Annotated in this window: 47 protein-coding genes and 1 tRNA gene (1 of these 48 running past the window's edge); 15 read left to right on the top strand and 33 right to left on the bottom strand. The window is 70.5% G+C overall.

Features of this window, described 5'->3' with window-relative positions; all coding sequences use genetic code 11:
* The 6 genes from CXP56_RS03740 to dacB all read right to left on the bottom strand — a co-directional run.
* On the bottom strand, positions 1 to 1,395 hold a 1,395-nt coding region (locus CXP56_RS03740), incomplete at its 3' end, for a WXG100 family type VII secretion target (RefSeq protein WP_286899831.1).
* Positions 1,396 to 1,446: 51 nt separating this feature from the next.
* The gene (locus CXP56_RS03745) at positions 1,447 to 1,812 is read right to left on the bottom strand and encodes a hypothetical protein (RefSeq protein WP_286899832.1); all 366 of its coding nucleotides are present in this window, start codon (positions 1,810 to 1,812) and stop codon (positions 1,447 to 1,449) included.
* Between the two features lie 173 nt (positions 1,813 to 1,985).
* Positions 1,986 to 2,582, bottom strand: coding sequence for a hypoxanthine phosphoribosyltransferase (gene hpt, locus CXP56_RS03750; protein WP_286899833.1), 597 nt, complete (start codon positions 2,580 to 2,582; stop codon positions 1,986 to 1,988).
* A complete protein-coding gene (gene tilS / locus CXP56_RS03755) occupies positions 2,579 to 3,529 on the bottom strand; it encodes a tRNA lysidine(34) synthetase TilS (protein ID WP_038045721.1) in 951 nt (316 codons plus the stop codon). Before tilS ends, hpt begins: the two co-directional genes overlap by 4 nt.
* Before the next feature lie 56 nt (positions 3,530 to 3,585).
* Positions 3,586 to 4,647: an Rv3626c family coenzyme F420 biosynthesis-associated protein gene (locus tag CXP56_RS03760; RefSeq protein WP_038045474.1), complete on the bottom strand. Its 1,062-nt coding sequence runs from the start codon at positions 4,645 to 4,647 to the stop codon at positions 3,586 to 3,588.
* Between the two features lie 18 nt (positions 4,648 to 4,665).
* Positions 4,666 to 6,354: a D-alanyl-D-alanine carboxypeptidase/D-alanyl-D-alanine endopeptidase gene (dacB, locus tag CXP56_RS03765; protein WP_051310369.1), complete on the bottom strand. Its 1,689-nt coding sequence runs from the start codon at positions 6,352 to 6,354 to the stop codon at positions 4,666 to 4,668.
* 166 nt (positions 6,355 to 6,520) lie between these two features.
* On the opposite strand from dacB, the gene CXP56_RS03770 reads away from it, so the two are divergent.
* Complete coding sequence (locus CXP56_RS03770; protein ID WP_028848558.1) at positions 6,521 to 7,060, top strand: inorganic diphosphatase; 540 nt, start codon at positions 6,521 to 6,523, stop codon at positions 7,058 to 7,060.
* Between the two features lie 224 nt (positions 7,061 to 7,284).
* Here CXP56_RS03770 and glyA read toward each other — a convergent pair whose 3' ends face one another.
* From glyA to dnaE, 4 genes are all read right to left on the bottom strand, one after another.
* Positions 7,285 to 8,553, bottom strand: a complete 1,269-nt coding sequence (gene glyA / locus CXP56_RS03775) for a serine hydroxymethyltransferase (RefSeq protein WP_028848557.1) — start codon at positions 8,551 to 8,553, stop codon at positions 7,285 to 7,287.
* Between the two features lie 75 nt (positions 8,554 to 8,628).
* Complete coding sequence (locus CXP56_RS03780; RefSeq protein WP_028848556.1) at positions 8,629 to 9,171, bottom strand: gamma carbonic anhydrase family protein; 543 nt, start codon at positions 9,169 to 9,171, stop codon at positions 8,629 to 8,631.
* A 296-nt stretch (positions 9,172 to 9,467) separates the two neighbouring features.
* Entirely contained in the window at positions 9,468 to 10,241 is a 774-nt protein-coding gene (locus CXP56_RS03785; RefSeq protein ID WP_028848555.1) for a DUF998 domain-containing protein, read from the bottom strand.
* Between the two features lie 131 nt (positions 10,242 to 10,372).
* Positions 10,373 to 13,939, bottom strand: a complete 3,567-nt coding sequence (dnaE, locus tag CXP56_RS03790) for a DNA polymerase III subunit alpha (RefSeq protein WP_286899836.1) — start codon at positions 13,937 to 13,939, stop codon at positions 10,373 to 10,375.
* A gap of 349 nt (positions 13,940 to 14,288) precedes the next feature.
* Here dnaE and CXP56_RS03795 point away from each other — a divergent pair, with 349 nt between their 5' ends.
* Together CXP56_RS03795 and CXP56_RS03800 are read left to right on the top strand one after the other, a co-directional pair.
* Positions 14,289 to 14,468: a hypothetical protein gene (locus CXP56_RS03795; RefSeq protein WP_028848553.1), complete on the top strand. Its 180-nt coding sequence runs from the start codon at positions 14,289 to 14,291 to the stop codon at positions 14,466 to 14,468.
* Positions 14,469 to 15,224: 756 nt separating this feature from the next.
* On the top strand, positions 15,225 to 15,593 hold the full coding sequence (locus CXP56_RS03800; RefSeq protein WP_051310368.1) for a hypothetical protein: 369 nt from the start codon (positions 15,225 to 15,227) through the stop codon (positions 15,591 to 15,593).
* A gap of 34 nt (positions 15,594 to 15,627) precedes the next feature.
* Here the strand turns inward: CXP56_RS03800 and CXP56_RS03805 are convergent, their stop codons facing one another.
* Genes CXP56_RS03805 through CXP56_RS03815 form a run of 3 tightly spaced genes read right to left on the bottom strand, consistent with a single transcriptional unit; the run spans position 15,628 to position 18,241 of the window.
* A complete protein-coding gene (locus CXP56_RS03805; protein WP_028848551.1) occupies positions 15,628 to 16,287 on the bottom strand; it encodes a response regulator in 660 nt (219 codons plus the stop codon).
* On the bottom strand, positions 16,287 to 17,483 hold the full coding sequence (locus tag CXP56_RS03810) for a sensor histidine kinase (protein ID WP_051310367.1): 1,197 nt from the start codon (positions 17,481 to 17,483) through the stop codon (positions 16,287 to 16,289). Before CXP56_RS03810 ends, CXP56_RS03805 begins: the two co-directional genes overlap by 1 nt.
* Positions 17,480 to 18,241 (bottom strand): sensor histidine kinase, encoded by a 762-nt coding sequence (locus CXP56_RS03815; RefSeq protein ID WP_156899317.1) that lies wholly within the window; start codon positions 18,239 to 18,241, stop codon positions 17,480 to 17,482. Before CXP56_RS03815 ends, CXP56_RS03810 begins: the two co-directional genes overlap by 4 nt.
* Positions 18,242 to 18,496: 255 nt before the next feature.
* Between CXP56_RS03815 and CXP56_RS03820 the strand changes: the two genes are divergently transcribed.
* The gene (locus tag CXP56_RS03820) at positions 18,497 to 20,098 is read left to right on the top strand and encodes a carboxylesterase/lipase family protein (RefSeq protein WP_245566709.1); all 1,602 of its coding nucleotides are present in this window, start codon (positions 18,497 to 18,499) and stop codon (positions 20,096 to 20,098) included.
* Positions 20,099 to 21,539: 1,441 nt separating this feature from the next.
* Here the strand turns inward: CXP56_RS03820 and trmFO are convergent.
* Together trmFO and CXP56_RS03830 are read right to left on the bottom strand one after the other, a co-directional pair.
* Positions 21,540 to 22,937, bottom strand: a complete 1,398-nt coding sequence (gene trmFO, locus CXP56_RS03825) for a methylenetetrahydrofolate--tRNA-(uracil(54)-C(5))-methyltransferase (FADH(2)-oxidizing) TrmFO (protein WP_211227645.1) — start codon at positions 22,935 to 22,937, stop codon at positions 21,540 to 21,542.
* Between the two features lie 144 nt (positions 22,938 to 23,081).
* Positions 23,082 to 23,155: transfer RNA gene (locus CXP56_RS03830), tRNA-Thr, on the bottom strand.
* Positions 23,156 to 23,250: 95 nt separating this feature from the next.
* On the opposite strand from CXP56_RS03830, the gene CXP56_RS03835 reads away from it, so the two are divergent.
* Positions 23,251 to 24,771, top strand: coding sequence for a hypothetical protein (locus CXP56_RS03835; RefSeq protein ID WP_286899839.1), 1,521 nt, complete (start codon positions 23,251 to 23,253; stop codon positions 24,769 to 24,771).
* Positions 24,772 to 24,884: 113 nt separating this feature from the next.
* On the opposite strand, the gene CXP56_RS03840 is transcribed toward CXP56_RS03835, so the two are convergent.
* From CXP56_RS03840 to topA, 4 genes are all read right to left on the bottom strand, one after another.
* Positions 24,885 to 26,030, bottom strand: coding sequence for a DNA polymerase III subunit delta' (locus CXP56_RS03840; protein ID WP_286899841.1), 1,146 nt, complete (start codon positions 26,028 to 26,030; stop codon positions 24,885 to 24,887).
* On the bottom strand, positions 26,027 to 28,114 hold the full coding sequence (locus CXP56_RS03845) for a bifunctional MFS transporter/dTMP kinase (protein WP_051310364.1): 2,088 nt from the start codon (positions 28,112 to 28,114) through the stop codon (positions 26,027 to 26,029). Before CXP56_RS03845 ends, CXP56_RS03840 begins: the two co-directional genes overlap by 4 nt.
* Positions 28,115 to 28,281: 167 nt before the next feature.
* Complete coding sequence (locus tag CXP56_RS03850; RefSeq protein ID WP_028848546.1) at positions 28,282 to 28,836, bottom strand: hypothetical protein; 555 nt, start codon at positions 28,834 to 28,836, stop codon at positions 28,282 to 28,284.
* Positions 28,837 to 28,964: 128 nt separating this feature from the next.
* A complete protein-coding gene (gene topA, locus CXP56_RS03855; RefSeq protein ID WP_028848545.1) occupies positions 28,965 to 31,679 on the bottom strand; it encodes a type I DNA topoisomerase in 2,715 nt (904 codons plus the stop codon).
* Positions 31,680 to 32,118: 439 nt separating this feature from the next.
* Between topA and CXP56_RS03860 the strand changes: the two genes are divergently transcribed.
* Together CXP56_RS03860 and CXP56_RS03865 are read left to right on the top strand one after the other, a co-directional pair.
* A complete protein-coding gene (locus CXP56_RS03860; protein WP_028848544.1) occupies positions 32,119 to 32,679 on the top strand; it encodes a hypothetical protein in 561 nt (186 codons plus the stop codon).
* Entirely contained in the window at positions 32,667 to 32,975 is a 309-nt protein-coding gene (locus CXP56_RS03865; protein ID WP_028848543.1) for a hypothetical protein, read from the top strand. The genes CXP56_RS03860 and CXP56_RS03865 overlap by 13 nt, the downstream gene beginning before the upstream one ends.
* A 147-nt stretch (positions 32,976 to 33,122) precedes the next feature.
* On the opposite strand, the gene CXP56_RS03870 is transcribed toward CXP56_RS03865, so the two are convergent.
* Positions 33,123 to 35,390 carry a sodium-translocating pyrophosphatase gene (locus tag CXP56_RS03870; protein ID WP_286899842.1) on the bottom strand — a complete coding sequence of 756 codons (2,268 nt, stop codon included), beginning with the start codon at positions 35,388 to 35,390 and terminating at the stop codon, positions 33,123 to 33,125.
* A gap of 400 nt (positions 35,391 to 35,790) precedes the next feature.
* Here CXP56_RS03870 and CXP56_RS03875 point away from each other — a divergent pair, with 400 nt between their 5' ends.
* Complete coding sequence (locus CXP56_RS03875; protein ID WP_502694561.1) at positions 35,791 to 38,199, top strand: DEAD/DEAH box helicase; 2,409 nt, start codon at positions 35,791 to 35,793, stop codon at positions 38,197 to 38,199.
* 265 nt (positions 38,200 to 38,464) lie between these two features.
* Here the strand turns inward: CXP56_RS03875 and CXP56_RS03880 are convergent, their stop codons facing one another.
* The 8 genes from CXP56_RS03880 to ssd all read right to left on the bottom strand — a co-directional run bounded on the left by CXP56_RS03880 (position 38,465) and on the right by ssd (position 44,698).
* On the bottom strand, positions 38,465 to 39,064 hold the full coding sequence (locus tag CXP56_RS03880) for a bifunctional DNA primase/polymerase (RefSeq protein ID WP_028848541.1): 600 nt from the start codon (positions 39,062 to 39,064) through the stop codon (positions 38,465 to 38,467).
* 234 nt (positions 39,065 to 39,298) lie between these two features.
* On the bottom strand, positions 39,299 to 39,802 hold the full coding sequence (locus tag CXP56_RS03885) for an Rv3654c family TadE-like protein (protein WP_479267088.1): 504 nt from the start codon (positions 39,800 to 39,802) through the stop codon (positions 39,299 to 39,301).
* A complete protein-coding gene (locus CXP56_RS18980) occupies positions 39,780 to 40,631 on the bottom strand; it encodes a TadE family type IV pilus minor pilin (RefSeq protein WP_353744526.1) in 852 nt (283 codons plus the stop codon). Before CXP56_RS18980 ends, CXP56_RS03885 begins: the two co-directional genes overlap by 23 nt.
* Positions 40,632 to 40,639: 8 nt before the next feature.
* Positions 40,640 to 40,948: a DUF4244 domain-containing protein gene (locus tag CXP56_RS03895; RefSeq protein WP_245566707.1), complete on the bottom strand. Its 309-nt coding sequence runs from the start codon at positions 40,946 to 40,948 to the stop codon at positions 40,640 to 40,642.
* Positions 40,949 to 41,014: 66 nt separating this feature from the next.
* A complete protein-coding gene (locus CXP56_RS03900) occupies positions 41,015 to 41,626 on the bottom strand; it encodes a type II secretion system F family protein (protein ID WP_286899849.1) in 612 nt (203 codons plus the stop codon).
* Positions 41,623 to 42,279, bottom strand: coding sequence for a type II secretion system F family protein (locus tag CXP56_RS03905; RefSeq protein ID WP_286899850.1), 657 nt, complete (start codon positions 42,277 to 42,279; stop codon positions 41,623 to 41,625). Before CXP56_RS03905 ends, CXP56_RS03900 begins: the two co-directional genes overlap by 4 nt.
* Positions 42,280 to 42,446: 167 nt before the next feature.
* The gene (locus CXP56_RS03910) at positions 42,447 to 43,613 is read right to left on the bottom strand and encodes a TadA family conjugal transfer-associated ATPase (protein ID WP_028848537.1); all 1,167 of its coding nucleotides are present in this window, start codon (positions 43,611 to 43,613) and stop codon (positions 42,447 to 42,449) included.
* Positions 43,613 to 44,698, bottom strand: a complete 1,086-nt coding sequence (ssd, locus tag CXP56_RS03915; protein WP_286899854.1) for a septum site-determining protein Ssd — start codon at positions 44,696 to 44,698, stop codon at positions 43,613 to 43,615. The genes CXP56_RS03910 and ssd overlap by 1 nt, the downstream gene beginning before the upstream one ends.
* 641 nt (positions 44,699 to 45,339) lie before the next feature.
* Here ssd and CXP56_RS03920 point away from each other — a divergent pair.
* Together CXP56_RS03920 and CXP56_RS03925 are read left to right on the top strand one after the other, a co-directional pair.
* A complete protein-coding gene (locus CXP56_RS03920) occupies positions 45,340 to 46,170 on the top strand; it encodes an HAD family hydrolase (protein ID WP_028848535.1) in 831 nt (276 codons plus the stop codon).
* A gap of 631 nt (positions 46,171 to 46,801) precedes the next feature.
* Positions 46,802 to 47,752: a MurR/RpiR family transcriptional regulator gene (locus tag CXP56_RS03925; RefSeq protein ID WP_051310362.1), complete on the top strand. Its 951-nt coding sequence runs from the start codon at positions 46,802 to 46,804 to the stop codon at positions 47,750 to 47,752.
* Between the two features lie 78 nt (positions 47,753 to 47,830).
* On the opposite strand, the gene CXP56_RS03930 is transcribed toward CXP56_RS03925, so the two are convergent.
* Positions 47,831 to 48,961 carry a CapA family protein gene (locus CXP56_RS03930; protein ID WP_028848534.1) on the bottom strand — a complete coding sequence of 377 codons (1,131 nt, stop codon included), beginning with the start codon at positions 48,959 to 48,961 and terminating at the stop codon, positions 47,831 to 47,833.
* Positions 48,958 to 49,698: a Fic family protein gene (locus CXP56_RS03935; RefSeq protein WP_028848533.1), complete on the bottom strand. Its 741-nt coding sequence runs from the start codon at positions 49,696 to 49,698 to the stop codon at positions 48,958 to 48,960. The genes CXP56_RS03930 and CXP56_RS03935 overlap by 4 nt, the downstream gene beginning before the upstream one ends.
* Before the next feature lie 161 nt (positions 49,699 to 49,859).
* Here CXP56_RS03935 and acs point away from each other — a divergent pair, with 161 nt between their 5' ends.
* From acs to CXP56_RS03960, 5 genes are all read left to right on the top strand, one after another.
* Positions 49,860 to 51,851: an acetate--CoA ligase gene (gene acs, locus CXP56_RS03940; RefSeq protein WP_286899859.1), complete on the top strand. Its 1,992-nt coding sequence runs from the start codon at positions 49,860 to 49,862 to the stop codon at positions 51,849 to 51,851.
* Positions 51,852 to 51,890: 39 nt separating this feature from the next.
* On the top strand, positions 51,891 to 52,607 hold the full coding sequence (locus tag CXP56_RS03945) for a VIT1/CCC1 transporter family protein (protein WP_028848531.1): 717 nt from the start codon (positions 51,891 to 51,893) through the stop codon (positions 52,605 to 52,607).
* 79 nt (positions 52,608 to 52,686) lie between these two features.
* Positions 52,687 to 53,898 (top strand): Na+/H+ antiporter NhaA, encoded by a 1,212-nt coding sequence (gene nhaA, locus CXP56_RS03950; protein ID WP_028848530.1) that lies wholly within the window; start codon positions 52,687 to 52,689, stop codon positions 53,896 to 53,898.
* A gap of 89 nt (positions 53,899 to 53,987) precedes the next feature.
* Positions 53,988 to 54,500, top strand: a complete 513-nt coding sequence (locus tag CXP56_RS03955; RefSeq protein WP_028848529.1) for a phage holin family protein — start codon at positions 53,988 to 53,990, stop codon at positions 54,498 to 54,500.
* Between the two features lies 1 nt (position 54,501).
* Positions 54,502 to 55,440: an alpha/beta fold hydrolase gene (locus CXP56_RS03960; protein ID WP_286899863.1), complete on the top strand. Its 939-nt coding sequence runs from the start codon at positions 54,502 to 54,504 to the stop codon at positions 55,438 to 55,440.
* Positions 55,441 to 55,444: 4 nt separating this feature from the next.
* Here CXP56_RS03960 and CXP56_RS03965 read toward each other — a convergent pair whose 3' ends face one another.
* The 3 genes in view from CXP56_RS03965 to CXP56_RS03975 are tightly spaced (each overlapping or abutting the next) and all read right to left on the bottom strand, a layout consistent with a single transcriptional unit that may run on beyond the window.
* Positions 55,445 to 56,629 carry a MarP family serine protease gene (locus CXP56_RS03965; protein WP_028848527.1) on the bottom strand — a complete coding sequence of 395 codons (1,185 nt, stop codon included), beginning with the start codon at positions 56,627 to 56,629 and terminating at the stop codon, positions 55,445 to 55,447.
* Entirely contained in the window at positions 56,626 to 57,348 is a 723-nt protein-coding gene (locus tag CXP56_RS03970; protein WP_028848526.1) for an NUDIX hydrolase, read from the bottom strand. Before CXP56_RS03970 ends, CXP56_RS03965 begins: the two co-directional genes overlap by 4 nt.
* Positions 57,345 to 57,671: the 3' portion of a TlpA family protein disulfide reductase gene (locus CXP56_RS03975; RefSeq protein WP_028848525.1), read on the bottom strand. The gene runs 294 nt beyond the window's last position; only the last 327 of its 621 coding nucleotides appear in the window; its start codon lies off the right edge, out of view; the stop codon is at positions 57,345 to 57,347. Before CXP56_RS03975 ends, CXP56_RS03970 begins: the two co-directional genes overlap by 4 nt.

A 57,671-nucleotide genomic window follows, 5' to 3' on the forward strand; every position in this document is an offset into this window, starting at 1 on the left:
GGGGGCACCGGCGCCTGCCGGGCCCATCGGCTGCACCGGCCCCGGCGCCATCGCGGCGGCCTGCGCCTGCTGCGGCAGCGGCTGCTGCGGCAACGGCTGCCCGTGCGGATGCGGCTGCCCCTTCGCCTGCAGCTGCGGGTCGCCGCTGGCCACCGCCGCGGTCGCGCCCGGCTTGGCCAGCGGTGGCTGACCCTGCAGCACCGGGGCCTGGGTCGTCGCCTCCGGCGGAGCGCCCTGCGGCGGAACCTCCATGTTCTCCGCCACCCCGGTCTGCGCGCCTTCGGCCAGCGTCGGCTCCGGCTCCTCACCCGGCTTGCGGCCGGAGTGCTTGCCGCCACCCGTGGTGGCCCTGCTGAGCGCCTTGGCGCCCGCGTAACCCACGCCGGCGCCCAGCGCCGCAGCACCCAACGCGGAACCCGCGCTCGGACCGTTGCCCTGGCTGGTGATCTGCGCCGTACCGCTGGTGCTCACCGGCTTGTCCGTCGCCGCGCCACGGTGACCGCCGTCGACATCGACACCGCCGGCCACGCCGCTGCCGCCGCTGCCGGCGCCACCGGAGTAGCCGCCCGCGAAGCCCAGCTGGCCGGCGTTCATGCCGCGCACCTCGCCGCCGATGCTGCTCAGCGAGGTGGCTTCGCCGCCCGCGCCGCTGAACCCGGACAGGGTGCCCCGCACGGACGTGCTGCGGTGGCTCTGCTCGACCGGCTTGAGGCCGATCGACTCGGGGGCGAAGCTCGGCGTGGTGCTGTCCACCTCGGACATCGCCTTGGTGTAGGCGTTCATGTAGCGCTGCTGCTCCTGCTGCACCGCGCGCGCCTCGTCCGCCTGCTTCTTCATGTCCGCCGCCATCGCGGCCGGGCCACCCGACAGGCCTGCGGCCAGCGCCCGGTCCAGGTCGAACTCCTTCGGCGGCGGCATCTTCTTCACCTCGGCCGCGGCCGCCGCCTGGTCCTGCATGCGCTTGCCCATGGTGCGCGCGGCGTCCGCCGCCGTGCTGGAGGCGTTGGCCACCTCGACCAGCGCGCCCTGCGCGGCACCGGAGGCCTTGCCGACCCACGCGCCCGCCAGCTCGGTGATCGCCTCGTACAGCGCGTCCGCGGCGTCGCTGAGCCGCTTGCCCTGCGACATCCACAGCGCGCCGAGCTCTTCCGCCGAGCCGGGGTCGTTGTTGTTGACCGCGCCCTCGTACAGCTCGCGGCTGGAGTACGACGGCCAGTTCGGCGGATTGGTGATGGCCCGGTCGTCGCCGTACATGAAGTCGTCGCGGTTGCGCTGCGCGGACCGGACCAGCTGCTCGGCGGTCGAGGTGTCGCCGAGAACGTCCGTCGACCGCCCCGCCCCGTGCGGAGATCGCCCGCCGGGCACCTGCGGCCGGTTGTCATCGGATTCGTACACGGTTCCCCCTGCTCCTGAACACGAAGGACGACTGGCTGGGCGGGTGAGGCGTCACATCTGCCGCCGGAAGGACTCGGCACCCGCGGCTTCCATCTCCTCGTAGTTCTCGATGGCCGCGACCAACGCCCGCTCGACCTTCTCGTAGTGTGCGTGCAAGTTCCGCAACGCCTGCTCGTACGAGTCCTCGCTCCCCGCGGCACGGTTGGCGCTCTTCCTGGCCATCGCCGTGCCAACCGGGTTGGCGCCCAGCTTCGGCTGGACGTTGAGCTCGTCCACCGCACGCAGCAGGTCCTCGACCTCGTCCTTGCCTGCACGGATCTTGTTCAGCACGGTCCTGGCGGCATCCGGATCGATGCCGATCTGGCCCTCAGCGGCCGCCCTGGCGAACGCCTCCGCGTCTGCGAGGGTCTTGGCCATTGGTCACTCTCCCCTGTTCCCCAGTCCGCGCCCCGCAGCGCGGCTCGTCGTGTTCGCTAAGGTTAACGCACCGGTTGTGCCGATATGACGGTTTCTCTGCGATCAGGGTTCCCGATCGCCATCGAATTGGCAACGCCGTTGCGGCAGCTGGCACCTGCCTGCCGCAATCGCGTTCACGCCGCGTACACCTTGGGGTCGAGCAGGCCGATGAACGGCAGGTCCCGGTAACGCTCCGCGTAGTCCAGCCCGTAGCCGACCACGAACTCGTTGGGGATGTCGAAGCCCACGTAGCTGACCGGGACGTCCACCTTCACCGCCTCCGGCTTGCGCAGCAGCGAGCACACCTCCAGCGAGGCCGGGTTGCGCGTGGCCAGGTTGCGCAACAGCCAGGACAGGGTCAGCCCGGAGTCGACGATGTCCTCCACGATCAGCACGTGCCGCCCGGTGATGTCGCGGTCCAGGTCCTTCAGGATGCGCACCACGCCGGAGGAGGACGTGGACGATCCGTAGGAGCTGACCGCCATGAACTCCAGCTGGGCCGGGATCGGCAGGGCGCGGGCGAAGTCCGTCATGAACATCACCGCCCCCTTGAGCACCCCGACCAGCAGCAGATCCTCGCCTTGCGCCACGATGCCGCAGTAGTCGGCGGCGACCTTGGTCGCCAGTTCCGCGGTCTTGTCCTTGATCTGCTGTTCGGTGATCAGCACCTTGGCGATCTCGCCCGCGTAGGGCCCGGTCGCCACACCCGGCTGGTCCCCTCCGACGTTCATCCGCACTCCTCGTTCACCCGTTCGCGTCTGCCGGCCAGCGTCAGCCTGCCATGTGCCCTGGCGGCCACCAAGTCCCCGGGGAGCCACACTCCCCCTTGCCCCCGCCATCGGCTCACCAAGTCGTCGACCGCGCGCAGGTGCCCCTCGCTGAGATCGCGCGCTCCGCGGTCGAGCAACCACCGGCGCAGTGCCCGGCGCCGGATCGCCGCGTGTGCACCTTCCAGCGGCCCGACGGCCAGCTCACCGCCGGGCAGCCGCGCGGCGGTGAGCAAGTCGCCGGCCAGCGCATCCAGGGCTTCCAGGTCCTCTCTGACCTGACGGGCGGTCCGGGCCAATGCTCCCGCGACACCGCCCTGCAGAACATCGTCCAACAGCGGGATGACCTCGGTGCGCAGCCGTACCCGGGTGAAGGCGGGGTCGGCGTTGTGCGGGTCCTGCCACGGCTCGACCCCGAGTTCGGCGCACGACCGGGCGGTCACCGACCGCGGCAGGTCCAGCAGCGGCCGCAGCCACGGCGGGTCGATCGGCCGCATGCCCGCGATCGACCGTGGCCCCGAGCCCCGGCCCAGGCCGAGCAGAACGGTCTCCGCCTGGTCGTCGAGGGTGTGGCCGAGCAGGACCGGCATGTGCGGCAACGCTTGGCGCAACGCGGAGTACCGGGCCCGCCGGGCCGCGGCTTCCAGCCCGCCGGGGCCGTCCACCTCGACCGGGACGACGCGCGCGGTGGTGACGCCGAGTTTGCGGGCGACCTCGGCGGCGGCCTCGGCGATCTCGGCCGATCCCGGTTGCAAGCCGTGATCGACCACGACGGCGTGGGTTTCACCGGCGATCGCCGCAGCGGCAGCGGCCAGCGCCAGTGAATCCGCTCCGCCGGACACCGCCACCCCCACCGGCCCGGACACCTCCGCCTCGGCCAGCACTGCCCGCACCGCGGCGCGGATCTGCATGGAAGCCGGGCCCGCGCGCCCGGGCTTGCCACCCGGCGCGACGCTGGGCGCGATCCTCACGGGTTGATGCGACGCAGCCATGCCTCTGGTTCGGAGATCTCCGCTCTGGTCGGCAGGGTGTTCGGCGACCGCCACACCGCGTTGAGGCCTGCCATGCCCGCCCGCCGGTGCACGTGCCGGGCGAAGGCGCCGCCCTGCTCGTACTGCTGGATCTTGGCGTCGACCCCGAGCAGCACCCGCAGCAGCCGGTCCAGCATGCTGCCGCCCTTGCGGCGCGCGGTGAATCGGCGGCGAATCTTCGCCACCGACGGCACCACCTGGGGGCCGACCGCGTCCATGACGAAATCGGCGTGCCCTTCCAGCAGGGTGGACAGCGCCACCAGGCGGTCGAACGCCTTGCGCTGGCCCGGCGACTGCATGGCCTCCACCAAGCCGAGCGTGCCGCCGCGCGCGGACCGGATGACGTCCGGCAGCCGGGCGAAGAAGTTCGACGGCACGTCGTCCATCCCGGCGATGAACCGGCCCACCTCGTCGACGAAGTACTCGGTCAGCCAGGACACGGCGGTGAACTGCAGCCGGTGGGTGGACTCGTGCAGGCACACCCACAGCCGGAACTCCTGCGCGGGCACGCCCATCGCCCGCTCGGCGTGCACGATGTTCGGCGCCACCAACAGCAACCGCCCACCGCTTCCGTCGCGGCCGAACGGCTCGTACTGCCCGAGCACCTTGGTGCCCAAGAACGCCAGGGCCAGGCCGGTCTGCACGCCCGCGCTCCTGGGCATCATCCGCTTGCTCGCGACCGCTTCGGCCGCCCGCGGGTGGGACGCGATGGCGCGCGAGGTGAGCGCGTCCAGCCCGTCCGCGGCCGCACGCACCCACGACCGCCGATCCAGCACCGCGGCCTCCGGGATCGGCAGGCCTGCGCCCATCCCGGTCAGTTCCCGCACGTGGTGCTCGGCGGTGCGGGCCAGCCGAGTCAGTTCGGCCACCGCCTGCTCCGCCTCGGCGGGCGGCACCCCCGGCCCGCCGCCGACGAAGACCGCCGCCGTGGACGCGGCCACGTCCCAGTCGACCAATGCCGGGCCGGCAGGTTTGTCGTGGGTAGTCGGCTCACTCACAGCCTCGACGCTACCCGCTCACGAGCATCCGCAACCACGCAGCGCGCCCACGACGTCGTCCAGCGCGGGCCGGGCGACCTGCTGATCGGTACCGACGGACATCAACGCGAAGACCAACGTCGAGCCGCTTTCGGTGAGCACCGTGCCGGCCAGGGTGTTCACACGGTCCAGTGTGCCTGTCTTGGCCCGCACCCAGCCCTTGGCCTGCTCGGCCTGGCCGTCGACGTACCGATCGGACAGCGTGCCGGTGCCGCCGGCGACCGGCAGGCCGGCCAGCAGCGGACGCAGTTTCTGCGCCACCTCGTCGTCACCGGCCGCCGCGGTGAGGATGTCAGCCAGCAGCCGGGGAGGCACCTTGCTCTCCGGCGACAGCCCGCTGCCGTCGGCGATCTCCACGCCTGCCAGGTCGAACCCCGCCTCCTCCAGCACCGCCCGCACGGCCTTGGCCGCGCCGTCGAACGACGGCTCCTCGCCCCGCTCGGTGGCCACCCACCTGGCCAGGGCCTCGGACAGCACGTTGTCGGAATCGGTCAGTGCGATCGTGACCAGTTCCTCGACCGGGGGTGACTGCACCTCACCGAGGACGTCGGCGTCCTCCGAGACGTCCGGCTCGCCGGACACGGCCTGGGCGTCCAGCCGGGTGGCGAGCGCCCGCGCGGCCTCCAGCGCGGGCTCCAAGGCACGGTCCGCATCGAACCGGGTCGGGTCCAGCCGGCCGCCGTCCACCATCACCGGCTCGATCGGCGCCGCGTACGTCGACGGAGCATCCGACGGATCCCAACCGGGCCCGGTGGCCGGACCGCGGTAGGCAGCGGTGCTGACCCGCACGATGTCGACCTTGCCCCCGGTCGCCTTCCGGACCTGCTCGGCCAGCTCGTCCACCGTGGCGGCCCCTGGATAGAACGAATCCTCGGAGTCCTTCAGCACGGTCAGCGTGGGATCGCCACTGCCGACCAGGATCACCTCGCGCGGTGCGCCTTGCACCACACGCGTGGTCAACCTGGCGTCCGGGCCGAGTTCGAGCAGGGCCGCAGCGGTGGTCAGGATCTTGAGCGTCGAGGCCGGGGGCGACGCGAGGCCCGGGTCCTTCTCCCACAGCACGTCACCGGTCGACGGGTCCACCACGACGCCGGCCAGTACGCCCAGCGCCGGGTCGCCGACCACGGAAGCGAGCGCCTTCTCGACCCCGCCCGGGGTCGGCGGTTGCTTCGCCGTGGGCACCGTGATGGCCCTCGACAGGGTCATGGGCGCGGGTTCGTCCGCCAGCGGCTTGTTCGGCGCCCACGGCAGCATCAACCGATTGGCGACCGACGGCCGGGTCAGCACGACGGCGGCCGCCGCCAGCAGCACGACGACCACGGCGAGGACGACGAGCACCATGAGCCGCCGCTTCCGTTTGCCGCCTCCGGCGCCCTCGGGCTGCGGGTCGGGTTCCGGCTCCGGCGGCTGCGGCGGTTCGACCGCGGGAATGATGCGCGTCGGCATCTCGTGCAACGGCACGTCCGGCGCCGGCCGCGGCCGTGCCTGCGGCTGCTGCGGCTGCTGTTCCTGCTGCGGCGGACGTTTGACCGGGATCGGCTCCCCCGGCGGCCGCACCGTGCCGGGCGGATACGGCGAGGAAGGCTGGCGCGGCGCCGCGGCGCCGGGGTCCAGATCGACGGTCGGCCACTCCTCCTGCGGGCGGCCTGGACCACGCTCCGTTGTCACCTACGTCTCCCTCGCCACGCCTCGTGCATGCAACCACCCGGTACCTGGTCCACACTAAACACGCCGCGCGCCCGGCAGTGCGGGTGGGACAAACCTCCTCAAACGCATGAACGTACGGACACCCGGGCACGTTGCCCTCGCCGGCCGGCCGCGACGAAGGAGAAACATGGAGTTCGACGTCACCATCGAGATCCCCAAAGGGGAACGGAACAAGTACGAGCTGGACCACCGGACGGGCCGGATCAAACTCGACCGGACGCTGTTCACCGCCACGCAGTACCCGGCCGACTACGGCTTCATCGACGACACGCTCGGCCAGGACGGCGATCCGCTGGACGCCCTGGTGCTGGTGCAGGAGCCGACGTTTCCCGGGTGCCTGATCCGGGCGCGGGCGATCGGCATGTTCCGGATGACCGACGAAAAGGGCGGCGACGACAAGGTGCTGTGCGTCCCCGCCGAGGACCCGCGCACCGAGCACCTGCGCGACATCCACCATCTGGACACCTATCACCGGATGGAGATCCAGCACTTCTTCGAGGTCTACAAGGACCTGGAGCCGGGCAAGAGCGTCGAGGGCGCCAGGTGGGTCGGCCGCGCCGAGGCGGAGGCCGAGATCAGGGCGTCCTACGAGCGGGCCAGGCAGCAGCGGGCCGCCGAGGAAGGCGAGCCCGGCGAGGGCGAACAGCAGACCACCGGCGAAGCCTGAGCACCCACCGACGCGTTTTCCCTACTTCTCCTGGCCGCCCGGCCGATCGTCGGCGGCCGCGCCGAGCGCGAGCGGCGATCCCGTGCGCGTCCGCTGAACAATCCGTCCGACGTCACCGCAGCGCGTGCCGCGCATACCTCAGCCAAGAGAAGAAGAACCCCGGCGCAGCCGGTTCGGCCGGTCCGCGTCGGAGTTCTTCGCTGCCTTGGCTGCCTGCGGTGCGCTCAGACGAGGTAACCCGGCATGGGGAACTGGGCCAGCAGCTCCCGCACCTCGCCCGCGATCTTCTCGATGGCGGGCTCGTCCCCGCTCACCGCGGCCGTCACCGCCCGGTCGATCCAGTCCGCGATCTGCGGCTGGTGTTCCGGCTTCAGCCCGCGGGTGGTCAGCGCCGCGGTGCCCAGCCGGATCCCCGACGGGTCGAACGGCTTGCGCGGGTCGAACGGGACGGTGTTGTAGTTCAGCTCGATGCCCGCGCGGTCCAGCGCCTGCGCCGCGGGCTTGCCCCCGATCCCCTTCGACGTCAGGTCGATGAGCAGCAGGTGGTTGTCCGTGCCGCCGGACACCAGGTCGAAGCCGCGCTCCAGCAACGCGTCGGCCAGCGCCTTGGCGTTGGCCACCACGGTGTGCGCGTACTCGGTGAACGACGGCTGCTGCGCCTCGTGCAGCGCCACCGCGATGGCCGCCGTGGTGTGGTTGTGCGGCCCGCCCTGCAGGCCGGGAAACACCGCCTTGTCGATCGCCTTGGCGTGCTCGGCGTCCGAGAGGATCATGGCGCCCCGCGGGCCGCGCAGCGTCTTGTGCGTCGTGGTGGTGATGACCTGGGCGTGGCCGACCGGGGACGGGTGCGCTCCGCCTGCGATCAGGCCGGCGATGTGCGCGATGTCGGCCACCAGAACGGCGCCGACCTCGCGGGCGATCTCGGCGAACGCCGGGAAGTCGATGGTCCGCGGGATGGCCGTGCCGCCGCAGAAGATCACCTTGGGCCGGTGCTCCAGCGCCAGCTGGCGCACCTCGTCCATGTCCACCCGGCCGGTGTCCTTGCGCACCCCGTAGCGCACCGGCTCGAACCACATGCCGGTCGCCGACACGCTCCAGCCGTGGGTCAGATGTCCACCGTGGGGCAGCGACATCCCCATGACCTTGTCGCCGGGCTTGGCGAACGCCAAGTACACCGCCAGGTTGGCCGGCGAGCCGGAGTACGGCTGGACGTTGGCGTGCTCGACCCCGAACACGGCCTTGGCCCGCTCGATGGCCAGCCGCTCGATCTGGTCGATCACCTGCTGGCCCTCGTAGTACCGCTTGCCGGCGTACCCCTCGGAGTACTTGTTGGTCAGCACCGTGCCCGTCGCCTCCAGCACGGCCTCGGACACGTAGTTCTCCGAGGCGATCATGCGGATCTTGTCGTGCTGGCGCCGGGCCTCGGCCTCGATCAGGTTCGCCACCTCGGGGTCGGTGGCGGCCAGGGTGGAAATCTGCGGCTGGTGGGTCATGAGCTGAGCGTATCGTCCGCGGGCCAGGCGGTCGGCACCGTTGGGATCCGCACCACGCATCCGGTGGCCCGGCCCTCACGCGTCCGGCCGCTCGGCTTCCTCCACCAGCCGGATGCCGTCCCGGTGCCTGCGCGCCATCTCCTGGTAGATGACCGCGTTGTACTCCACCCAGCCCCGCTGCGACTCGCTCAGCGGCTGGATCCGCTTGGCGGGTGCGCCCATCGCGATCGACTCCGGGGGCACCTCGGTGTTCGGTGTCACCACCGCGCCCGCGGCCACCATCGCCTTCTTGCCGATGACCGCCTTGTCCAGCACCGTCGCGCCGTTGCCGATCAGCGCCTGCTCGCCGACGGTGCAGTCGTGCACCAGCACCTGGTGGCCGACCGTGACGTTCTTGCCGATCTCGCACACGCCCTCGTTGACGTGCACGACGGCGTTGTCCTGGATGTTGGCGCCCTCGCCGACCACGATGCGACCGAAGTCTGCTCGCAGCACGGCGCCGTACCAGATCGACGCGCCCGCGCCGACCTCGACGTCCCCGATCAGCGTCGCCGTGGGAGCGATCCAAGCGTCCGGATGCACACGCGGGGTCTTCCCCTCGAAGGAGTAGATAGGCATGCGTCTCTCCTATGCCACGCCGCTGCCGAGGTCAAGGCGGCAGCATGCCACCAGCAGTGTGATGGGGCACACTGGCCCGCGATCGTCGTCAGCCCACGCCTGGCTCGGAAGCGTGGCAGTCGACGCATCCGACCGGACGATCCCGAACCGGCGGAACTGCGCCAGGAATCGTGACGAACTGAATCAATCGTCCGAGCCGTTCGAGGCGTCATCCCGCGCCGGGCAGGCGTCGTGTGCGGCAAGCGCTGCCGCACACGACCTGGACCGCTGGGACGCCTTTTGGCGAGCACGACCCGCTACACGGCTGAGCCTTCCAGACAAGCGGCGGACGTCGCTGTCACAGCCTCCGGTGACTCAGCTGTGGACGAAGTCTCGCGGTTGGCAGCGAGCACCGGCCGGTCGGAGCGCACGGCGGCCCGCACCGTCAGGTGGATCAGCTGCGCCAGCACCACCAGCTCCCCGACCAGCAGCACGCGCTGAATCACCCCGCGCACCGGATCGAAGACACCGGGCAGGAAGATCGCCACACCGGTGAGCACCAGGACCACCACCACGAACCACGCCGCGGCCTGCAGCATCCGCTTGCCGTGCCCGAGCAGCCGGGCGACCAGCAGAGCGACGACCGGCACCGCGAGCAGCGCGACCGCCGCGGCGTAGCGGTGGATTTGCGCCGAGATCGACCCGGCACCGACCCGATCGGTGGGGAACAGCGTCACCAACACCAGCCCGACCGTGGTCAGCCACGCGCCCACCATGGCCACCCGGCCGACCGGCAGTCCGCTGCCGTGCAGCACGACGGCCACGCCGAGGCCGGCCACCGCCATGCTCGTCACCCCGGCCGGGAACATCCACCCCACCCCGGGAGCGAACACCGCACCGGAGAGCGTCTCGGTCACCGGCTGAATGGCGGCCCCCGCCAACAGGTGCAGCAGGAGCATGAACACGAACGCCACGATCACGCCGGTCATGCCGAGCAGACGGCCGACGGCCAGCGGGTGCGGCCACGCCGAACGGGTGACAGGGGCGGTGGCCGACCGGGCGGAAACGGGAGCCGCAACGATGTTCGCCATGCATCAAACGATGGCGAAATCCCAGGTCAGAGCCCATCCGGCAGGACAGAGACCTGGCGTTGGTGGCAGCCCCACCCGGTCTTCCGGTCAACCCCACCACGGCGGTGGCGGCAACCGGAGGTCGGGCGCGATCAGCTGGGCACGCTGATGCCGGGGATGGCCTTCAGCTCACCGAGCAGCGACGGGCTCGGCCGCACCGTGAGGTCCAGCGCGAGCATCGTCTCCTTCTTGCCGCCGACCAGCTTCAAGTGCACCGGAGTGTCGCCGCGGTGCACCTCCAGCGTGCGCTTGAGCTCGCCCACCACCGCGGCATCCAGCTTGTCGGCCGCCGCCTGCAGCACGAACGGCTCCTCCTCGGCGCCCATCTCGACCGCGGACAGATCGAGCGAGACCACCGAGCCGCCGAACACCGACATGCGCTCTTCCCGCCAGTTCACCCGACCCTTGACCACGACGGCGTTGTCCTCGTGCAGCTCGGCGGCGAACAGCGCGTACGCCTTGGGGAAGAACAGCACCTCGATGCCCGCGTCCAAGTCCTCCACCGTGCAGATCGCCCACGGCTCGCCGTTCTTGTTCACCCGGCGTTCCATGCTGGTGATCAACCCGGCGATGACGATCTCGCCTTCCTTGGGCGGGTCGGCCAGGATCTGCGCGATCGGTTTGGGTGCGTGCTTGCGCAGGATGCGCTCGGCGCCGTCCAGCGGATGCCCGGAGACGTACAGGCCGAGCATTTCCCGCTCGTAGGCGAGCTTCTGCTTGCGCGGGTACTCCTCGTCGGTGAACTTCAGGTGGGCCAGCGGCGAGTGGCCGGAGTCGTCGGCCGTCTCGGCCTCGCCGAAACCGCCGAACAGGTCGAACTGGCCCATGGCCTCCTGACGCTTGAGCGGCACGACCGCGTCGACGGCTTCCTCGTGGTTCTGGATCAGCGACAGCCGGGTGTGTCCGAGCGAGTCGAACGCGCCTGCTTTGATCAGCGATTCGATGACCCGCTTGTTGCAGACGACCAGCTCCGACTTGTCCATGAAGTCGGTGAAGGAGGTGTACTTGCCCTTCTCCTCACGGGTCTTGATGATCGACTGCACCACGTTGGCGCCGACGTTGCGGATGGCGCCGAGGCCGAAGCGGATGACGTCACCGACTGCCGAGAATCGTTCCACCGATTCGTTGACGTCCGGCGGCAGCACCTTGATGCCGAGCCTGCGGCATTCGGACAGGTAGACGGCGGACTTGTCCTTGTTGTCCGCCACCGAGGTCAGCAGCGCCGCCATGTACTCGGCGGGGTAGTTCGCCTTCAGGTAGGCGGTCCAGTACCCGACGAGGGCGTAGCCGGCCGCGTGGGACTTGTTGAATGCGTAGCCGGCGAACGGCAGCACCGTCTCCCACAGCGTCTTGATCGCGTCCTCGGAATAGCCGTTGGCGCGCATGCCTTCGGCGAAGCCGGCGAACTCCTGCTCCAGGACTTCCTTTTTCTTCTTGCCCATCGCGCGCCGCAGGATGTCCGCGCGGCCCATGGAGTAGCCGGCCACCCGCTGCGCGATCTGCATGATCTGCTCTTGGTAGACGATCAGGCCGTAGGTCTCGTCCAGGATGTCCTTGAGCGGTTCCTCCAGCTCGGGGTGGATCGGCTTGACTTCCTGCCTGCCGTTCTTGCGGTCCGCGTAGTTGTTGTGCGTGTTCATCGCCATCGGACCGGGCCGGTACAGCGCGTTGACCGCGGTGATGTCGTTGAACTCGGTGGGCTGCATGCGGCGCAGCAGATCGCGCATCGCGCCACCGTCGAGCTGGAACACCCCGAGGCTGTCGCCGCGGCCGAGCAGCTCGTAGGTCTTCTTGTCGTCCAGCGGCAGGGTGTCGAGGTCGATTTCCTCGCCCCGGTTGGCCCTGATGTTGTCGATGGCGTCACCGATGACCGTCAGGTTGCGCAGGCCCAGGAAGTCCATCTTCAACAGGCCGATGGCCTCGCACGACGGGTAGTCCCAGCCGGTGATGATCGCGCCGTCCTCGCGCATCCACAGCGGGATGACGTCCATCAGCGGCACCCGCGACATGATCACCGCGCAGGCGTGCACGCCGGCGTTGCGGATCAGCCCCTCCAGGCCGCGCGCGGTGTCGAAGATCGTCTTGACCTCGGGGTCGTTCTCGATCAGCGACCGCACCTCGGCCGCCTCGCCGTACCGCTCGTGGCTGGGGTCGACGATGCCGGACAGCGGGATGTCCTTGGCCATGATCGGCGGCGGCAGCGCCTTGGTGATCTTGTCCGCGATCGAGTAGCCGGGCTGGCCGAAGTGCACCCGGGCGGCGTCCTTGATCGCCGCCTTGGTCTTGATGGTGCCGAACGTGATGACCTGCGCGACCTTGTCCTCGCCGTACTTCTCGGTGGCGTACCGGATCATCTCGCCCCGGCGGCGGTCGTCGAAGTCGATGTCGATGTCCGGCATGGACACGCGCTCGGGGTTGAGGAACCGCTCGAACAGCAGGCCGTGCGGGATCGGGTCGATGTTGGTGATGCCCAGGGCGTAGGCGACCAGCGACCCGGCCGCCGAGCCACGGCCTGGACCGACCCGGATGCCCACGCTGCGCGCGTACCGGACCAGGTCACCGACCACCAGGAAGTAGGCAGGAAAGCCCTTCTCCTCGATGACCTTCAGCTCGTGCTCGGCCCGCTCGACGTAGCCGTCCGGGATGCCGTCCGGGAAGCGGCGCTTGAGGCCCTCCATCACCTGGTGGTGCAGCCAGGAGGCCTCGGTGTGCCCCTCCGGCACGTCGTAGCGCGGCATCAGGTCGCGGTGCGCGTAGACCTCTTCGTAGGACTGCACCCGCTCGGCGATCAGCAGCGTGGTGTCACACCCGCCCGGGACCTCGGAGTCCCAGTACTCGCGCATCTCCTGCGCGGACTTCAGGTAGTAGCCGTCGCCGTCGAACTTGAAGCGGTTCGGGTCGTTGAGCGTCTTGCCGGACTGCACGCACAACAGCGCCGCGTGCGGGCCCGCCTGATCCTTGGTGACGTAGTGCGAGTCGTTGGTCACCAGCGGCTGCAGGCCGAGCTTGCGGCCGATCTCCAGCAGGCCCTCGCGGACCGCGCGCTCGATCGGCAGCCCGTGGTCCATCAGCTCGAGGAAGAAGTTGTCCTTGCCGAAGATGTCGCGGTAATCCGCCGCCGCCTGCAGCGCCTCGTCGAACTGCTTCAGCCGCAGCCGGGTCTGCACCTCACCGGACGGGCAGCCGGTGGTGGCGATGATGCCCTCGGCGTGCTCGGCGATCAGCTCCTTGTCCATCCTGGGCTTGCGGTAGTAGCCCTCGATGCTGGCCAGCGAGGACAGCTTGAACAGATTCCGCAGGCCCTGGGCGTTCTCCGCCAGCATCGTCATGTGCGTGTACGCACCACCGCCGGAGACGTCGCCGCCCTCGCCGAATTCGTCGGCGTCACGCTGGTTGGTCTGGCCCCAGAAGACCGGCTTCTTGTGGTGCCTGCTCATCGGCGCGAGGTAGGCCTCGATGCCGATGATCGGCTTGATGCCCGACTTGACGGCTTGCCGGTAGAACTCGTCCGCGCCGTACATGTTGCCGTGATCGGTCATGCCCACCGCGGGCATGCCCAGCCGCTCCGCCTCGGCGAACAGCGGTCCGATCTTCGCCGCACCGTCGAGCATCGAGTACTCGGTGTGGACGTGAAGATGGACGAACGAGCTGTCGGACATCGCGTGACACTACCTCCCGCACCGCTCGTCTTCGGCCCGCGCGGGCCGGATCCTGCGGCCCTCGCTCGGCCGGATGAAGCCCCAATCTAACCGCTGCGGCGGCGCGCCCATCGACGCCATGCCGCGACGGATCGAAACCGGCAGGCGGACGACGGCCGACCGCTGGCCGACCCGCTGGGCGGACACCTCGCCTCGCGCTGGTAAAGCCGCTCCTACCTGGGAAAACAACGACAAGTGACGTGGCGTGAGCGAGTGTGCACGACCAGCATCCCCCATGTCGGGCGTGAGCGGGATCGCCCATGACGGGCATCGGTGATCCGCGGCGCGGCCGCCATGCGTGAATACCGATGTGAACTCGCCGCGCATCCGTGTGTTGACCATGCAGATCGCCATGGCCCGCCGCGAGCTGCAGCGGGCCCGGTGCGATCGGAACCCCGAGGCCGCTGCCCGGGCCGAACGCCGCATGAACGCTCTGCTCGACCAGTACATCGCGCTGCGCAGCACGACCCCCGCCCGTCAGGCTGCGTAGCTCGCCGGAGACCGTTCGACGCGTTCGGCAGCGTAGGAAGGGCCGGGCCCACGCCTGCCTGCCGCTCCCCCGGGGATCGACACCGTGCACGAGGCCTTCCTGCACCGGGCCCACGCCTACCTGCCGGACCGTGCACGACGCCTTCCAGCACCGGGCCCACGCCTACCTGCCGCTCCCCGATTCGGTACTCCCTCGCGCCCGAGTTCACCTGCGCGGTGCGTCGAGCGCCGGAGCCGTGAGGTACGCGGCGGCCGCCAGCCGCCCCAGACGCGCAGCCATCGCCGTCCGATCCGTCCGGCTCGTGCGTGCCGTCCCCATGCCGGTGGGACGGGCAGGATCCAGCTGTCCAGCTCCTCGACGGCGACCGCCGTCCCCATGCCGGGCGGGACAGGCCACAAACCACCGAATCGACTGGCCTCAATCCGCCGTTCGTCGTAGTACTTGTGACCGCTGTCACGAGCCGTTCTTACCGGCAGCCACTCTCGATCTCGGCCGCTGAACCGTCTGAGTGAAAGCCGCGCGATGGCGGAATACCGCGGCGTGAAGAAGGGCACACGATGCGCAGGGGCGGCACTTGCAGCCCTCCTCGTACCCGGCCTAGGGTTCGCGTCACGGTCCGATGCATGTGCAAATGTATCCCCACACACCACGAGGCAGAGCGATGATGGGGGTCATCACCGGAACACGAGTGACCCGCCTGTTCCGGCGGGAAGTCAGGCTGGATGCGCCGTCATTCGGCCCGGGCGAGGCGCGTCGATGACCACCTCGCCCGGACAGCCGGATCCGGTGAGCGCCCGGCTCACCGCCTTGATCGACCTGGGTTTCCAGTTCCTCCACCCCACCGACGCCCAAGGCCAGGTGCAGGCCGTGGTCGGCATCCGGGTGCACGACGGCGTGGTCGACGTCGTGCAGCTGCACGCCGAGGACGACGTCACGGCGACCCGCATGCCGGTGGACGAGCCGGACATCATGGCACCCTCGACCGTGCTCTGGCGCGAGCACGGAAACGTCACCACGGTCCTGGACGCGGTCCTGGCCCTGCCCGACGAGAGCGAGCACGCCGGTACGGGCACCGGCGTCTGGGTACCGGCGGGCGCCGGCCAGTTCCGGTTCCTCCGGTCCTGATCGCGGCCCCGGCAGGCACGGCCGGAAGTCGCTGTCACGGCGCCGAACGGTTCACCAACCCAGCGTCGTACGCCAGCAGGCCGGCCTGTGTGCGGTTCTCGCAGTCCAGCTTCACCAACATGCGCGAGACGTAGCTCTTCACGGTGGCCTCGGACAGGTGCAACCGGTGCCCGATCTGGGCGTTGGACAGGCCTTCTCCGAGACACTTCAGCACGTCGACCTCGCGATCGGTCAGTTCGCCGACCAGTTGCCGCGCCCGCTGCCGATGGCGTTCGCCGTCGGACGACGCCGCGACGAGACGCCGCGCCGCTTGCGGGGACAGCACCGTGTGCCCGTCGGCAGCTACCCGCACCAGATTGATGAGATCCTGCGGCGGGGTGGACTTGACCAGGAATCCCGCCGCGCCTGCGTGCAGCGCCCGCAGGACGTACTCGTCGGCGTCGAAGGTGGTCAGGACGACGATCACCGGGGGTGCGGGCATTGCCCGAATGCGTTCGGTGGCGACGAGCCCGTCCACGCCCGGCATCCGCAGGTCCATCAGCACCACGTCGGGTCGATGCCGACGGACGGCTCCCACCGCAGCTTCCCCGTCGTGCGCCTCCGCCACCACCTCGATGTCGTCCGCCGTTCCGAGGATGGTGGCCAAGTGCGCGCACACCATGGGTTCGTCGTCGACGGTCAGTACCCGGATCATCACGCAAGTCCTCCCCCAGTGGGCGCGGGCACGAAGTCGGGCAGGACCGCATCCACGGCGAAGCCACCGTCCGGCTCCCGGCCCGCACGCACAGTGCCACCGACCAGTTCCACGCGATGGCGTAAGCCTCGCAGGCCGAGGCCCGACCCGGTAGCCGCCAGCTCCGCGTCGCCTCCCCGGGAGGCGGGCGGGCTGTTGCGCACGACGACACGTACTCGACCACCATGGCGGCTGACCCGCACCTGCGTCCTGGCGCCTGGAGCGTGCTTGCGCACGTTCGTCAACGACTCCTGCACCACCCGGTGGACCGTGCGGTGCACAGCGGGCGACAAATCGCCGATGTCGCCGTCGTGCACGAGCTCGACCGGCAAGCCGACCGCTGCGGACTCCTCGGCCAACTGCTCCAGTGACGACACCGTGGCGGCTGCCTGCTCGCCCGGAAGGTCGGCGCGCAGCGCTGCGACCAGATCGGCCAGCTCGGCGAGCACCTGGCGGCCCGCATCGATCATGTGCCGCGCGGGCTCCCCCGGCAGGCGTTCGGCCCCGGCCAGCATCTGCCGGACCCGCTCGGTCACCACCTCGTGCATTTCCTCCGCCAGCCTGGCACGTTCGTCGGCCCTCGCCCGCTCGGCCAGCATCGCCTGCTCCCGTTCGGCGTGCTCCGCACGTTCGATCAGCTCCGCGATCAGCCTCCGGCGGGCCGCCACGTACAGGCCGAGTACCGCGGGCAGGCCGACCACCACGGCAGCCACCGTGACGACCGCCGGGTGCGGATCCCACGGTCTGGACGCGACCAGGAACAACGCCGCCAGCATCGGAACGGCGCGCCGCGGGCTGGCCGGATAGGCCGCTGCCGCATAGACCGCGACCGGGGTGATCACGGGGACGAACACCGTCACGGCGTCCCCCGGGAACCGGTCTGCAGCAACACCGGCGAGGGTCAGCACCAGCAACGCAACCGTTCCCAGGAACGTCGCCGCCACCAGCCACAGCGGACGCCGCTTGCGCAGTCCCACCAGCACCGCCGCCGGAAGCTGCACCAGAACCGTGATCGCCTCTGCCCCCGCCATGGTGGAGGCGGGGTGCGCCACTGCGGCGACGGCCTCCACGACGACCGTCGCCAGGACCGCCATCACCGCGGCGGGGACGTCGAACCGGCCGGTAGAACGCGTAGACCGCGCACCGAACGCCGTCATCGGGGCACCATCCATCCGGCCGAGCCGGTCGGCCTGCGCAGCACGCCGATCAGGTCGCGCAGTTCGTCGAGCGCCTTGGCGCCGGTGGCGCGCACTTCTTCCGCGGTGGCGCGGGTGTCTGCGTCCGGCGCGGAGACCGCGAGCGCACCCGCGTGCAGCACCATCAGGGTGAGCCGATGGGTGACGATGTCGTGCAGCTCGGCCGCGATCCTCACCCGTTCGTCGGCCCTGGCCTGCTCGGCGAGGAGTTCTTGCTCTCGCTCCGCTCGCCGGGCGCGCTCGGTCAGTGAAGCCACCACGGCCCGTCGCGCGCACAGGTAGAAACCGAACAGCATCGGCACGGTCAGATACAGCAGCCCGGTGGCCACCACGGGTACCGAAGCCACCCATGGCCGGGTGACGACTGCGGTGAGCAGCCCGATCATCAGCCACGCGCGTCGCCGGTCCTGCCGGTAGCGGCAAGCACCGTAGGTCGGCCACACCGAAGCCAGCGGCATCCACAGGTTGGTGAGGTCGTTCGAGGTGGCAAGGAGCCCGGGAAAGGCCAGCACACCAGCTGTCACCGTCACCACCGCACCGGCTGCGACCGCCTGCTGACCACCCGGCCGGGCCCGACGTACCGCCAGGAGCGCGGCCGCGACGAGCACGAACCCGAGCGTCCCGGCCAGGGCGTTCGCGCGCGGCTCTCCTTCGGGCAACAGCAGCGGCACGAGCACCGACAGCGTCGCGACCACACCCAATGCGGCACCGTCAGCCATCGCCTGACCACGGTTGCACCACCCGCCGGACCACGCGGTCCGGCGGTCCCTGCGCGTCGCTGCGATCATGCCGGTCACCGTATGTGCACCTGGTGCAACTGTGCGCCCATGCGCGGCAAGAGACCACCAAAGATGCACGCCAGGTGGACAAGGCGCAACTTTCGTCGATCGCGTTGCCCTCCAATGCGGCTGTTCACCGGCCGGTCCGGCGCGCTGAACTCGGTACATCGGCCAGGATCGACGACGAGGGGGACGATGATGATCAGCCGACGATGGCGCCCGTTCCTGGGCGCAGCCGCGACGCTCTGCCTGCTTGCCTGCCTCGTTCCGCCTGCGGCCGCGCAACCGGACGAGGCGGATGGGCCGATCGTGACCACCGAGTACGGCAAGGTACGCGGCACCTGGCAGGGGGCCACGGCCGTTTTCCAAGGCATCCCCTACGCCGCCCCGCCGACCGGGAAGCTCCGGTGGCGGAAGCCGGCCAGGCCCCAGCCCTGGGAGGGCGTACGGGACGCGACCAAGCCACCGCCCGCCTGCCCGCAGCATCCGGGCGAAGTCCCCGAGGGCAGCAAGAGCGAAGACTGCCTGTACCTCACCGTGACCACACCGGTGAAGCGGTCGGCGAAACCACGAGCGGTCCTGGTGTGGGTGCACGGCGGTGGCTTCTTCATGGGCACGGGCAGCAACTACGACGCCAAACGGCTGGCCGCCCGCGGAGACATCGTGGTGGTCACGGTCAACTACCGGCTGGGCGTGTTCGGCTTCTTCGCCCATCCCGGGCTTGCCGGGTCCGGGACGTTCGGCCTGCAAGACCAGCAGGCAGCGCTGAAGTGGGTGCGCCGCAACATCGCCGCCTTCGGCGGAGATCCGCGCAACGTCACCGTGGCAGGCCAGTCCGCGGGCGCAATGAGCGTGTGCGCCCAGCTGACTTCGCCGTCCGCGCGCGGGTTGTTCGACAAGGCGATCATGCAAAGCGGCTCGTGCGGCTACCGATGGCGGGACAACTACCACTACCGCAACGAACAGGCCTCGTCGATCTTCCAGCCGGTCGACGTCATGCGGCAACGCGGCGCCGCCACGGCAGCTCAGCTCGGCTGCGAGGGCGACCCGCGGACCGTTCTGGAATGTCTGCGCAAGCTCCCGGTGGATCGGCTGATGTCGGTGCAGCAGCACTTCATCCAACCCGCCTACGGCACGGCGACACTGCCGGTCGAACCGGAGCAGGCGATACGAAAAGGCTTGTTCAACCGCGTTCCGGTGCTGTCCGGCAGCACCAAGGACGAAGCCACCTCGTGGACGTCCGTCTACGACGCCGGGAAGCCGATGAGCGAGACCACTTACCGCACGGTGCTGCAGGAGACCTTCGGCGACGACGCCGACACGATCAGCGAACGCTATCCGCTGCACGACTACCCGACGCCGGCCAATGCGTGGGCGGCCATCGTCACCGACGATTCGTGGGCGTGCAGCCAGTACCGGATCACACGGCGCCTGGCCGAGCGCGTCCCGGTGTACCACTACGAGTTCGCCGATCCGAGCCCGCCGCCGCTCGGGCCCGAGCCGGGGATCCCGACGGGCGCGCAGCACGCCTCGGAGCTGTGGTACTTCTTCGACCTGCTCGGCATGGCACCGCCGTTGACCGAGGACCAGCGGAAGCTGGCGGAACAGATGATCGACTACTGGGCGTCGTTCGTAACCTCCGGCGCCCCGGATGCGACGGCGGGTAGCGTGCCGTGGCCACGCATGCGGCCCGGGCAGTCCACCGGTACGCAGCAACTCGCCCCAGGCTCCGGACAGATCCACCAGATCGATTTCGCCGCAGCGCATCAGTGCGGCTTCTGGTCGCAACTGCCGTGACGGCCGGACGACGGGCAGCAAGCCCGTGACCCGTTTCGGTGCAAGCGAATCTTGCGGTCTCGACCCTGTCGACATCGGCATGCCGTGCAGGTAGTGCCGGTGTGGACAGGGTCGGCCGGGAAAGGACGGGACAGATCCGTGGTGACGGGTGACAAGCCCGGGGAGGTATCCCGCGACATACCCGGTCCGGCTGCCTGCCGCGTGGGCCGAGCTGGGCAACGACGACCGCGCCGAATCGCTCGCCCGTTCCTTGCGTGATCCCATGCTGCGAGCCCAGGCATTGGCCCGGGTAGCCACAGCAGCGAGGACAGCAGGCGACGCCAGCCGAGCACGACGCCAGCTCGGCCAGAGCGAATCATTCGCCCGCGCCATCGCCGCCCCGATCACCGGGCAAAGACGCTGGCCGGGCAGGCCGGAACAGCGGCGACGACGGGAGACGCTGACCGAGCTCGGCACTTCGTCGACGAGGCCGATTGGCTCATCCGTAACTCCGTCGTCAACCCCATGTGGCAAGCACTGGGACTGGCCCGGCTGGCCGTCGTGGTGGCAAGGATCGGCGTTCTCGACCAGGCCCGGCACCTCGTCGACGACGTCAACGCCCTCGTGCCCTCCCTCGGCGACGCCTTCTGGGAACCCCAAGCGCTGACCAGACTGGCCGAAGCAGCAGCGGCGGCCGGTGACCGCGACCGAGCCCGGCACCTTGTCGATCGGGCCGAAACCGTCGCCGGCGCCGTCACCGACCCCGAGCAGCGGTCGGAGGCACTGGCCAAGGTGGCCGGAACAGCGGCGAGCACCGGCGACCTCGACCGGGCCGAAGGCCTCCCCGGCTCGGTCAGCGACTCCTCTGGCACGGACGGGCACTGGCGCAGGTCGCCGAGACCATGGCGACAGCGGGCTACCCCGGCCGAGCCGAAGCCCTGGATCACTCCGTCAGCGACGCCACCTGACAAGCACAAGCACCGACCCAGGTCGCCGCCGCAGTGGCCACGACGGGTCACGCCGACCGAGCCCGGCGACTCGTCGGCCACGCCGAAACCCTCGCCCACACCATCGCCGACCCCTGCTGGACGACACAGGTCCTGGCCCGGCTGGCGAAAGCAGCGGCGGCAACCGATGACCATGACCGAGCCGAATCACTGGCCCGTGCCATCACCGCCTCCGACGAGCAAGCACAAGCACCAGCCCAGGTCGCCGCCGCAGTGGCCACGACGGGTCACGCCGACCGAGCCCGGCGACTCGTCAGCCACGCCGAAACCCTCGCCCGTGTCGTCACCTGTCCATGGCGCACCACAGATTCGGCCGCTGCCGAGCGCAGCCCAGCGCTTCCCACGATGGCGGGATCGACCCTCGAGCAGGGCGCAAAGCTCGGGCTGGCTGGAGCAGTTCGCTGATCCCGTCGAAGACCTCCCGGCCGTCGCCGGAGGACGCGCAGTGTCGACCGTCAGGCGACGTCCGTCGGCACAGCCTCCGCGGCCTCCATGCGCGCCTCCACATCGACGGCGGGCGGCGTGACGGCAGGCACCTCGAACTTCCGCCGCCAGGCCTCAAGGTCACGGCGAGCACGATCGGCGTAGGCGGCGCGCCGCTTCCGGCGGGGCAGCCGCACGGTGAGCTCGGAGAACAGGCCGTACTGGATGTTCGACGGCTGGAAGTGGCGCGGATCCGACTGGGTCAGATGGCGTGCCAGGGCCCCGAGCGCCGTGGTCGTCGGCAACGGCTCGAACTCCTGGCCCGTCTCCGCGCGCCGCTCGAGGGCGACGTAAAGCGCCACGACGAGGCCGGCGGCAGCCGATTCGAGGTACCCCTCGACGCCGGTGATCTGGCCAGCCAGCCGCACCCGCGGTTCCTTGCGCAACCGGTACAGCTCGTCCAGGTGCAGCGGCGCGTTGATGAAGGTGTTGCGGTGGACCTGGCCGAAACGCGCGAACTTCGCGTCGGCGAAGCCGGGCAAGGTGCGGAAGACCCGCCGCTGCTCGCTCCACTTCATCCGGGTCTGGAAGCCCACCATGTTGAACTGGCTGCGGCTCAGGTTCTCCTGGCGGAGCTGCAGCACGGCGTACGGCTTGCTGCCGTCCGGCGGGGTGAGGCCCACCGGCTTCATCGGTCCGTGCTGCAGCACGTCGACCCCGCGCCGCGCCATCTCCTCGATCGGCAGACAGCCCTCGAAGAACAGGTTCTTCTCGAACTCGTGCAGCTCCACCACGTCGGCCGTGATCAGCTCCTGGTGGAAGGCGAGGTATTCCTCGCGCGTCAGCGGCACGTTGAGGTAGTCGTCTCCCTCGCCCTTGCCGTAGCGCGAGGCCCAGAACATGCGGCTGGTGTCGAGGCTGTCCGCCTCCACGATGGGGGCGATGGAGTCGTAGAAGTAGAGGTGCTCCGACCCGAGGATGCCCTGGATCCGCTCGGTCAGGGCGGGCGAGGTCAGCGGCCCGGTCGCCACGACCACGTCACCGTCGGGCAGATCGGTCACCTCGTGGCGCTCGATCGTCACACCGGGCATGCGCTCCAGGGTCGCCGTGATACGCGCGGAGAACTGGTCGCGGTCGACCACCAGGGCCGAGCCGCCGGGCACCGCCGAAGCCCGCGCCGCACCGATGACCAGCGAGCCAAAGGACTCCATCTCACGCTTCAGGAGCCCGGCGGCGTGCTCCGGGTCGTCCGAGCGCAGCGAGTTCGTGCACACCAGCTCGGCGCACCACCCGGTGCTGTGCGCGGGTGTCATGCGCTCCGGGCGCATTTCGTGCAGCACCACCGGGATGCCGCGCGCGGCGAGCTGGAAGGCGCACTCGCTGCCTGCGAGGCCGGCTCCTATGACGTGGACGGGACGCATTGCACGCATCGTCTCCAAGGTAGGCCACAGCCGAACGCACCTGGACAGCGGCGGTGGCGGCGGTCAAGCACGCCGGGCCCTGCCCGGCCCGGTCATGCCGAAGCCCCGCCGGTTCTGACTTCCTCTGCCAGGCCCGGCGGGGCTTCCACGGCGAGCCGCCTGCGGGAATCGAACCCGCGACCTATTCATTACGAGTGAATCGCTCTGGCCAACTGAGCTAAGGCGGCAACGTCCAACAGTGTAGCGACATGCGTCGGTGTGGATCAGCACCCCCACCCTTTCCCGCTTACCATCGTCCGGACGACGTGCGTGGGAGGCGAGAGTGCGGGCACGGGTCGTGGCGCTGACGCTCGCGGTGGGGCTGGTCGGCACTTGCGCTGCGCCCGCCGCGGCCGGTCAGCACGCCCTGCTCGGCACCGATCCCGCGACCGGTACGGACGCCCGCCCGGACGTGGGTGCGGCACTGGGCGACGCCGGCACAGCGGCCGCGCTGACTCGCCTGCTTGCCGGCTCGGTCCCTGACTCCTCGCTCCTGCCCCAAGCAGCCGACCTGGTGTCGCCGACCCGCTCGTTCGAAGGCGGCATCGGTCTCAGCACCGTCAGTGTCGACACCGGCGCCGAGCTGCCGTACGAGCGGGCGATAGCGCGAGCCGTCCCGGCAGGCACCGCACTGTCGGCCCGGGCCCCTGCCACCGGCGACAGCCTCGTCAGGACGGCGCCACCGAGCGAGGCCGAGCCTGCCCGCGGCAAGCTACCACCGGAGGAAGGCCCGCTCGCCGCGCTGATGCGTACCGAGCGGCTTGCCGGCCAGGTGCACGCACGCTGGAGCGTCGACCGCGGGCCGTGCGTCGGGCAGGTGGCGAAAGCCACGACGACCAGCGGTCCCATCTCGCTGGGCGCGGCGGTGGCGTCGCTGCCGGACGTCCCGTTCACCGAGCTCGGCCTTCCCGGCCGCATGCCGTCCGGAAGCATCGCCACGCTCGGCGGCCTGCTCTCCGGCCGGGCCGGCGAGGGCCCGCTCGTCCGCGTCCCACGGGGGTTGACCACGGTCGCGACGGTCGACGTGCTGACCGCCGCCAAGCGCCCCACGGTGCGCGCGACGTCACGGGTGGAGGCCGACCGCATCGACATCTTCCCGGGCAGCCCGCTTGCCATGACCGCCACGGTCCGCAACGCGCCAGCATTGACCGCGAACAGCACTGGAAAACCGGAGACCTCCCGCATCGTCCACGACACCCCGGTGGTCGAATTCAAGCGTGGCGGCCGAACCCTGTTCCGCCTGGACCGGACCCGCCCGGCCCGGGACGTCCCGATCGCTGTACCCGGACGCGGGTTCGCCCAGCGCGGGCTGACCAGCCAGCCGATCGTCGACGGATACGGCGTGGGAACCAACGGCAAGCCCGTGCGGTTGTCCGCCGCGAACCGGTCCCGGGTCACCGAGTTGTTCGTGCTCAGGCTGTCCGTGGGCGGATTGACGACCCGATCCGCCACGCTCGACGAGCCGTTCACCGGCCATCAGGTCACCGGGTCCGCTCGGCTGCTCGACGTGCAACTGCTGCCCACCGATGCACTCACCGATGCGCTCGAGCGTGACCACGAGCTGCCGTCGACGCTGGCGCACTTCACGCTCGGCGAGCAAGCCGTCCGGGCAGCCGCGCCACCCTCCGGCGCGCGGTGCGGCGAACCCGGTGCCGGGGAGGTCACGATCGCGGCCCCGCCCGACGAGATCGCCCCGGGTCGCTCGTCCGCACCGCCGATCCGCGTCCTGCTGTGGGGAGGTGCGGGGCTCGTCCTGCTCGGCGCGTATCTGCTCGCGGTGGCCCGGCCGCGCAAGCAGGACTGAGTCGTGTGCGCCCGTGTTCCGAGGTGCGCCGGTGGCCAGGACCGCGCACGCAGCGACTGGCCCACAGCGGCCGCCCAGCCGTGCGGTTCAGCGGCCGCCCCAGCCGTGCGGTTTCAGCCTCTGGCCAGCGCGGTCACCATCGCCTCGACGGCGATACGCGGCTTGACGTTGAGCTGCAACGCCTCACGGCACTCCAGCACCGCCTCCAGTCGGCGCAGCGTCGACTCCGGGCTCCACCGCTCGGCCGCGGACCGGATCTGGTCCTCGTGGTCCGGATGCGTCAGCGTCGCGCCGGTCGGATACACCAGCACGTCACGGTAGAAGTTCGCCAGATCGACCAACGCCAGGTCGATGGAATCCCGCTGGGTACGCGTCGCCCGCGACTTCTGCCGCTTGCGCAGCTGGTTGACCGCCGCCTCGGCGGCCCGTTTGGCCCCCGCGGTCCCGCGGCCGGTCCCGTCGCCACCCATGGCGATGCGCAGCTCGGCCTCCTCGGCCTCGTCGCGTCGCGCACTTTCCGCCACGGCATCGGCTTCCGCTGCGGTGATCAGCAGGTCGGCGAAGGCGAAGACGTCATCCGGGCGACGCAGGCTCACCGGAATGCGCAGCACCTCGGCCCGGCGTGACCGAGCGGCCTCGTCGGTGGCCAGCCTGCGCGCCCGCCCGACGTGTCCGCCGCAGACCGACGCGGCCCAGCGGGCCCGCTCCTCGTCGATCCCGTCGCGCTCGATCAGCACGCGCGCGATGGCGTCCGCGGGCGGGGTGCGCAACGTGACCACCCGGCACCGGGAGCGAATGGTCACCATGACGTCCTCGGGGTGGTCCGAAGGAGCGCACAACAGGAAGACCGTGCGCGCCGGCGGCTCCTCGACCGCTTTCAACAGCGCGTTCGACGCCCCCTCGGTCAACCGGTCGGCATCGGCGACGATGACGATCTGCCACCGCCCGGTGGACGGCCGCCGCGCGGCCGTCTGCACCAGCGAGCGCATCTCCGCCACCGAGATGGACAGCCCTTCCGGTTCGACGAAGCGGACATCCGCGTGCGTGCCCGCCATGACCGTCCGGCAATGAGCGCACTCGCCACATCCTGTACGGCTCTCGCACTGCAGCGCCGCCGCGAACGCCCGGGCAGCCACCGTGCGGCCGGATCCGGGCGGCCCGGTGAACAGCCACGAGTGCGTCATCCCCTCGCCGGCGGCCGCCGCGGACAACACGGCCACGGCAGGCTCCTGCCCGGCCAACTGCCGCCACACGCTCACGGTGCAGTCCCCGCTTCCACCGGCTTGCCCTCGGACTTCTGCAACCGCTGAATACCGCGCTTGTCCAGCAGGGGTTCGACCGCCGCACGGACCCGCGCGGCGACCTCGTCCTGACTGCCTTCGGCGTCGACCACCACGTAATTCTCCGGGTCGGCCGCCGCCCACTCGGCCAGCAGCCCCCGCATCCGCCATGCTGCCTCGGCCGGGGTGCCGTCCTTGTCCGGGATCTCCCCGGGATCGACGTCCAGCAGCACGGTCAGATCGGGACGCAGCTGGTCCATCGCCCAGTCCGCCAGCCCTTCCAGTTCGGCGATGTCCAACCCGGCCACCGCTGACAAGTGCGCCAACGACGAGTCGGCGAAGCGTTCCATGACCACGATGCCGCCCGCATCCAGCGCAGGCCGCACGTCGCGCTCCACGATGTCGGCTCGCACCGCCGCGGCGGCCAGCGCTTTCGCCCTGGCCCCGGTCAGCGATGCGTTCCGCAACAGCGACTGCAGGCGCTCGTCGTCCAGCGCGGGATCGGTGGCCAGCGCGATCGGCGCGGTCACCGTGCGACGCAGCCACAGCGCCAGCTTGGCCGCGTGCAGGGCGGTGTCCGTCGCCGTGGTGCCTTCGATGGCGATCAGCAGGCCGTTCACCCGGCGCGGGCGCCGCCGCAGCGCGTTGCGCAGGTCGGAGAAGATCGGCTCGGCGCGCCGCGAGTCCATCATGCGGTAGGCGACGATCCCCACCAGCGTGGCCAGCACACCGCCGCCGAGCAGCACCGGGCGCGTGCCGTCGATCTGCACGGTGTTGCCGAAGATCTCCACCCTGCGCGGCTGAACCAGCCCGATCAGCAGCGGCACCACGGCCACCGAACCGCCCAGGACGATCTTCATCAGCGACTGGTAGACGGCGTTGATGCGGCCGCGGATGTCGTCCTCGATGCGCGAGCCGATGATCGTCATCCCGGTCAGGAACGCCACCCCGGCGCACGCGCCGACCAGCACGATGGCGGCCATGGCGACGATCAGGTGGGTGGCCAGGCCGACCACGCACAAGGTGAGCCCGGCGCACACGATGGCGGCGCCGAACAGCCGGTCGTGCGGCAGCCTGCGGGCCAGCTTCGGCGACCCGGCCATGCCGAGCGCGAGCCCGACGAAGATGGCCACGAACATCATGCCGAACGCGGTGTCACCGGCCAGCAGGCTGTGCGCGTAGGGCTTGGCCGAGCCCACCACGGCGCCACCGGCGGCGAACGCGCCCACCATGCCGATCAGCAAGCCGCGCACCAGCTTCGTGCTGCGCACGAACGTGATGCCGTCCTTGATCATCTGCAGCATGCTCGGCTTGTCCTCGCCGGCCGGCCGCAGCGGCTCGTCGTGCACGTTGCGCAGCGACAACTCGGGGATCCGCCACACCACCATGGCGCTGCACAGGTAGAGCACCCCGGTGATGACCACGACCATGCGGGCCAGCCCGAACTCGCCGGTGGTGCCCTCCGGCAGGCTCAGCATCTGCGGCAGGCCGCTGAGCAACGCGTAGAAGCCGGCGCCGGACACCACAGCCAGCCCGTAGGTGACCACCAGGCCGAGCTGATTGGCCGTCTCGACCTGGTCCTTACGGCGCAGCAGGTTGGGCGCGGCCGCGTCCTTGGACGGGATCCACAGCGTCGACGACAGGCCGACCAGGAAGTTGGCCACGAACAGCCACACCGGCGAGCCGACGATCGCGATGGACACCAGCAGCCCGAACCGGGCCAGGTCGGCCAGCACCATAATCACCCGGCGGTCGAACTTGTCCGCGAGCAGCCCGCCGAGCGGAGCGAAGATCAGCCCGGGCAGCAGCAGCGTGAGCACCACACCGGTGAAGGCGAAGTTCTGCGCGGTGTACGACTCGGTGAGCTTGGTGACGTAGCCGGTGAGCCCGAGCAGGGTCAGCCAATCCGCCGTGCTGCACAGGAAGGACACTCCCATGAGCCGACGGAACGGCTTGATCGCCAGCACCCGACGGGCGCGGTAGAGCGTCGATGCGGACGACAACCCCGGCGCACCGGCGTCGGAGAACTGTGTCGGACCGGCCACCCCTGCGATGAGCCACACCCCGCTTTCGCTTCGTCGACCACCGGGATCACCCGAATGGTCGGGTTGGCGAACGCGACCCAGCGTAACCGGCGCGGGGGATCCCACCACTCGTCGGGGCGGTCTTCGCCGCGTCACGCCAGCTAGTCGCGCCGGCGCGGGCGACAGCTACCCGATGCGGCAGGCCGTCAGTTGAACAGCTCGCTCACGCTGCTGGCCACCCCGGAGATCACCTGCACCGCGATCGCCAGGAAGACCAGCAGGATGATCAGCGCGAACACCACGCCGCCCAGGCTGGAGCCGGACGACGAGCCATTCTGCCCGCCCTTCGACCGGTTCGCCATCTGCTCACGCCGCTGCCTGAGCGCTTCCCGCCAGCTCTCCACGTCCTGGCCGGAACCGCTCAGCGCCTGCCGCATCCGCTTCGCGGCCGAACCACGCTCCGGCGCGGCGACCATCCCGGGCGGGGGGCCCGTCGTGGCGACCCCCGGTGGGGGCGGCAACGCCACCGGTGGACCGGAGGGCGCTTCCTCGGCCGCCAGCACCGCTTCGATCAGGGCCCGTGACCGCTCCGGGTCCGGTTCGACCGGTTCGGCGACGGGAACGGCGGGATCGTCGTACGTGTCTTGCTGCACGTTCCCGACCGCGTCGGCGACCGTCACCAAGCCCGCCAGCGCATCCGGGTAAAGCGGCGGCGGCGGGAGCGGTTGCGTTCCGTCCGGTGTCCAGCTGACGTTGGCCACAGCGGTTTCCGTTCTCACGGCACGACTTCCAGCCTGATCGTAACCACGCACGGCCGCGCGTCAGCGCTGTCAATCAGGTGCAATCCGCGAACCCCCAGTCACTCACGGTGATATTTTCCGCGCTTGGGCTACTTCTTTCGTGCCGCCGCCCGCTTCTTCGGCGCAGGTCCCTTGGCGCGCTTCTCCGCCAGCAGCTCGGCCGCCCGTTCGACGGTGAGATCCTCCACGCTGTCCGTCTTGCGCAGCGAGGCGTTGTACTCGCCGTCGGTCACGTACGGGCCGAACCGGCCGCTTTTCACCAGCATCGGCTTCCCGGACTGCGGATCCGGCCCCAGTTCCTTCAGCGGCGCCGACGACGTCTGCCTGCCCCGCCGCTTCGGCTCGGCGTAGATCTTCAGCGCCTCCTCCAGCGTGATGTCGAAGATCTGCTCCTCGCTGGCCAGCGAGCGGGAATCACTGCCCTTCTTCAAATACGGGCCGTACCGGCCGTTCTGCGCGGTGATCTCCTCACCGGTCTCCGGGTCCACGCCCACCACGCGCGGCAGCGACAGCAGCTTCAGCGCGTCCTCCAGGGTGACCGTCTCCACCGACATCGACTTGAACAGCGAGCTGGTGCGCGGCTTGACCTTGGCCTTCTTCTTGCCGTTCGCCTGCTCTTCCTGCTCGGGGATCACCTCGGTGACGTACGGCCCGAAGCGCCCCTCCTTGACCACGATCTCGTAGCCGGTCTCCGGGTCCACGCCGAGCGACCGCCCCTCCTGCGGGGTGGCGAACAGCTTCTCGGCGACCTCGGCGGTCAGCTCGTCCGGCGGCAGGTCCTCCGGCAGGTTGGCGCGCTGGGACTCGCCGTTCACCTCACGCTCCAGGTACGGGCCGTACCGGCCGACCCGCACGTACACGGTGCGACCCTCGTCGTCGGTGAACAGCGGGATCGAGTTGATGTCCCTGGCGTCGATGGCGTCGACACCCGAGCCGACCAGCTTCTTCAGGCCGCCCAGCCGGCTGACCGACCCCTCCACGCCGTCGTTGCCGCCGAAGTAGAAGCCGGACAGCCACTTGGTGCGCTCCTGACGACCCGCGGCGATCGCGTCCAGCTCGTCCTCCATCGCCGCGGTGAAGTCGTAGTCGACCAGGCGGGCGAAGTACTGCTCCATCAGCCCGACCACGGCGAAAGCCACCCACGAGGGCACCAGGGCCGCGCCCTTCTTCCACACGTAGCCGCGATCCTGGATCGTCTTGATGATCGAGGCGTACGTCGACGGGCGGCCGATGCCCAGCTCCTCGAGCGTCTTCACCAGGCTGGCCTCGGTGTAGCGCGGGGGCGGCGTGGTGGCGTGCCCGTCCGCGTCCAGCCGCCGCGCACGCACCACCTGCCCCTTGGTCAGGTGGGGCAGCCTGCGCTCGGCGTCGTCCGCCTCGCCGCCCGCTTCGCTGTCCGGCGCCTCGACGTAGGCGCGCAGGAAGCCGGGGAAGCTGATGGTGCGGCCGCTGGCAGCGAACGTGCACTCCTCGCCCGAGGCAGCAGTGCCGGTGATGCGCACCGACATCGTGGTGCCCTTCGCGTCCGCCATCTGCGAGGCGATGGTGCGCTGCCAGATCAGCTCGTACAGCTTGAACTCGTCCGGATCCAGCTCACCGGCGACCTCGCCGGGCGTGCGGAACACCTCACCGGCCGGCCGGATCGCCTCGTGCGCCTCCTGGGCGTTCTTCACCTTGCGGGTGTACTGGCGCGGCGTCGCCGAGACGTACTCGCGGCCGTACAGCTGAGCGGCCTGGGCGCGGGCAGCAGCGATGGCCGTCTCCGACAGCGTGGTCGAATCCGTGCGCATGTAGGTGATGTAGCCGTTCTCGTAGAGCCGCTGCGCGATGCGCATCGTGCGGTCCGACGAGAAGCGCAGTTTGCGCCCCGCTTCCTGCTGCAACGTGGACGTCATGAACGGCGCGTACGGCCGCCGCGTGTACGGCTTCGCCTCGACGCTGGTGACGGTGAACTCGACGTCGGTCAGCGCCTCGGCCAGGCGCACCGCCTCGGCCTCGGTGAGCACCCGGACGTTCCGCAGCGACGACTTCAGCCTGCCGTCGGAGTCGAAGTCCTTGCCGGTGGCCAGCCGGTCGTCGTCGACCGCGACCAGCTTGGCGGCGAAGTCCACCTTGTCCGTGGTGTCCTGCCCCTCGGCCGACATGGTGGCCGCGATGTCCCAGTACGAGGCCGAGGTGAACCGCATCCGCTCGCGTTCCCGCTCGACCACGATGCGGGTGGCCACCGACTGCACCCGGCCCGCGGACAGCTTCGGCATGATCTTCTTCCACAGCACCGGGCTGACCTCGTAGCCGTACAGCCGGTCCAGGATGCGGCGGGTCTCCTGCGCGTCGACCAGATCGGTGTCCAGATCACGCGGATTCTGCGCAGCGTCCCGGATGGCGTGCTCGGTGATCTCGTGGAAGACCATCCGGCGCACCGGCACCTTCGGCTTGAGCGCCTCGATCAAGTGCCAGGCGATCGCTTCCCCCTCGCGGTCGCCGTCGGTGGCCAGATACAACTCGTCGGCGTCCTTGAGCTTGCCCTTCAAATCCTTGACGGTTGCCTTCTTGTCCGGCGTGACGATGTACAGCGGCTCGAAGCCGTTGTCCACGTCCACGCCGAGGCGGGCCCACGGCTGCCCCTTGTACTCGGCGGGCACGTCCGCCGCACCCCGCGGCAGGTCGCGGATGTGCCCCTTGGACGACTCGACCACATAGTTGCGGCCCAGGTAGGAGGCTATTTTGCGAGCCTTAGCGGGTGATTCGACAATCACCAGCCGCCGGACGTCATCGCCGCCCGAGCTCTTCGTCGATCCAGCCACCTTCGGCTGCCTCCATTCCCTCCTACCGCCACCCCGGCCGCAGACGAGTGGCGAGTGTCGCGAAGTTCCTTTTCCAGCTGTAGCACGACCGTGACGACGGGTCCTGCTCGCCGGACACGCCGCCATACGCGGGCTTGGCCTGTGTGCTACCCGTCACAGCCCACGGTCAATCGGGCCGATCCGCAGCGTGATCGTCAGTATGCCGCGCTGCCATTCAGTATCGCCGCAGTCGCCATCGCTGCTACTCCGGCCCACCGCACAGCGCCGCGACTGCCGCATTCGTGACGGTCGGTGCACTGCCCCGCGCAGCTTCCGTGCCAACGGTGACGCGAACGGGCTATTTGAGCCCTTGTTATCGCTTCGAGTCATCGCAGACGCAACGTCCTCCCCGGAATGCCCGTCCATTAAGAGCGAGGGAACCGACCAGGGGGAGGAGACGGTGCGCAAGGTCGTCGCAGCGGTGGTGACGGTCGTGGGGTGGCTGACCGCCGTGATGGTGGGGGCCAGCCTGGCGACCACCCCGACCGCGTCCAGCACTTCGGCGGCCCCGCCACCGACACCGTCCGATCAGCCGGCCGATCCGTCGCACACTGCGATGCCGACCCGGCCATCGGACGGCACATCCACCGTCGGTGAGGAACAGCTTCGTATCCGTGGCTGCGTCATCCGCTTCGACCACAAAGACCGGCACGGGCGCACCGTTCCGCGCAAGCACATCAATCGGACTCACGCCTGCGTCGGCGTCCACCGGGTGTATGCCGACCGCCGCACCGGGGAACTGGTGCTGACCGGCCCGCACGGCGGCGCGATCGTGTTCATCACGGTCTCGCCCGACGAGACGTTGCTGGCCAGGGGCATCACCTGCGGAGCTTCCGGCGGCGTGGGGGTGACCAGGCTGCGCTGCTACGACCGGCAGGGGCAGCAGGTGCCGGCGGACTCGCCGCGGATCTACGGGCGGAGCGCCAACCTGTGGATCGGATGGGTGTCATGGCAGGCCTGACCGGGCCGATGCAGCCCGCGTGGGGCCCAGGCCGATGGCCCGGGCCAGAGCACACGGAGTTCCCGCTCGAGCAGCGGCCGGCCGAGGCCCCGTTCGACGAGTCCTCCACCGATCCCTCGGCTTCGCCCGGCCCGCCGTCGGCCGCCGAGGCCGATCCCGAGGAAGTGGTCGCCACTCCCCTGCCGACATGGGCGCGCTACCTGCTCCTTGCGGCGGCAATGGCGGTGCTCGTCCTGGTTGGCCTTTGGGCGCTCCATTACGGCGACAATCCTGTCGAATTGCATCGCATGCGATGACAAGGCGACAGCGCACCTAGCACCAAAGGCGAAGCGCACCCAGCACCGACAAAGACGACAGCCCGCCCAGCGCCGCACGAGCGGGCCGGACGGGCTGTCGTTCGTCGTGCCAGCCGGCTGCCATCGCCGGCTGAATGTGACGTCGCGTCAGACCTTCGCCGTCTCCTGGGTCGGCGAGTCGGACAGCGAGCTGGTGCGCCGCTTGGACACCACGATGGCCACGACGATGATGGCCACCGCGACCAGCGAGATGATCAACCGCGCGGCGTCCGAGGCACTCTCGCCGACGGACAGCTGCACGATCGCCGGGGCGATCAGCAGCGACACCAGGTTCATCACCTTGATCAGCGGGTTGATCGCCGGGCCCGCGGTGTCCTTGAACGGGTCACCGACGGTGTCACCGATGACGGTCGCCTCGTGCGCGGGCGAGCCCTTGCCGCCGTGGTGACCGTCCTCGACCAGCTTCTTGGCGTTGTCCCACGCGCCACCGGAGTTGGCCAGGAAGACGGCCATCAGCACGCCGGCAGCGATGGCGCCGCCCAGGTAACCGGCCAGCGCGCCGGTACCCAGCCCGAAGCCGACGGCGATCGGGGCGAACACGGCGAGCAGGCCCGGGGTGGCCAGCTCGCGCTGCGCGTCCAGCGTCACCAGGTCGACCACCCGGCCGTACTCCGGCTTGCCGGTGCCCTCCATGATGCCCGGGATCTCCCGGAACTGGCGGCGAACCTCCCACACCACGGCGCCCGCCGCGCGGCCGACCGCGTTGATCGCCAGGCCGGAGAACAGGAACACCACGGCCGCACCGACGATCACGCCGACCAGCACCTTCGGTTCGACCACGTTGAAGGCCAGCAGCTCGGCCAGCTCGCCGCCGCGAGCACCGACCTCGCTCAGCGCAGCGCCGATCTCGGTCACGTAGGAGCCGAACAGCGCGGTCGCCGCCAGCACGGCGGTGGCGATGGCGATGCCCTTGGTGATCGCCTTGGTGGTGTTGCCCACCGCGTCCAGCTCGGTCAGGATCGCCGCGGCGTTCTCGTCCACGTCACCGGACATCTCCGCGATGCCCTGCGCGTTGTCGCTGACCGGGCCGAAGGTGTCCATGGCGACGATGACGCCCACCGTGGTGAGCAGGCCGGTACCGGCCAGCGCCACGGCGAACAGGGCCAGCGTGCCGCCGATCAGGTACGCGCCGAACACGGCGGCGGCGATGACGACTGCGGTGTAGACGGCCGACTCCAGGCCGATGGAGATACCGGACAGCACCACGGTGGCCGGACCGGTCTCGGAGGTCTCGCCGACCGTCTTGACCGGCTTGTACTCGGTGCCGGTGAAGTAGCCGGTGAGCCACAGGATGACACCGGCCAGCACGATGCCGATGATCACCGACACGGTGGCGACGACCGCCGGGTTGCCGTCCTCGCCCGCGAAGTCGGAGGGCAGGAAGATGAACGCCGCCGCGGTGCACAGCACGGCGGAGATCACCGCGGAGATGTAGAAGGAACGGTTGATGGTGACCAGGCCGTTCTCGCCGGCGCGGGCCTTGGTGATGTAGACACCGATCACCGCCGTGACCACACCGATGGCCGGCACGATCAGCGGGAACACCAGGCCGTCGGCGCCAAGCGCCACCGACCCCAGGATCAGCGCGGCGACCAGGGTCACCGCGTAGGACTCGAACAGGTCAGCGGCCATACCCGCGCAGTCACCCACGTTGTCGCCCACGTTGTCGGCGATGGTCGCCGCGTTCCGCGGGTCGTCCTCCGGGATGTTCTGCTCGACCTTGCCCACCAGGTCGGCACCGACGTCGGCCGCCTTGGTGAAGATGCCGCCGCCGACACGCATGAACATCGCGATCAGCGCGGCACCGAATCCGAAGCCTTCCAGCACCTTGGGTGCCTGGCCCGCGTAGACCAACACCACGAGTGCGGCGCCGAGCAGACCGAGGCCCACCGTGATCATGCCGACGGTGCCGCCGGTGCGGAACGCGATCCGCATGGCCTTCTCCCGGCCGCCCGCCTCCCGGGACGCCGCGGCCACCCGCAGGTTGGCCTGGGTGGCCAGCCACATGCCGAGGTAGCCAATGGCGAACGAGAAGCTGGCACCGATCAGGAAGAACACCGAGCGCCCGATGCGCTCGCCCCAATCCGCCGCCGGGAGGAAGAACAGCAGTACGAACACCACGGCGCCGAAAATGACCAGGGTGTTGCGCTGCCGCTTGAGGTAGGCAATCGCGCCTTCCTGCACGGCCTTGGCGATGTCCTGCATCTTCGTGGTGCCCTGACCGGCGGCCAGAACCTCCTTGAGCAGGATGTAACCAATACCGAGCGCGGCAAGGGCGATCACTGCGACCACGGCCACGATGCCGTAGTCGCCTCCGGACAGCGTGATGCCGTCCGCGAGGATCTGCCGGGACATTCGTCCTCCTGTGTCGCATGTTGGTCGGTACTGCAAGGTGCGGGTTCAGTTCCCGCCGGTGCACCGACTGACGATGTTCGAGAGCGGAAGTCTATTGGTTGGGCTTCCTAACACTGACAACAGCCCATACCAGTTCGCAGTAGCTTCCGTCACATCGGGGGCCGAGCTACCCGCCGATCGCCGCATCGGCACGCCCGGTCGGGCGCATTCCAGCCTGCGGGCTGCGGCGACCGCGCACCTGCATCGCATCCGTGTTGTGTGCCGAGCCTTGCGCCAAGACGGCTCCGGCGCAAGCCAGGCTGCGCAAACGTCGTCCCGTCCTGGTCCGGTCACGGCCCGCACGTGCCCGGCACTCCCGGCTCCGGAGCCGGTGGACTTCACCGGTTCCGGCGTCGGTGGAATGTGTCAAGCTCGAGTCGTGCCGCAGCAAGATGCCGACCAGGAGCGGGCCAACGAGCTGCTGGCCCGCGTGCTTGCCGGGACCCCGGAGGGCGAGAACCCGGTGACGCACGTGCGCACACTCCCCGCGCGCCCGGCTCGCTGCGTGCCGTGGCCGTCGTGGGTGCCGGAGGCCGTCGCCCGCCGGTTCGGCGAGTGCGGCGTGGCGCAACCGTGGTCGCACCAGGCCGAAGCCGCCGACCACGCCTGGCACGGGCGCCACGTCATACTCTCCACCGGGACGGCGTCCGGGAAGTCGCTGGCCTACCAGCTGCCTGTGCTGTCGTTGCTGACGCAGCAGCCGAAGCGCACGGCGTTGTACCTGTCCCCGACCAAGGCACTGGGGAACGACCAGCTGCGGGCCGCTGCCGCGCTGGAGCTGCCCGGGGTGCGGGCCGCGACGTTCGACGGGGACACCCCGCTGGAAGAGCGGGATTGGGTGCGGGCGCACGCCAACTGGGTGTTCACCAACCCGGACATGCTGCATCACGGCCTGCTGGCCGCGCATGCCCGCTGGGCCCGGTTCTTTCAGCGGCTTGCGTACGTGGTGGTCGACGAGTGCCACAGCTACCGTGGCGTGTTCGGTTCGCACGTCGCCCTGCTGCTGCGCAGGCTGCGCCGGGTAGCCGCGCGATACGGCGCGAACCCCACGTTCGTGCTCGCTTCGGCGACGATCGCCGAGCCCGCCGAGTTCGCCCGCCGGCTTGCCGGGCTCGGCTGCGTGCCGGTGGTCGACGACGGCTCGCCTCGCGGGCCGCGCACGATCGCGCTGTGGGAGCCACCGCTGCTGCGGGAGATCACCGGGGAGAACGGCGCCCCGATCCGGCGATCCGCGGGCGCCGAGGCGGCCCGCATCATGGCCGATCTGGTCATCGAGGGCGCCCGCACGCTGGCTTTTGTCCGTTCTCGGCGCGGCGCCGAGCTCGCCTCCGTCTCGGCCCGGCGGATGGTGGCGGAGGTCGATCCGGCGTTGAGCAAGCGGGCGGCGGCGTACCGGGCCGGTTATCTTCCCGAGGATCGGCGCAAGCTGGAAGCCGCCCTGATGTCCGGTGAGCTGCTCGCGGTGGCCAGCACCAATGCGCTCGAGCTCGGGGTGGACATCTCCGGGCTGGACGCCGTGCTGGTGGCGGGCTACCCCGGTACCCGGGCGTCGTTCTGGCAGCAGGCCGGCCGGGCGGGCCGCACCGCCGAGGAGGCCGCGCTGGTCGTCTTCATCGCCAAGGACGATCCGCTGGACACGTACTTGGTGCATCACCCGGAAGTGATGCTGGATCAGCCGGTGGAGGCCGCGGTGCTGGACCCGGCGAACCCTTATGTGCTGGCTCCGCAGCTTGCCTGCGCCGCGGCGGAGCTGCCGTTGCGCGCCGAGGACCTGCCGATCTTCGGGGAAGCCGCGGCCCGTGACGTGGTGGACGAGCTGGTGGCGGACGGAGTGCTGCGGCGGAGGCCGAGCGGCTGGTACTGGACCGGGCGGGACCGGCCGCACCACGAGGTGAGCATCCGGGGTTCGGGCGGGGAGCAGGTCGCGGTGGTGGAAAGCGAGACGGCGCGGCTGCTGGGCACCGTCGACCCGAGCGCCGCCTGCGCCACGGTGCATCCCGGCGCGGTGTACTACCACCAGGGCGAGACCTATGTGGTCGACGAGCTGGATTTCGACGAGCGGCTTGCGCTGGTGCACGCCGAGGAGCCGGAGTGGACCACGTCGCCGCGCGACGTGATCGACATCGAAGTTCTGCAAACCGACGAGAAGGCGGTCTACGGCGGGGTGACGGTGTGTCTCGGCCTGGTCGCGGTGACCTCGCAGGTCGTGAGCTATCTGCGGCGGTTGCCGTCCGGGGAGGTGCTGGACCAGACACCACTGGACCTGCCTGCGCAAACCCTGCACACCAGAGCCGTCTGGTACACGATCAGCGATGCGTTGCTGTGCGGCAGGGAGCCGGGGGGCGCAGGGCTGGAGCCCGCGCGCGTCCCCGGCTCCCTGCACGCCGCCGAGCACGCGGCGATCGGCCTGCTACCGCTGTTCGCTACCTGCGACCGCTGGGACATCGGGGGAGTGTCAACCGCTCTGCATGCCGACACCGGGGAGGCCACGGTGTTCGTGCACGACGGTCATCCCGGGGGCGCGGGATTCGCCGAACGGGGGCATGCGGCGCTGGTGCCCTGGCTGGCCGCAACGCGGGAGGCGATCGTCTCCTGCGAGTGCTCGACCGGCTGCCCGTCCTGCGTTCAGTCGCCGAAGTGCGGTAACGGCAACGAACCGCTGGACAAGGCAGGGGCGGTGGCCGTGCTGGACACCGTGCTGGGTGCCATCAGCCGGGCGGATCGCGGTGAGGGGACGCGGGGGGAATCCGCTCACCACGGGAGGCGGTGACCCGCCCGCTTTCCGGTGCGGTCGCACGACCACGGTGGTCCACTGTTCAGTTGTCGTCTCGGTTTTCCGTTGTCGTCTCGGGTTCGGTTGTCGTGGGCTTCAACCCGAGGCGATCGCTCGCACCGCCGCGTCGGGGGCCACGGCGGCACGGCCATCGCCTCGGGTTGAAGGCGGCGCCCGCGGCCGGCCGGGGCTGGAAAGCTCGGCCGCGGGTGCCTGCGCGGCTCACGCGGCAGCCGTCGGGGCGCTGCCACTTGCCGCGCTGTTACGCCGCGCTCGGCTGCAGCCGGGCCTGGCGATCCACCATATCGGCGGCCCTGGCCAGGACACCGTGCATGGCAGCGGCGCGGGGGAGCTTCCACTCCCAGACCGCGGGCTTGACGCGCCAGTGCACGATGCCGCCGGGGTAGGGGCTGGGCGGGAGGGGAACCCAGCTCTCCTTGCCGTGGTGCACCACGCCGGGACGCTCGGCCAGCTCCTCGGGCAGCGCGGGGCCTGATTCGGTGAGGAAGATCCACCGGCCGTTGGGAATGGCCAGGATCGGCGCGGGACGGTCCTCGGCACGCAGCAGGCCGGCCGCAGCACGCCCCAGCTCGGCGTCGACCTCGACGGCGTCGACCACGGAACCGGTCGCGACGAGGACGCTGTACGGCTCCTCGTGCCACTTCGCGGCGACGGCCTTGGCGTCCACCCGCACACCCCGACGCCAGTCGTCGGTCAGTGGCTGGGGGCCGCGCCACTCACCGCCGTCGGGGTGAGTCCCCGGAAAGACCGGCCACCCACGCAGCGCGAAATCCACTGCGCCGGTACGCAGTTCGATACGGAATGCACTGCGCCACGCGTCAGGGCCTTCGGTGTGCAACATCGGTCTTTCCGTCTCCTCGATTGACTTCCCTTGAATGCCGGAGGTTTCCCTTCGGTGCGGCCTGGCCGACTTCTCCGACCGTGCCCGCAACTCTCAGTGAAATGCACGAATCGAGCCGTTGGGAGTCGTTCTCGGCGACCGGTAGCCACCGGACGCTGAACGACGAGTGGACAACGGTTCAACCGAACGTGACTCCGCGGTGATCTCGGCCACGCCGCACGATGGCGATGCCGTTCATCGCCGACGAATGACCGTCCGTCCGGACTGGATTTCGCTGCCGCGACCGTTCGTCGACCGCTCACCGACGCTATCGATCGGTCCAGCCCGCGCTGCGGCGAAAGCCCGACCGAACACGCTCAGTGGCCCGGGCGGATCCTTGCCCACCCGCACCAACGCATCCCAGCCGCGCAGCCGGCACGTCGTCAGCTCGGCTCCCATGAGCTCGGCTATCCGGCGCGCCCGAGCGCACGCGCCCGCCTCGCCGGTGTGGGCGTACGTGGCCGCCGCCAGTGCGGCCAGATCAGCGGCGCCGGTGACCCGATGCCGGGTGATCACAGCCGCGCCGAGCCACATCACGGCGCTGAACACCAGCAGTACGGCCACAACCGCTGCTGCCGCCCACACCGTGGCCACTCCCTCGTCGCCTTCACGACGACTCCGGAGCATGTCGCGACGCCCCGAGGCGTGCTCACCGCGACTTCGGCCCGCTGCTGAGTCACATCGGGGCGGTGAAGTCATCCCCTGGCTCCTTCCGCTTCGGCAGCCCCGGTCCGTTTCCACTCAGAGCGGTCCGCCCTACCGGTTCCTGCTCCACTTGTGAGCCAGCTGGTACGGCAGGTTCGGCATTGGGCTCGCTGACCGCATACGCCTCGCCGGTCACGCGCAGGCCGGGCAGCATTCCCCCGACGGGACGGGCACGGACCCGGACACGAACGACCTCGCCGGACTCGTCAACGTCAAGGCGCGCGCCAGCGGGAGCGATCTCGGCCACCGCGCGACTGGCCAGCTGTGGCTCTCCCCGGGCGATCAAGCGAGCCGCCTCACGCGCGGCGTCGGTGCATCGCAACTGGTCGGCAATCACGCCCAGGCCGGCCAAGCACAAGGCCACGACCACAACGAGAGCACTGACCGCTATCGCCGCCTCGACCGTGACCGCACCCCGATCGCCGTGCAGGCCGGCCACGAACTTCGATCGCCGCCAGCCGACCCCGCTCCGGGAGTGGCACCGCGGATCGACCCCGGAACGCGATCGCCACCACCAGCCGGACCTGATGCGGAATCTGTTTCGCCGGCCGGCCGCCGTCAGGGACAAGCACCGCCGACCGGACCTGCCACTGAATCTGTCCCGCCAGCCGACCCCCGTCAGGGACAAGCACGCCCGGCTGGACCCGGGCCGGGATCGGCACCGCCTGCCAGCTCTGAAGGACGATCGGCGCGGATCCATCCCCAGCCGACGTCGCCCATCCGTTGCCAACCCATCCGTTCCGAACCTCCAGGAGACGTCCGCTCCGAGCCGCGACTGACGCGTTCCCTGGTGGGGCCATCGCCGACGCTCCCCGTGCCACATGACGGCACCTAGAAATTCACGGACAGGGCACGCTCGACCAGGTCGGTCAAAGCCCCCAGGACCGAATCGCTGGTCACCACCGCATACAGCAGCGCGGCGAACGCCGCAGCAGCCAGCGTCCCGATGGCGTATTCAGCCGTTGACATCCCCAGGTCGCCGGACAGGCGCAGCGCCGGTCCGGTGCGCGCGGCCCGGTCGGCCCGGCCCACTGCTCGCCACCAGCACCTGATCAGGCCACGCCGCCTTCCGCGCACCGGTGAGCGGACAGCATCCAGCACGCCCCCCGTCATGGTCGTCATGAAGTCCGACAGTCTCATGAACACCTCCCATCGCGAGAGGTCGACCGCTTCTCCTGCGAGCGCTCACCGCGAGCGCTCCGCACGTCACTGCAGCACCGTGAGGTGACCGGCGAGCCCGATCACCACCGGCACCACGCCCAGGCACAGGAAGCCGGGCAGGAAGCACAGCCCGAGCGGACCCGTCATCAGCACCGCCGCCCGGCGGGCCCTCGTCTCCGCCGATTCGTGCTGCTCGGCTCGAAGCCGAGCGGCGATCTCGCCGACCGCTCCGGCCAGCGCGCTTCCCGATCGCGATGCCCGGCGAGCGGCATGTGCCAACGCTGCCGTGTGCGCACACGCGGCGGCGGGCCGCCAGGCTTCATCCGGCGATGCCCCCAATGCCAGGAGCTCGCTCACCCGGCGCAGCACGTCAGCCACCGCCACAGGCAAGCTGCCGGCAACCGCACGCAATGCCTCTGCCACCGGCAGACCCGACCGCAAGCACGCGGCCAACAGATCCCAACCAGCCGCCAGAGCGAACGGGTCGACTGCATTCGCGCGGCCGGGCACGGCCATCGCGCGGCCTTGCCACTCCACGCCTCGCCCGGCGCGCTCGCCCGTCCCTGCCCGAGCCACCGCCGCATTCAGCCGGGATTCTGCGTTCTTGGCAGCCGGTGCCACCAGCAGCGCCGCCGCAAGCAGGCAGAGCAGCGTCATGTCACCACCGCCCGACGCGCAAGTCGTTCACTCCACGCCGTTCCGGCGAAGATCAGCAAGCTTCCGACCACCAGCAGGACTTGACCTGCCGGGGTGGACGACAGCACCCCGACAGGGCCCGCCCCCATGCCTTCGCCGAGCAGGATCCCGAGCACCGGCAGCCCGGCGAGCACCGCAGCGCTGGCTCGATGGCCTGCCAGCTCGGCGTGCAACCGGCCGACGAAGCGGGTGTGCTCGGCCACGTCACGACGGACTGTATCCAGCACCTCGGCCAATGGCACCCCGTGGGCTTGCGCAACCCGCCACGCCCGCGCCACGCGGGCCAGGAGGTCCGCAGCTACCGCAGCGTGTACCGAAGCATCGACCAGCGCAGCATCGGGTTCACCACCGAGGCGGACCGCAGCGGCCACGGCACGCAGGCCGTGCGCGGCCGCCGTGCCCTTCGGGGCATCAGCGGCCACGGACTCCGCGGCGGCAGCGGGATGCGCTCCGGCACGAAGCTCCGCGACCAGGGCTCCCAGCGCCTCGGACATCGCGCGGTACTCCCCGAGTTCGGCAGCTCGCTGCCTGCGAGCACGAATCCGGGCAGTCACCGCGATCCCGATCAACGCACCGACCACCGCGCCCGCAACGCCCAGCACAAGTCCGCACACGGCAGCCGAACCGGCAGTCGCGACAATCACCCGAAGATGCCTGGACGGCACCATCCACCACCGGGCGGTCCATGCCACACGGCCCGCCTGCGGGCACCGTGCCGCCCGAAGCCGCGCAGCCGAACCCGGCGGCCAGGCGAACACCGCGGCCAGCAGCACCAACGACGTCACCACGGCAACCGCACTCCCCTGGCCTGGAACAACGCGGTGAGCAGCCGCCGCTCCTCGGTCCACCGGCCGCACCGCCACACCGGAATCACCCGCACCAGGGCGGAGTCCCGATGGAGCACCCCGATCTCGGTCAATGCCCGTACCCCACCGGTCTTACGCCGCATGTGCAGCACGACCTGCACCGCTGCGGCCAGCTGGCTGTGCAGGCCCTCACGGGAGAGCCCGCCCAGTGCCGCCAGCCCCTCCAGCCGCGGCGGGACTTCCGCCGGGGCGTTGGCGTGGAGCGTGGCGGCCCCGCCGTCGTGGCCGGTGTTCAGCGCGTTGAGCATCGGGACGACTTCCGCACCCCGGATCTCGCCGACCACCAGCCTGTCAGGGCGCATCCGCAACGCTTGCCGGACCAGCTCGTGCAACGTGACCTCGCCAGCGCCCTCGATGTTCGGCGGCCGTGACACCAGGCGGACGAACTGCGGATGCCGAGGGGCCAGTTCCTGCGCGTCCTCCACGCACACGATGCGTTCGCCCCCCGGCACGGCCGCCAACAGCGCTCCCAGGAGCGTGCTCTTCCCCGCACCGGTACCACCGGTGACCAGGAACGCCAGCCGAGCCGCCACCATCGCCTGCAGCACCTTCACCAGCCGCGCATCAAAGGCGCCAAGCCGGCGAAGCTGCTCCAGGTCGAACGTCGCCGGGCGCAGTACCCGCAACGCGATGCAGGTGCCGTCGGCCGCCACCGGCGGCAGTACCGCGTGCAGGCGAACTCGGCCGTGTGGGCCGACGCCGGGAAGCCACCCGTCGACGAACGGCTGGGCGTCGTCCAGCCTGCGACCCGCGGCAAGGGCCAAGCGCTGCGCCAACCGCCGGACAGCGGACTCGTCGGCGAACCTGACCTCGGTCCGGCGCAAGCCACCTGCACCGTCCACCCACACCTGATCCGGCCCGGTCACCAGCACGTCGGTGATCGCATCGTCGGTGACCAGCTCCTCCAGCGGGCCGAGCCCGACGAACTCCTGCCGCAGCTGTCGTAGCGCAGCCAGGACGTCCCCGTGCCCGGCCACCCCGCCGGTCTCGGCACGAACCGCATCGGCTACCGCCGCCGCGCTGACGTCGGCTCCCCGCGCGGCCAGCCGCCGACGGACTCGCTCCACAAGGTCCGCACGCATCAGGCGACCTCCGCCACGCTCGACGGCTCGCCCGACGATTCCCACAACGCGCTCAGCACGCTCTGCGCTGCCCGTGCCAGCGGACCTCCGGCCCGAGGACCGAATTCGCCGCACTCGACGCGGCGCCCCAGCCGGGGCTCGGCCCGCATGCCTGCCAGCAGCTCGACACCGACGGCCTCGGCTACCGCAGCCGCCGGCAAAGCCGCCGGGGCTGGACCGCGCACCACCGCACCCAGGCGCCGCGCTCGCCCTCGTAACGACTCGACGACACGCATCGCCGCGATACTGGCCCGCACCTCCGCGGGCACCACCACGGCAATCAGGTCTGCTCGGTCGACCACCTCCCACCCGACGGCATCCAGCGCGCGGGGCAGATCACAGACCACCGTGTGGCCCGCGCGCACACCCGCTTCGACCACGGCGACGACACTCTGCGCGCTCGGCCCGGGCCCTTGCCGGCCGCAGGACAACACCACGAGCGACCCGGAACCACAGCGCATCCGCGGCAACGCGGCGCGCAGCGCCTGCATCGAGACCCGGCCACCCTGCACCGCCAGCTCCGGCCAGCGCAGGCCGCCGTCGTGCTCGGCACCGAGGAGCAGGTCGATCCCGCCGCCCAGCGGGTCGCAATCGACCAGCAAGGCGTCCTCTCCACGTCGCGCGGCCTCCACAGCGACCGCAGCCGCGAACACCGACGCCCCGGCGCCTCCACGCCCGCCCAGCACACCGAGGACTCGCCCGTCCCCGCTGCTCGGCCCCTCCACGACCTCGGCCAGCAGCGCCATCAACGCTTGCTCGTCCTCCGGCAGCGACATCACCCGCTCTATCCCTGCGGTGAACGCCGACTGCCAGCACTCGGCCGGAGGCGGCCCTAGGCACACCAGCGCGACCCCACGGCGACTCGGCACCCGACCTCCCGCCGCTTCGCGCAGCACGGCCTCGTCGACCAGCACCTGCGGGGCATGGATCCACGATCCAGCGGCCGCGGGCACGTCCGGAGCGACCTCGACCTCACAGCCGACGGCCGCAGCAAGCCGCAGCACCTCGTCGAGCAGGGGCTCCTCCCGCATGACGACGAGCGGCATCCGGCGCCGATCCGGCCGCCGTTCGCACCCTTGCCCCTGCACCTCCGCCTCCGCCCGCGTGGGCTCACGTTGCCAATGCCACGCCTCCCGCTCCGAAGGCGGCTGCGTGCCCACGAGCGCCTGGTGCTGGTCCGACGGTGACGCAGGCCTGCGCTGATCCGCCTGCGCGCGATGCTGATCAGGCAGCGGCACGTGCCGTTCCGACATCGATCCCCCAGTCCGTGCTAGCGCGACCGCCGGCGCGGCCGCTGCTCACAGGGTCCGCCACCGCTCGCGCGGTCGGGAGGACTTGTTCAGCCCCCTGTGGACAACTAGCCGCCTGTGGACAAACTCTGTGGACAACTGCGGCGCCGCTTGTGGACAAGGCTGTGGAGAACCCGGGTCAGCTGTGGAGAAGATGTGGACAACTCGCCCGGCCGGGCCCGGGCACGTCCGTGACTCACGCGCTGATGGCGCTGCGCATGACCCCGAGGCCCCGCACTGCGGCAGCCCGGCCGACTGGGCCGCCAACCGGTAGTCAGCGCTCGACAATCGGCCGTCCGCCAACCCCCAGGCCACGCCTCACAGTCACCCGCCAACCCCCAGGCCACGCCCCACAATCACCCGCCAACCCGCAGGCAGCGCCCAACTATGGTGAGCGCATGGAGTCAGCCGGACCGGTCGCGGCGTTCTTCGACCTCGACAAGACGATCATTGCCTCGTCCAGTGCGCTGGCCTTCAGCAAACCGCTGCTCCGCCAGGGACTGATCAACCGCCGCGCGGCCCTGCGCTCCGCCTACGCCCAGCTGATGTTCAGCCTCGCCGGAGCGGACGAGCAGACCACCGAACGGCTGCGCGCCCAGATCTCCGCCCTGTGTGCGGGCTGGGACGTCGCCCAAGTACGGGCCGTGGTCGAGGAGACCCTGCACGACGTCGTCGACCCGCTGGTGTACGCCGAAGCCGCAGAGCTGATCGAGAAACACAAGGCCAACGGGCACGACGTGATCATCCTGTCGGCCACCGGCCAGGAAGTGGTCGCACCGATCGCCGACATGCTCGGCGCCACCCACGCCGTGGCCACCCGCATGGAGATCGTCGACGGCCGCTACACCGGCGAGGTCGAGTTCTACTGTTACGGCGAGAACAAGGCGAAGGCCGCCCGCGAGCTGGCCGCCGAACGCGGCTACGACCTCGGCGCCTGCTACGCCTACAGCGACTCCAGCACCGACATCCCGCTGCTGGACACCGTCGGCAACCCGTTCGCGGTGAACCCGGACAGGCTGCTCCGCAAGGTCGCCGCCGAGCGCAACTGGCCGGTGCTGACCTTCTCCCGCCCGGTCACCCTGCGGTCGCGGATTCCGCAGTCGACCACCGTCGCGGTCGCGCTCGGGGTGGGCGTCGGAGCCGTCGCCGCGGCGGGCGCGACATGGTACGGCATCCGCAGACGCAAGCGCGAGAACCGCACCGTGCAAACCCCCCAAAAGCGGCCCTGATCAGCGCATTCGTACCAGAGCCAGCGGAAAATCCTACTAACCGGCAGGGCCGATGTCAGCAGCTGAACGCGTCTTGACCGGTGCACCCTGTTCAGCGCTTGAAGTGACCGCCATCACTCGGTAGAAAGAAGGTGCGGACTCCAAGTCGGCCAAGGATGCGGCGGAAGAGAAGCCGGATCCTCCCCGATTGGGCTCCGTGCGCGGACTCCGGGCACCCACGCGGAGCACGCCGCGGGAGGCTTGTCGTCTCGGGACTGCGTACCAGGACGCTGGGCGCCGAGTCCCCGACACGGACGACACGAGTTGCACGCTTGGTAACCCGCGTGTCCGCGCGAGCAGGCGGCGGTCGCCGACACCATGTCGACGGCCGCCGCCTGCGTTATGTTCATCCAGATTCACGTTCCGTGACCAATGCACGGATTTCTTTGCCAACTCGTTAACTCTCGACTGCTAACGCTGTAACACTGTTGAGCGACCTTTACGGCGTACCTCGCAACGTTTGGGTGAAAAGTACGATTTGACCGTTACAGATCACCCATCTGCTGGTCCCCCGGTTGCACCACAACGAAGGGCGTGATCGTCGGTGTCGCTCACAGACTCTCCTCCACACCAGCCAGCCGGCCGTGCGCAGGTGGACACACCCTTCTTCGATGGCAACGACGCCGACGTGGGTCCGCTGGTCCGGATCCGCTCCTTGCTTCCCGGGCTCGCCCGCGCCGAGCAGCGGGTGGCGAAGGTCGTCCTGGAAGACCCGTCCGCGGTGGCCACCCGCAGCATCACCGAGGTGGCCATGGCCGCCGGGACCAGCGAGACGACGGTGACCCGCTTCTGCAAGGCGATCGGCGTCGGCGGCTACCCGCAGCTGCGCATCGCGCTCGCCGCCGACGCGGCCCGCATGCAGGCGCGGGTCAGCCAGATGTACGGCGGCACCATCGAACTCGACGACGACATGGCCACCGTGATCAACAAGGTCACGTTCGCCGACGCCCGGGCGATCGAGGACACCGCCAGCCAGCTGTCGCCGACCGCGGTGAGCCGGGCCGCGGACGCACTGGCCGCGGCCGGCCGGATCGACATCTACGGCGTCGGCGCGAGCTCGTTGGTCGCCAACGAACTGCAGCACAAGCTGCACCGCCTGTCGAAGATCAGCTTCGCCTGGTCGGACACCCACCTGATGCTGACCTCGGCGGGCGTGCTCACCTCCGACGACGTCGCCATCGCCATCTCGCACAGCGGGGCGACCACGGACGTCCTGGAGGCACTCCGGGCGGCCAAGGAGCGCGGGGCCACCACCGTCGCGGTGACCAACTTCCCGCAATCGCCGGTCGCCTCGCTGGCCGACCACGTCCTCACCACCGCGGCCAGGGAGACGACGTTCCGCTCCGGGTCGGCGGCCAGCCGGATCGCCCAGCTCACCGTGATCGACTGCTTGTTCGTCGGGGTCGCCCAGCGGCTCGGCCCGGCAGCCGCGGCAGCGCTGGATCCGGCCAAGGACGCCACCGGCACCCACCGACTCGGCGTCCGGCAGGACCGGCGCCGCAAGCGGCCGCATCCGCTGAAACCAGATCATCTCCGCAGGTGACACCGCCGGGCGGACAGCGGCGATCGCCCGGCGGCGTGCGCCCGGGACGGGCTCGGTCTCGTCCTGGGCGCATCGTCGTCAGCGCCCTGGCCTGGTCAGCCCGTCCGCCTCGGCGCCGAGCGACAGCACCACGTCGTCGATGCGCTCGAGTGCATCGACGTAGGTCCCGGCATCCTCGGCGGACAGATCCCGCAGCCTGATCGGCGGCCCGAGATCGATCAGCGTCGGCACGTACTCCGCCTGGCGCACGCGCCAGCCGTCGGCCGAACGCCGGAAGGTGAACCGCACGGCGATCCCCTCCTCGGTGGCTCCGGTCGGCTCGGCGTGCCGCGCCACGTGATTGCCCAGCCCGTACGCCACCCATTCGCCGTCGATCCGCTCCATCGGCTGCACGACATGGGCGTGGTGCCCGATCACCAGGTCGATGTCGTCGTCGGCCAACAGCTCCTCGGCCAGCTTCCGCTGCTCCGGCGTCGGCTCGTGCTGATGCTCGACACCCCAGTGCGCACTCACCACGACGACATCGGCGCCCGCCTTGCGGGCCGCCGCAGCCTTCCGTTTCGCCACCGCCACGTCCAGCTGGTCGGCCACCCACGGCTGGTCCTCCGGCAGCGGAATGCCGTTGAACCCGTACGTCATCGAGATGTGGCCGACCCGGACGCCGTTCACGTCGAGCAGCAGCGGCCGGCGAGACTCCTGCTCCGACCGATACGACCCGGTGTGTGCCAATCCCGCCTTGTCCAGTGCATCCAACGTGCTCCGCACGCCGTCCACACCTTGATCCAACGTGTGGTTCGACGCCGTCGAGCATGCGTCGTAGCCGGTGTCGGCGAGCGCATCGGCCACCTCGGGCGGAGCGCTGAACGACGGGTACCCGGAGAACGGCCCGTCCGGTCCCGCCAACGGCACCTCCAGGTGGCACAGCGCCACATCCGCCGAGCTGACCAACGGCCGCACCCCGGCGAACAGCGGACGGAAATCCCGGCCGCCGTCACCGTCCGCCTCGGCCTGCTCGGTGAGCGCCGGATGGATCAGCACGTCCCCGGTGGCGACCAGGGTGAACTCGGCAGGGCCGGAAACCTCGGCAGAGGCGCCAACCTCGGCGGTGGCGCTGGAGACCGCCCCCGACGGCGTCCCCGCCTCCAACGACGGAGAACATCCCGTGAGTACCACCAGCGCCGCGACAGCCGCCGGAAGCCGCCTGCTCACCGCGCCTCTCCCGCCGCGTCGGCGATGCCCACCGCTTCCCGGGCGCCGGCTTCCACCGCCTGGCAATGGAACAACAGCCACTGACGCAGCCCCTCCGGCGTCCCGCCCGCGAAACCGGCGGTCGCCTCCCGGTAGGCGCTCAGCTTGCGGAAGCACCACACCTCCGGCACGCACAGCCCCTTCGGGTCCAACCCGGTGCCGATCATGGTGAGCCGGGCGGCCGCGCGCGCGACCACCCCGTCGCCTACGCCGAACGCCCGCAACGCCAGCAGCTCGCCGTGCACCACAGCAGCCAGCACCGCCCCTGGCGCCTTCGTTCCGCCGGTGACCAGCTCGGCAAGCAGCTCGAGCCTGCGCGACGTCGCCTCGTCCCCGCGCGGCCTGCCCAGCCGGTCCGGATCGTCCACCAGGTCGGCGGCGGCCAGCACGTGCAGGCGGGCCAGCACCTGCAGCGGCGACCGCTCCCAGGTCGTCAACAGCCCGCCGAGCGCCTCGGCCACCCGCAACGCCCCGGCCAGCACCGGCTCGCGCACTTCCCCGTCCGGTGGAATCTCGGCGTCACCACCGTCGATCGCGGCCGACGCCCGGGCGGCCCGCACCGACGCCTCGGCGGCGGTGGTCGGCCACCGTTTGCGGTTCGTCGGGTGGCGGTGGACGGCGTCGACGGCTTCCCGCGCCGCCTGGACGGCATCGGAGACCCCGGACAGTTCCAGCAACGGGGCGAGCGGATCGGTCACGAGCCGCGACGTTACACCGGACGGCCGACGAACGGTCATCGGTGCAAGACGAACGGTGGTGCGCGTCATCTCATCGAGCGCTAACGTCGGGGCTGGAACAGTGCTGTCCCTCACAGCACACTGCTAGGCCCAGCACCTGAGCACCAGGAGGCGTCACCAACATGGCAGAGCAGCAGTCAGCAACGTTGCAGAACCTGCTCACCGAGCACCGCACGTTCCCGCCGCCCGAGGAGTTCGCCGCTGCGGCGAACGTCGACGCCAGCGTCTACCAGGAGGCGGAGGCCGACTACCAGGCTTTCTGGGCTGCCCAAGCCGACCGGCTGCACTGGGAAACCCGGTGGACCCAGGTGCTGGACTGGTCCAACGCGCCGTTCGCCAAGTGGTTCGTCGGCGGCAAGCTCAACGTGGCGTACAACTGCGTGGACCGGCACGTGGAGGCAGGCCACGGCGACCAGGTGGCCATCCACTGGGTCGGTGAACCGGGCGACACCAGGGACATCACCTACGCGCAGCTGAAGGACGAGGTCTGCCAGGCGGCCAACGCGCTGGAGTCGCTCGGGGTCTCCTCCGGTGACCGGGTGGCCATCCAGCTGCCGATGATCCCCGAGGCGATCGTGGCCATGCTGGCCTGCGCCCGCATCGGGGCCATGCACAGCGTGGTCTTCGGCGGCTTCTCGGCCGCCGCGCTGCGGCAGCGGGTGGAGGACGCCGAGGCGAAGGTCGTCATCACCTCCGACGGCCAGTACCGCCGCGGCCAGGCCGTGCCGATGAAGGAGAAGGTCGACGAGGGCCTGGAAGGCACCAGCTCGGTGGAGAAGGTCGTGGTCGTCCGCCGGGTCGGTGACGACCTGTCCGACGTGCCGTGGAACGACGAGCGGGACATCTGGTGGCACGACCTGGTCGGCAAGCAATCGGCCGAGCACACCCCGCAGGCGTTCGACTCCGAGCACCCGCTGTTCATCCTCTACACGTCCGGCACGACCGGGAAGCCGAAGGGCATCCTGCACACCTCCGGCGGCTACCTGACCCAGTGCGCCTACACCCACCACGTGGTGTTCGACCACAAGCCCGGTGAGGACGTCTACTGGTGCACCGCCGACATCGGCTGGGTCACCGGGCACAGCTACATCGTCTACGGCCCGCTGGCCAACCGGGCAACGCAGGTGGTCTACGAGGGCACTCCGAACACGCCGCACGAGGGACGGCACTGGGAGATCGTCCAGCAGTACAAGGTCACCAAGTACTACACCGCGCCGACGCTGATCCGCACGTTCATGAAGTGGGGCGACGACATCCCGGCCAAGTACGACCTGTCGTCGCTGAAGCTGATCGGCTCGGTCGGCGAGCCGATCAACCCGGAGGCGTGGGTCTGGTACCGGGAGCACATCGGCGGCGGCAAGACCCCGGTGGTGGACACCTGGTGGCAGACCGAGACCGGGGCGATCATGATCTCCCCGCTGCCCGGCGTCACCGCGGCCAAGCCCGGCTCGGCCCAGCGCCCGCTGCCCGGCATCTCCGCGAAGGTGGTCGACGACCAGGGCAACGAAGTACCCCACGGTGGCGGCGGCTACCTGGTGCTCGACCGGCCGTGGCCGTCGATGCTGCGCGGCATCTGGGGCGACCCCGAGCGGTACAAGGAGACGTACTGGGCGCGGTACGCCGACAAGGGCTACTACTTCGCCGGTGACGGCGCCAAGTACGACGACGACGGCGACATCTGGCTGCTCGGCCGGGTGGACGACGTCATGAACGTCTCCGGCCACCGCATCTCCACCACCGAGGTGGAGTCGGCGCTGGTGTCCCACCCGAACGTGGCCGAGGCGGCCGTGGTGGGCGCGCCCGACCCGACCACCGGCCAGGGCATCGTGGCGTTCGTCATCCTGCGCGGCAGCGCCGACGACGGGGCTGCCGGCGAGCAGGCCATCGCCGAGCTGCGCGAGCACGTGGCGAAGGAGATCGGCCCGATCGCCAAGCCGCGGCAGATCATGGTCGTCCCGGAGCTGCCGAAGACCCGGTCCGGCAAGATCATGCGGCGGCTGCTGCGTGACGTGGCGGAGAACCGCCCGATCGGCGACGTCACCACGCTGGCCGACTCGAGCGTGATGGACCAGATCAAGGAGCGGCTGACCTCCGGCAAGGGCACCGAGGACTGACCCGGTGGCCGGATCGTCGCGTACCGGGACGTCCCGGTCATGAGCGCCGTCTCGGAACACCCGGGCGAGGCGCACCACGAGGACCTCGGCGGGCGGCTGAACTGGCTGCGCGCCGGGGTCCTCGGCGCCAACGACGGCATCGTGTCCATGGCCGGCCTGGTGGTCGGCGTGGCGGGCGCAACCACCGACGTCAGGGCGATCCTCACTGCGGGCATCGCCGGGCTGGTGGCGGGCGCGCTCTCCATGGCGGGCGGTGAGTACGTCTCGGTCAGCACCCAGCGCGACACCGAACGGGCGGCGATCCAGCTCGAACGGCAGGAGCTGGAGCAGATGCCCGAGCAGGAGCTGGACGAGCTCACGGCGATCTACCAGAAGCGGGGCTTGTCCCCCGAGCTGGCGCGCCGGGTAGCCGAGGAGCTGACCGCGAAGGACCCGCTGCGCGCGCATGCCGAGGCGGAGCTGAACATCGACCCGGACCGGTTGACCAGCCCGTGGCAGGCCGCCTGGGCGTCGTTCCTGGCCTTCACCATCGGCGGCTTGCTGCCGGTGATCGCGATCGCCCTGCCCCCGGTGGAAGTGCGGGTGTTGGCATGCGGCGCCGCGGTGGTCGCCGGGCTGGTGCTGACCGGGTGGACCGCCGCCCGCCTGGGCTCCGCCCCGGTCGCCCGTGCCGTCATGCGCAACGTGGGCGTCGGGGTGCTGGCCATGCTGGTCACCTACTACGTAGGCGTCGTGTTCGGGATCACGGTCGGCTGACGCCGGAATCGCTAGGATGGCTAACGGTGTGCCGGGAAGTCTGGTCGGCGTGATGGTCCCCTGACGACAGGAGTCGCTCGTGCCGCAGCCGCGCCGCCAGACCCGGCCGATCGCCGAGTTCGCTCGTTTTCTGCGCACCGAGACGGCAGGCGGCGTGGTCCTGCTCGTCGCCGCCGCGATCGCACTGATCTGGGCGAATTCCGGCCTCGGCGACACCTACACCGCCGTCCGCGACTACACCGTCGGCCCCCACGCGTTGCACTTGCACCTGTCCATCGGCGACTGGGCCAAGGATGGCGTGCTGACCCTGTTCTTCTTCGTGGTGGGCCTAGAGCTCAAGCGCGAACTGGTCCTGGGCGAGCTGTCGTCGATCAAGGACGCCACGCTGCCGATCATCGCCGCGATCGGCGGCATGGTGGCCCCGGCGGCGATCACCTTGCTGTTGTCCTGGGGCGAAGAAGGGTTCACCACGGCATGGGCGGTGCCCATGGCCACCGACATCGCGTTCGCGCTCGGGGTGCTCGCGGTGACCGCGCAGCACCTGCCCAGCGGAGCCAGGATCTTCCTACTGTCCCTGGCCGTCGTGGACGACCTCGGCGGCATCATCGTCATCGCCGTGGTGTTCACCAGCGGCATCGACCTGGCCGCGGCCGCGGTCGCCGCCGCAGGGCTCGCGCTCTACTGGTGGCTGCAACACCGCCGCGTCCGCTCGTCGTTGCTGTACGTGCCGCTGGCCGTGGTCATCTGGGTGGCGGTGCATTTCACGGGTGTGCACGCCACCATGGCCGGGGTCGCCATGGGCCTGCTGACCCGCGTCCGGCCGGATCCCGGTGAGGACGAGGCGCCCGCACTCCGGCTGGAACACCGACTGCAGCCGTATTCGGCCATGGTCGCGGTGCCGCTGTTCGCCCTGTTCGCCGCGGGCGTGCCGGTCGACGGGGAAGCGCTGTCCACCATGGCGACCACGCCCGTTCCGCTGGCCATCGCGGTCGGGCTGGTGGCGGGCAAACTGATCGGCATCCTGGGCGCCAGCGGCCTCGCCGTCGCGACGGGACTGGCGCGGCTGCCTGCCCGCACCGGGTGGCTGGACATCGCCGCGCTCGCGGTGCTCGGCGGAGTCGGGTTCACCGTGAGCCTGCTGATCGCCGACCTCGGGCTGCCAGACAGCCTGCACGAACCGGCGAAGGCCGCGGTGCTGATCGGCTCGCTGGTGGCCTCGCTGCTGGCCGCGCTGATGCTGGGCATCCGCTCGCGGGCGCACCGCAGGAGCCGCGCCGTGGGAGAGGCCTGAGCAGGGCCAGCCGAGCAGGCACGCGTGGGCCCGCCTGCGCCGACGCGCCAAGAGGGTCGTGCCTTGCGCCGGCGCCGCGCCATGGCACGATGTCAAGGGTGAGCAGGCGCGATGATCAATTGTCTCAGGCAGGCGGCACGGTCGGCTATCTTCCGCTGACCCCCGACGAGCCGGCCGCCGGCAACGGCGCGGGCGGCGACCGGTCGATCGGCGCGCTGGTCAAGGACGCCACCACGCACATGTCGACGCTGATCCGTGCCGAGGTCGAGCTGGCCAAGGCAGAGCTGGTCGGCGAGGTGAAGAAGGGCGTCAAGGGCAGCGTGCTGTTCATCATCGCGTTGACCGTGGCGCTGTACAGCTCGTTCTTTTTCTTCTTCTTCCTGGCCGAGCTGTTGGCCGAGTGGCTGCCCCGCTGGGCGGCGTTCGCCATCGTGTTCGGGCTGATGCTGGTGTTCGCCGCGCTCTGCGCGTTCCTCGGCTTCCAGCGGGTGCGCAAGATCAAAGCGCCGGAACGCACCATCGACAGCGTCAAGCAGACCGCCGCGGCGCTGCGCCCCAAGTCGTCCGAATCCGCCGGGTCGAGTGAGCTGACCACCGGCTAGCGTGAAAGCGGCACCCGACCCGTCGAGCGTGCGCACGCCGGGCCCGTGGACGCACCGCACGGTTTCCGCCAACGGCATCTCGCTGCACGTGGCGCAAGCGGACGGCCCCACCGACGGGCCGCTGGTCATCCTGCTGCACGGGTTCGCGGAGTGCTGGTGGGTCTGGCACCGGCAGATGCCCGCGCTGGCCGCGGCGGGCTACCGGGTGGTGTCCGCCGACCTGCGCGGCTACGGCGACTCGGACAAGCCGCCGCGCGGTTACGACGCCTGGACGCTGGCCGGTGACATCACCGGGCTGGTGCGGGCGCTCGGCGCCAGCCGGGCCCACTTGATCGGGCACGGGTGGGGCGGCGCGCTGGCATGGACCGCCGCCGTGCTGCACCCCCGCGTGGTGCATTCCGTCGGCGTGCTCGGCGGGTGGCATCCGCTCGCGCTGCGCCCCGAGCTCCGCCGCTGCCTGTACGACCGGGAGCAGCGCAGGGCGATGGGGCACTTCTACCGCTTCCAGGTGCCGATCAAGCCGGAACGCGATCTGGTCGCCGACGACGCCGCCGCCGTCGAGCAGTGCCTGCGCAGGTGGTCCGGCCCGGCGTGGCAGGACACCCCGGAGTTCACCGAGGCCGCGCGCTATCTGCGCGCCGCCATGCAGATCCCCGGCGTCGCACACTGCGCGCTGGAGTTCTACCGGTGGGCGTTCCGCTCGCTGTTCCGTGGTGACGGCCGCCGCTTCGCCAACGCCATGCGGGACCCGAGCCCCGTGCCGGTGCTGCAGCTGCACGGCAGGGTCGACGGGTGCGTCCTGCCGAGGACGGCGCAAGCATCGACCGCGTGGGCAGGCCGAGGTTCCACCCTGCGCGAGCTTCCCGGAGTGGGGCACTATCCCCACTTGGAGGCCCCGGAGCTCACCACTGACCTGCTGCTGGAGTGGCTGAACCGTTGAGGCGCTAGGCCGTGCAGCGGCCGGTGCCGACGTCGTTGACCATCTCCGGAGCGCGGCGCGCCTCCGGCGCGACCTCCGCCGCGGTGAGCGTGAAACCGGTGTCGGGGTCCTGCACCGAAGCGCCGAACACCAGGCCGATCACTTCGCCGTCGGGATTGACCATCGGCCCACCGGAGTTGCCGCTGCGGATCGCACCGCGGACGGTGAAGACGTCCCGCCGGACGGTCTTGGTCTCGTAGATGTCCGGACCGCGCAGTTCGGTGCGCTGCCGGATACGCGCGGCCGTAGCGGTGTACGGGCCGTCCAGCGGGTACCCCAGCACGATGGCGCTGTCCCCGCTGGCAGCAGGGACCTCGGCGAACGGAATCGGCCGTGCCTGCAGGTCGGGCACGGCCAGGATGGCCACGTCGACATCCGGGTCGAAGTAGGTCACCCGAGCCGGAAGGACTCCCTGCTGCGACTCCACCCGCACGCTCGTCGTGCCTGCGACCACGTGCGCGTTCGTCATCACCCGCTGCGGCGCGACGACGAATCCACTGCCCTCCAGCGTCCGCGAGCACGAGGGGGCGTCACCGCGGATCTTCAGCACCTTGTCCCGCAACCGCTGCACCACGGGCGAGTGCTGCAGCCGCTTGTCCGGCGGCTGCACCTCGGCGCTGGGCGGCTGCACGAACGGCGCAATGACCGACGGCAGCCCCGACACGTCGAGCAGCTTGCGCAGGTCGTTCGGCAATGCCCTGGCCTGCTCGGGCATCACGTCGTTGACCTCGCTGAGCACGACGGACCCGTTGATCGCCCTGGCCAGCCCGGGCAGCCCGCTGACCGACGTCAGCGGCAGCGCGATGAGCCAGGCCACCACGAACACCACGACGCCCTGCACGATCGCGCCCAGGCTGTTGTCCAGCCAGGCCAGCTTGGGCAGGTCGACCCGTTCCTTGATGGTCCGGCCGATCCAGACGCCGAACGTCTCCCCGAGCGCCACCAGGAACACCACGGTGGCCACCGCGAAGGCGACCTTGGCCGCCGGGTGCTCGAACATGTCCACGATCAGCGGCGCGACCTTGATGCCGACGACCGCACCGGTGAGCACACCGAGGAAGGCGGGGAGCGCGATGATCACCCCCTGCTTGGCCCCGGACGCCGCGGCGATGACGGCGACCACGACCACCAGCACGTCGACCCAGTTCACCCGTCGCCTTCCCGTTCGGTGCCCGTCACCAGGCGTTCGCCGTGCTCACGCAGGGCATCGTCGAGCGTGCGAACGTCCTTGGTGTTCCACTTCCGTTCCCAACCGGCCAGCGACAGCAGCGTGCTCAGCAGGCCGGCGGTGAACCCCCATACCAGCATGCCGTTCACCGAGAACGCCGGACCGCGCCACCCGGTGTCCGGCCGGTGGACCACGAACCGGTTCGCCGGATCGGCCAGATCGGCGATCGGCACCCTGGCCACCGCCGCGGTCTCCGCCGGGTCCACCGGCCACACCCGGCTGGGCCGCTGCCAGTAGGCCAGCACCGGGGTGACCGAGAACCCGGACACCGGGATCCACAGCTCGGGCATCACCGCGATCGGCAGCACGCCGCTGGGGTCCAACCCGGTCTCCTCCTGGGCCTCGCGCAGCGCCGTGCCGACCGGGCCGTCGTCGCCGTCCTCGGCGCCCCCGCCGGGGAAGGCGACCTGACCGCTGTGCCGGTCGTTCGGGTGGTGCGCGCGGCGTTGCAGCAAGACGTCGTGTCCGCGGCCCTCCTCCCCGTCACCGAACAGCACGAGCACGGCTGCGGCCTTGGTCCGCTCGTCGGGCGGCGGCGCGAAACGGGTGAAGTGCTCCGCCCTCGCCCGCCCGGCGAACTCGACCAGCCTGCGCAGCCACGGCGGCACATCGTCCACGTCGACCAGGGCGCCCTGGTTCATTCCGCCCCCTTCCGGTGGCGCGTGACGGCGGATCGTACCTGGTCAACGGTCGCGAACACGCGTGGGTTGCTGACCAGGCGCACCGTGCCGTCCCGGTCGACCACATACGACGCGGGCAGCACGTTGGGCGCCGACAACGCGCGACGCAGTGGACCATAGCGCTCGTCGCCGTCGTGCACGGTCGGCAGCCGGACCCCCAGATCCGCCAGCATGCGCAAACCGTCCGCAGGCGGGCTGTCGACCTGAACAGTGAGGACCTGCACCGCGCCCGGGCTCGACGCGTACTCCTGCAGCACGGGCAACTCGTCGCGGCACGGCGGGCA

Source organism: Thermocrispum sp. (assembly GCF_002919275.1).
Classification (GTDB): domain Bacteria; phylum Actinomycetota; class Actinomycetes; order Mycobacteriales; family Pseudonocardiaceae; genus Thermocrispum; species Thermocrispum agreste.

Bases quoted from the DNA above. Each gene is read 5' to 3' on its own strand.
- CXP56_RS03745 (WP_286899832.1), bottom strand. From the start codon at position 1,812: ATGGCCAAGACCCTCGCAGACGCGGAGGCGTTCGCCAGGGCGGCCGCT.
- hpt (WP_286899833.1), bottom strand. From the start codon at position 2,582: ATGAACGTCGGAGGGGACCAGCCGGGTGTGGCGACCGGGCCCTACGCG.
- tilS (WP_038045721.1), bottom strand. From the start codon at position 3,529: ATGCAGATCCGCGCCGCGGTGCGGGCAGTGCTGGCCGAGGCGGAGGTG.
- CXP56_RS03770 (WP_028848558.1), top strand. From the start codon at position 6,521: ATGGAGTTCGACGTCACCATCGAGATCCCCAAAGGGGAACGGAACAAG.
- glyA (WP_028848557.1), bottom strand. From the start codon at position 8,553: ATGACCCACCAGCCGCAGATTTCCACCCTGGCCGCCACCGACCCCGAG.
- CXP56_RS03780 (WP_028848556.1), bottom strand. From the start codon at position 9,171: ATGCCTATCTACTCCTTCGAGGGGAAGACCCCGCGTGTGCATCCGGAC.
- CXP56_RS03785 (WP_028848555.1), bottom strand. From the start codon at position 10,241: ATGGCGAACATCGTTGCGGCTCCCGTTTCCGCCCGGTCGGCCACCGCC.
- dnaE (WP_286899836.1), bottom strand. From the start codon at position 13,939: ATGTCCGACAGCTCGTTCGTCCATCTTCACGTCCACACCGAGTACTCG.
- CXP56_RS03800 (WP_051310368.1), top strand. From the start codon at position 15,225: ATGACCACCTCGCCCGGACAGCCGGATCCGGTGAGCGCCCGGCTCACC.
- CXP56_RS03805 (WP_028848551.1), bottom strand. From the start codon at position 16,287: ATGATCCGGGTACTGACCGTCGACGACGAACCCATGGTGTGCGCGCAC.
- CXP56_RS03810 (WP_051310367.1), bottom strand. From the start codon at position 17,483: ATGACGGCGTTCGGTGCGCGGTCTACGCGTTCTACCGGCCGGTTCGAC.
- CXP56_RS03815 (WP_156899317.1), bottom strand. From the start codon at position 18,241: ATGGCTGACGGTGCCGCATTGGGTGTGGTCGCGACGCTGTCGGTGCTC.
- CXP56_RS03820 (WP_245566709.1), top strand. From the start codon at position 18,497: ATGATGATCAGCCGACGATGGCGCCCGTTCCTGGGCGCAGCCGCGACG.
- trmFO (WP_211227645.1), bottom strand. From the start codon at position 22,937: ATGCGTGCAATGCGTCCCGTCCACGTCATAGGAGCCGGCCTCGCAGGC.
- CXP56_RS03865 (WP_028848543.1), top strand. From the start codon at position 32,667: ATGGCAGGCCTGACCGGGCCGATGCAGCCCGCGTGGGGCCCAGGCCGA.
- CXP56_RS03870 (WP_286899842.1), bottom strand. From the start codon at position 35,390: ATGTCCCGGCAGATCCTCGCGGACGGCATCACGCTGTCCGGAGGCGAC.
- CXP56_RS03875 (WP_502694561.1), top strand. From the start codon at position 35,791: ATGTGTCAAGCTCGAGTCGTGCCGCAGCAAGATGCCGACCAGGAGCGG.
- CXP56_RS03880 (WP_028848541.1), bottom strand. From the start codon at position 39,064: ATGTTGCACACCGAAGGCCCTGACGCGTGGCGCAGTGCATTCCGTATC.
- CXP56_RS03885 (WP_479267088.1), bottom strand. From the start codon at position 39,802: ATGACTTCACCGCCCCGATGTGACTCAGCAGCGGGCCGAAGTCGCGGT.
- CXP56_RS18980 (WP_353744526.1), bottom strand. From the start codon at position 40,631: ATGTGGCACGGGGAGCGTCGGCGATGGCCCCACCAGGGAACGCGTCAG.
- CXP56_RS03895 (WP_245566707.1), bottom strand. From the start codon at position 40,948: ATGAGACTGTCGGACTTCATGACGACCATGACGGGGGGCGTGCTGGAT.
- CXP56_RS03900 (WP_286899849.1), bottom strand. From the start codon at position 41,626: ATGACGCTGCTCTGCCTGCTTGCGGCGGCGCTGCTGGTGGCACCGGCT.
- CXP56_RS03910 (WP_028848537.1), bottom strand. From the start codon at position 43,613: ATGCGTGCGGACCTTGTGGAGCGAGTCCGTCGGCGGCTGGCCGCGCGG.
- ssd (WP_286899854.1), bottom strand. From the start codon at position 44,698: ATGCCGCTCGTCGTCATGCGGGAGGAGCCCCTGCTCGACGAGGTGCTG.
- CXP56_RS03920 (WP_028848535.1), top strand. From the start codon at position 45,340: ATGGAGTCAGCCGGACCGGTCGCGGCGTTCTTCGACCTCGACAAGACG.
- acs (WP_286899859.1), top strand. From the start codon at position 49,860: ATGGCAGAGCAGCAGTCAGCAACGTTGCAGAACCTGCTCACCGAGCAC.
- CXP56_RS03945 (WP_028848531.1), top strand. From the start codon at position 51,891: ATGAGCGCCGTCTCGGAACACCCGGGCGAGGCGCACCACGAGGACCTC.
- CXP56_RS03955 (WP_028848529.1), top strand. From the start codon at position 53,988: ATGTCAAGGGTGAGCAGGCGCGATGATCAATTGTCTCAGGCAGGCGGC.
- CXP56_RS03970 (WP_028848526.1), bottom strand. From the start codon at position 57,348: ATGAACCAGGGCGCCCTGGTCGACGTGGACGATGTGCCGCCGTGGCTG.